At 67.8% G+C, this 55,499-nt stretch carries 54 protein-coding genes and 3 pseudogenes (1 of these 57 only partly in view); 21 read left to right on the plus strand and 36 right to left on the minus strand.

All coding sequences use genetic code 11. The annotated features are described in order from the left end of the window. Positions 1–82: 82 nt before the first annotated feature. Positions 83–973, minus strand: a complete 891-nt coding sequence (locus MKK63_RS05600; RefSeq protein ID WP_243999489.1) for an ImmA/IrrE family metallo-endopeptidase — start codon at positions 971–973, stop codon at positions 83–85. 196 nt (positions 974–1,169) lie between these two features. Further along, positions 1,170–1,436: a hypothetical protein gene (locus MKK63_RS05605; protein ID WP_243999671.1), complete on the minus strand. Its 267-nt coding sequence runs from the start codon at positions 1,434–1,436 to the stop codon at positions 1,170–1,172. Between the two features lie 1,190 nt (positions 1,437–2,626). Here MKK63_RS05605 and MKK63_RS05610 point away from each other — a divergent pair. Further along, positions 2,627–3,103 (plus strand): hypothetical protein, encoded by a 477-nt coding sequence (locus MKK63_RS05610; RefSeq protein WP_243999491.1) that lies wholly within the window; start codon positions 2,627–2,629, stop codon positions 3,101–3,103. A 268-nt stretch (positions 3,104–3,371) separates the two neighbouring features. Here MKK63_RS05610 and MKK63_RS05615 read toward each other — a convergent pair whose 3' ends face one another. From MKK63_RS05615 to modA, 3 genes are read right to left on the minus strand one after another with little or no spacing between them, the layout of a single operon-like run. Continuing rightward, the gene (locus MKK63_RS05615) at positions 3,372–3,881 is read right to left on the minus strand and encodes a hypothetical protein (RefSeq protein WP_243999493.1); all 510 of its coding nucleotides are present in this window, start codon (positions 3,879–3,881) and stop codon (positions 3,372–3,374) included. A 2-nt stretch (positions 3,882–3,883) separates the two neighbouring features. Continuing rightward, the gene (locus tag MKK63_RS05620) at positions 3,884–4,093 is read right to left on the minus strand and encodes a molybdopterin-binding protein (RefSeq protein ID WP_243999495.1); all 210 of its coding nucleotides are present in this window, start codon (positions 4,091–4,093) and stop codon (positions 3,884–3,886) included. 32 nt (positions 4,094–4,125) lie between these two features. Next, positions 4,126–4,905, minus strand: a complete 780-nt coding sequence (modA, locus tag MKK63_RS05625) for a molybdate ABC transporter substrate-binding protein (RefSeq protein ID WP_243999497.1) — start codon at positions 4,903–4,905, stop codon at positions 4,126–4,128. Positions 4,906–5,048: 143 nt separating this feature from the next. On the opposite strand from modA, the gene MKK63_RS05630 reads away from it, so the two are divergent. Continuing rightward, entirely contained in the window at positions 5,049–5,417 is a 369-nt protein-coding gene (locus MKK63_RS05630; RefSeq protein ID WP_243999673.1) for a winged helix-turn-helix domain-containing protein, read from the plus strand. 252 nt (positions 5,418–5,669) lie between these two features. On the opposite strand, the gene MKK63_RS05635 is transcribed toward MKK63_RS05630, so the two are convergent. Continuing rightward, positions 5,670–6,281, minus strand: a complete 612-nt coding sequence (locus tag MKK63_RS05635; RefSeq protein WP_243999499.1) for a helix-turn-helix domain-containing protein — start codon at positions 6,279–6,281, stop codon at positions 5,670–5,672. 172 nt (positions 6,282–6,453) lie between these two features. Between MKK63_RS05635 and MKK63_RS05640 the strand changes: the two genes are divergently transcribed. The 4 genes from MKK63_RS05640 to MKK63_RS05655 all read left to right on the plus strand — a co-directional run bounded on the left by MKK63_RS05640 (position 6,454) and on the right by MKK63_RS05655 (position 9,791). Beyond that, the gene (locus MKK63_RS05640; protein WP_409564475.1) at positions 6,454–7,782 is read left to right on the plus strand and encodes an MFS transporter; all 1,329 of its coding nucleotides are present in this window, start codon (positions 6,454–6,456) and stop codon (positions 7,780–7,782) included. A 98-nt stretch (positions 7,783–7,880) separates the two neighbouring features. After that, positions 7,881–8,273: a Rid family detoxifying hydrolase gene (locus tag MKK63_RS05645; RefSeq protein ID WP_243999501.1), complete on the plus strand. Its 393-nt coding sequence runs from the start codon at positions 7,881–7,883 to the stop codon at positions 8,271–8,273. Next, complete coding sequence (locus tag MKK63_RS05650; protein ID WP_243999503.1) at positions 8,270–8,839, plus strand: MOSC domain-containing protein; 570 nt, start codon at positions 8,270–8,272, stop codon at positions 8,837–8,839. Before MKK63_RS05645 ends, MKK63_RS05650 begins: the two co-directional genes overlap by 4 nt. A gap of 4 nt (positions 8,840–8,843) precedes the next feature. After that, positions 8,844–9,791, plus strand: a complete 948-nt coding sequence (locus MKK63_RS05655) for a PDR/VanB family oxidoreductase (protein ID WP_243999506.1) — start codon at positions 8,844–8,846, stop codon at positions 9,789–9,791. Positions 9,792–9,917: 126 nt separating this feature from the next. Here the strand turns inward: MKK63_RS05655 and MKK63_RS05660 are convergent, their stop codons facing one another. Then, the gene (locus MKK63_RS05660) at positions 9,918–11,186 is read right to left on the minus strand and encodes a hemolysin family protein (RefSeq protein ID WP_267428375.1); all 1,269 of its coding nucleotides are present in this window, start codon (positions 11,184–11,186) and stop codon (positions 9,918–9,920) included. 591 nt (positions 11,187–11,777) lie between these two features. Here MKK63_RS05660 and MKK63_RS05665 point away from each other — a divergent pair. The 5 genes from MKK63_RS05665 to MKK63_RS05685 all read left to right on the plus strand — a co-directional run bounded on the left by MKK63_RS05665 (position 11,778) and on the right by MKK63_RS05685 (position 15,037). Continuing rightward, on the plus strand, positions 11,778–12,509 hold the full coding sequence (locus tag MKK63_RS05665; protein WP_243999510.1) for a histidine phosphatase family protein: 732 nt from the start codon (positions 11,778–11,780) through the stop codon (positions 12,507–12,509). Continuing rightward, the gene (locus MKK63_RS05670) at positions 12,506–13,390 is read left to right on the plus strand and encodes an NAD(P)H-hydrate dehydratase (RefSeq protein ID WP_243999512.1); all 885 of its coding nucleotides are present in this window, start codon (positions 12,506–12,508) and stop codon (positions 13,388–13,390) included. Before MKK63_RS05665 ends, MKK63_RS05670 begins: the two co-directional genes overlap by 4 nt. A gap of 173 nt (positions 13,391–13,563) precedes the next feature. Beyond that, positions 13,564–13,755, plus strand: coding sequence for a ComEA family DNA-binding protein (locus MKK63_RS05675; protein ID WP_243999514.1), 192 nt, complete (start codon positions 13,564–13,566; stop codon positions 13,753–13,755). A 140-nt stretch (positions 13,756–13,895) separates the two neighbouring features. Then, a complete protein-coding gene (locus tag MKK63_RS05680; RefSeq protein WP_243999516.1) occupies positions 13,896–14,354 on the plus strand; it encodes a hypothetical protein in 459 nt (152 codons plus the stop codon). Further along, positions 14,351–15,037: an SDR family NAD(P)-dependent oxidoreductase gene (locus MKK63_RS05685; RefSeq protein WP_243999518.1), complete on the plus strand. Its 687-nt coding sequence runs from the start codon at positions 14,351–14,353 to the stop codon at positions 15,035–15,037. Before MKK63_RS05680 ends, MKK63_RS05685 begins: the two co-directional genes overlap by 4 nt. 57 nt (positions 15,038–15,094) lie before the next feature. Here MKK63_RS05685 and MKK63_RS05690 read toward each other — a convergent pair whose 3' ends face one another. Both MKK63_RS05690 and MKK63_RS05695 read right to left on the minus strand, forming a co-directional pair. Continuing rightward, positions 15,095–15,730 (minus strand): methyltransferase domain-containing protein, encoded by a 636-nt coding sequence (locus MKK63_RS05690; protein WP_243999678.1) that lies wholly within the window; start codon positions 15,728–15,730, stop codon positions 15,095–15,097. Positions 15,731–15,958: 228 nt separating this feature from the next. Continuing rightward, positions 15,959–16,924, minus strand: coding sequence for an IS481 family transposase (locus tag MKK63_RS05695; RefSeq protein ID WP_243999520.1), 966 nt, complete (start codon positions 16,922–16,924; stop codon positions 15,959–15,961). A 71-nt stretch (positions 16,925–16,995) separates the two neighbouring features. Between MKK63_RS05695 and MKK63_RS05700 the strand changes: the two genes are divergently transcribed. From MKK63_RS05700 to MKK63_RS05710, 3 genes and pseudogenes are all read left to right on the plus strand, one after another. Beyond that, a complete protein-coding gene (locus MKK63_RS05700) occupies positions 16,996–17,289 on the plus strand; it encodes a hypothetical protein (protein WP_243999522.1) in 294 nt (97 codons plus the stop codon). A gap of 272 nt (positions 17,290–17,561) precedes the next feature. After that, a pseudogene (gene istA, locus MKK63_RS05705) lies at positions 17,562–18,896 on the plus strand (IS21 family transposase); the annotation flags it as partial. Then, positions 18,894–19,295, plus strand: a pseudogene (locus MKK63_RS05710) (LysR substrate-binding domain-containing protein); the annotation flags it as partial. The pseudogenes istA and MKK63_RS05710, both read left to right, overlap by 3 nt. A 66-nt stretch (positions 19,296–19,361) precedes the next feature. Here MKK63_RS05710 and MKK63_RS05715 read toward each other — a convergent pair. Next, entirely contained in the window at positions 19,362–20,054 is a 693-nt protein-coding gene (locus MKK63_RS05715) for a DNA glycosylase AlkZ-like family protein (protein ID WP_243999524.1), read from the minus strand. A 170-nt stretch (positions 20,055–20,224) separates the two neighbouring features. On the opposite strand from MKK63_RS05715, the pseudogene MKK63_RS05720 reads away from it, so the two are divergent. Further along, positions 20,225–21,841 (plus strand): annotated as a pseudogene (locus tag MKK63_RS05720) (ABC transporter substrate-binding protein). A 60-nt stretch (positions 21,842–21,901) separates the two neighbouring features. Then, positions 21,902–23,686, plus strand: a complete 1,785-nt coding sequence (locus MKK63_RS05725; protein WP_243999526.1) for a gamma-glutamyltransferase family protein — start codon at positions 21,902–21,904, stop codon at positions 23,684–23,686. 330 nt (positions 23,687–24,016) lie between these two features. Here the strand turns inward: MKK63_RS05725 and MKK63_RS05730 are convergent, their stop codons facing one another. After that, positions 24,017–24,937, minus strand: coding sequence for a LysR substrate-binding domain-containing protein (locus MKK63_RS05730; RefSeq protein WP_243999528.1), 921 nt, complete (start codon positions 24,935–24,937; stop codon positions 24,017–24,019). Between the two features lie 131 nt (positions 24,938–25,068). Here MKK63_RS05730 and MKK63_RS05735 point away from each other — a divergent pair, with 131 nt between their 5' ends. Beyond that, the gene (locus tag MKK63_RS05735; protein WP_243999530.1) at positions 25,069–25,815 is read left to right on the plus strand and encodes an SDR family oxidoreductase; all 747 of its coding nucleotides are present in this window, start codon (positions 25,069–25,071) and stop codon (positions 25,813–25,815) included. 421 nt (positions 25,816–26,236) lie between these two features. Here MKK63_RS05735 and MKK63_RS05740 read toward each other — a convergent pair whose 3' ends face one another. Continuing rightward, positions 26,237–27,004 (minus strand): short-chain dehydrogenase/reductase, encoded by a 768-nt coding sequence (locus MKK63_RS05740; RefSeq protein ID WP_243999532.1) that lies wholly within the window; start codon positions 27,002–27,004, stop codon positions 26,237–26,239. Positions 27,005–27,201: 197 nt separating this feature from the next. Next, entirely contained in the window at positions 27,202–27,648 is a 447-nt protein-coding gene (locus MKK63_RS05745; RefSeq protein WP_243999534.1) for a cupin domain-containing protein, read from the minus strand. A gap of 94 nt (positions 27,649–27,742) precedes the next feature. Here MKK63_RS05745 and MKK63_RS05750 point away from each other — a divergent pair, with 94 nt between their 5' ends. Beyond that, a complete protein-coding gene (locus tag MKK63_RS05750) occupies positions 27,743–28,657 on the plus strand; it encodes a LysR family transcriptional regulator (protein WP_243999536.1) in 915 nt (304 codons plus the stop codon). Positions 28,658–28,892: 235 nt separating this feature from the next. Here the strand turns inward: MKK63_RS05750 and MKK63_RS05755 are convergent, their stop codons facing one another. The 11 genes from MKK63_RS05755 to MKK63_RS05805 all read right to left on the minus strand — a co-directional run bounded on the left by MKK63_RS05755 (position 28,893) and on the right by MKK63_RS05805 (position 38,793). Further along, positions 28,893–29,816, minus strand: a complete 924-nt coding sequence (locus tag MKK63_RS05755; protein WP_243999538.1) for a DMT family transporter — start codon at positions 29,814–29,816, stop codon at positions 28,893–28,895. 29 nt (positions 29,817–29,845) lie between these two features. Continuing rightward, positions 29,846–30,619, minus strand: a complete 774-nt coding sequence (locus MKK63_RS05760; RefSeq protein ID WP_243999540.1) for a ferredoxin--NADP reductase — start codon at positions 30,617–30,619, stop codon at positions 29,846–29,848. 17 nt (positions 30,620–30,636) lie between these two features. Then, on the minus strand, positions 30,637–30,975 hold the full coding sequence (fdxA, locus tag MKK63_RS05765) for a ferredoxin FdxA (RefSeq protein WP_243999542.1): 339 nt from the start codon (positions 30,973–30,975) through the stop codon (positions 30,637–30,639). Between the two features lie 23 nt (positions 30,976–30,998). After that, positions 30,999–31,859, minus strand: coding sequence for an ABC transporter ATP-binding protein (locus MKK63_RS05770; protein ID WP_243999544.1), 861 nt, complete (start codon positions 31,857–31,859; stop codon positions 30,999–31,001). 81 nt (positions 31,860–31,940) lie between these two features. Continuing rightward, a complete protein-coding gene (locus tag MKK63_RS05775) occupies positions 31,941–32,831 on the minus strand; it encodes an ABC transporter permease (protein WP_243999546.1) in 891 nt (296 codons plus the stop codon). Positions 32,832–32,837: 6 nt separating this feature from the next. Continuing rightward, on the minus strand, positions 32,838–34,262 hold the full coding sequence (locus MKK63_RS05780; protein WP_243999548.1) for an ABC transporter substrate-binding protein: 1,425 nt from the start codon (positions 34,260–34,262) through the stop codon (positions 32,838–32,840). Between the two features lie 164 nt (positions 34,263–34,426). Beyond that, positions 34,427–35,203: a Crp/Fnr family transcriptional regulator gene (locus MKK63_RS05785; protein WP_243999550.1), complete on the minus strand. Its 777-nt coding sequence runs from the start codon at positions 35,201–35,203 to the stop codon at positions 34,427–34,429. Between the two features lie 169 nt (positions 35,204–35,372). Next, the gene (locus MKK63_RS05790) at positions 35,373–36,338 is read right to left on the minus strand and encodes a HEAT repeat domain-containing protein (protein ID WP_243999552.1); all 966 of its coding nucleotides are present in this window, start codon (positions 36,336–36,338) and stop codon (positions 35,373–35,375) included. Between the two features lie 8 nt (positions 36,339–36,346). After that, positions 36,347–36,580: a ferredoxin family protein gene (locus tag MKK63_RS05795; protein ID WP_149312599.1), complete on the minus strand. Its 234-nt coding sequence runs from the start codon at positions 36,578–36,580 to the stop codon at positions 36,347–36,349. A 25-nt stretch (positions 36,581–36,605) separates the two neighbouring features. Beyond that, the gene (locus tag MKK63_RS05800; protein ID WP_243999554.1) at positions 36,606–38,357 is read right to left on the minus strand and encodes a fumarate reductase/succinate dehydrogenase flavoprotein subunit; all 1,752 of its coding nucleotides are present in this window, start codon (positions 38,355–38,357) and stop codon (positions 36,606–36,608) included. A gap of 64 nt (positions 38,358–38,421) precedes the next feature. Then, complete coding sequence (locus MKK63_RS05805; protein ID WP_243999556.1) at positions 38,422–38,793, minus strand: DUF971 domain-containing protein; 372 nt, start codon at positions 38,791–38,793, stop codon at positions 38,422–38,424. 416 nt (positions 38,794–39,209) lie between these two features. Between MKK63_RS05805 and MKK63_RS05810 the strand changes: the two genes are divergently transcribed. Continuing rightward, entirely contained in the window at positions 39,210–40,715 is a 1,506-nt protein-coding gene (locus MKK63_RS05810; protein ID WP_243999558.1) for a PLP-dependent aminotransferase family protein, read from the plus strand. Here MKK63_RS05810 and MKK63_RS05815 read toward each other — a convergent pair. The 5 genes from MKK63_RS05815 to tauA all read right to left on the minus strand — a co-directional run bounded on the left by MKK63_RS05815 (position 40,689) and on the right by tauA (position 45,787). Beyond that, positions 40,689–41,462: a sulfite exporter TauE/SafE family protein gene (locus tag MKK63_RS05815; protein WP_243999560.1), complete on the minus strand. Its 774-nt coding sequence runs from the start codon at positions 41,460–41,462 to the stop codon at positions 40,689–40,691. The two genes, MKK63_RS05810 and MKK63_RS05815, sit on opposite strands and share 27 nt — an antisense overlap. A gap of 4 nt (positions 41,463–41,466) precedes the next feature. Further along, complete coding sequence (locus MKK63_RS05820; RefSeq protein WP_243999562.1) at positions 41,467–42,987, minus strand: aldehyde dehydrogenase family protein; 1,521 nt, start codon at positions 42,985–42,987, stop codon at positions 41,467–41,469. Positions 42,988–43,103: 116 nt separating this feature from the next. Next, complete coding sequence (locus MKK63_RS05825) at positions 43,104–43,946, minus strand: ABC transporter permease subunit (protein ID WP_243999563.1); 843 nt, start codon at positions 43,944–43,946, stop codon at positions 43,104–43,106. Next, positions 43,943–44,734, minus strand: coding sequence for a taurine ABC transporter ATP-binding protein (locus MKK63_RS05830; protein WP_243999564.1), 792 nt, complete (start codon positions 44,732–44,734; stop codon positions 43,943–43,945). Before MKK63_RS05830 ends, MKK63_RS05825 begins: the two co-directional genes overlap by 4 nt. 21 nt (positions 44,735–44,755) lie before the next feature. Next, positions 44,756–45,787, minus strand: coding sequence for a taurine ABC transporter substrate-binding protein (gene tauA, locus MKK63_RS05835; protein WP_243999566.1), 1,032 nt, complete (start codon positions 45,785–45,787; stop codon positions 44,756–44,758). A gap of 249 nt (positions 45,788–46,036) precedes the next feature. On the opposite strand from tauA, the gene MKK63_RS05840 reads away from it, so the two are divergent. Together MKK63_RS05840 and MKK63_RS05845 are read left to right on the plus strand one after the other, a co-directional pair. After that, positions 46,037–46,435 (plus strand): nuclear transport factor 2 family protein, encoded by a 399-nt coding sequence (locus tag MKK63_RS05840; protein ID WP_243999568.1) that lies wholly within the window; start codon positions 46,037–46,039, stop codon positions 46,433–46,435. A gap of 12 nt (positions 46,436–46,447) precedes the next feature. Continuing rightward, on the plus strand, positions 46,448–47,836 hold the full coding sequence (locus MKK63_RS05845) for an NAD(P)/FAD-dependent oxidoreductase (protein ID WP_243999571.1): 1,389 nt from the start codon (positions 46,448–46,450) through the stop codon (positions 47,834–47,836). A gap of 84 nt (positions 47,837–47,920) precedes the next feature. On the opposite strand, the gene MKK63_RS05850 is transcribed toward MKK63_RS05845, so the two are convergent. The 7 genes in view from MKK63_RS05850 to MKK63_RS05880 are tightly spaced (at most 3 nt apart) and all read right to left on the minus strand, a layout consistent with a single transcriptional unit that may run on beyond the window. Beyond that, the gene (locus MKK63_RS05850; protein WP_243999574.1) at positions 47,921–48,943 is read right to left on the minus strand and encodes an ABC transporter ATP-binding protein; all 1,023 of its coding nucleotides are present in this window, start codon (positions 48,941–48,943) and stop codon (positions 47,921–47,923) included. Beyond that, positions 48,940–49,935 (minus strand): ABC transporter ATP-binding protein, encoded by a 996-nt coding sequence (locus MKK63_RS05855; protein WP_243999576.1) that lies wholly within the window; start codon positions 49,933–49,935, stop codon positions 48,940–48,942. Before MKK63_RS05855 ends, MKK63_RS05850 begins: the two co-directional genes overlap by 4 nt. A gap of 3 nt (positions 49,936–49,938) precedes the next feature. Further along, positions 49,939–50,862, minus strand: coding sequence for an ABC transporter permease (locus MKK63_RS05860; RefSeq protein WP_243999578.1), 924 nt, complete (start codon positions 50,860–50,862; stop codon positions 49,939–49,941). Next, a complete protein-coding gene (locus MKK63_RS05865; protein ID WP_243999580.1) occupies positions 50,859–51,842 on the minus strand; it encodes an ABC transporter permease in 984 nt (327 codons plus the stop codon). Before MKK63_RS05865 ends, MKK63_RS05860 begins: the two co-directional genes overlap by 4 nt. Next, the gene (locus MKK63_RS05870) at positions 51,839–53,458 is read right to left on the minus strand and encodes an ABC transporter substrate-binding protein (protein WP_243999582.1); all 1,620 of its coding nucleotides are present in this window, start codon (positions 53,456–53,458) and stop codon (positions 51,839–51,841) included. The genes MKK63_RS05865 and MKK63_RS05870 overlap by 4 nt, the downstream gene beginning before the upstream one ends. Beyond that, complete coding sequence (locus tag MKK63_RS05875; protein ID WP_243999584.1) at positions 53,449–54,441, minus strand: CobW family GTP-binding protein; 993 nt, start codon at positions 54,439–54,441, stop codon at positions 53,449–53,451. The genes MKK63_RS05870 and MKK63_RS05875 overlap by 10 nt, the downstream gene beginning before the upstream one ends. After that, positions 54,438–55,499 carry the 3' portion of an amidohydrolase gene (locus MKK63_RS05880; RefSeq protein ID WP_243999586.1) on the minus strand. 576 nt of this gene lie beyond the right edge of the window, so only the last 1,062 of its 1,638 coding nucleotides appear in the window; its start codon lies beyond the right edge, outside the window; its stop codon occupies positions 54,438–54,440. The genes MKK63_RS05875 and MKK63_RS05880 overlap by 4 nt, the downstream gene beginning before the upstream one ends.

A 55,499-nucleotide genomic window follows, 5' to 3' on the forward strand; every position in this document is an offset into this window, starting at 1 on the left:
GCAACCGGACGGCCGCACGGCCCGGTTTGACCAAGTCGCAGATATGGCCGTCGGGGCTATTCCATCAGAGCAGATTCTTGTCTTACCGTCGCCCCGAGTGGAAACGGTGACGCCAGCCCTCATTGAGCCTGCGCTCCTCCGCGCTCTCCTCAGGCACGGCCTCCAGACGCAGCAGGATCATCGCAAAGCTATTCTGCTGACGGTACACCTGCTCGTAGAGGGCCGGTGCGTGCAGGTCGCGCTTCACGTCGATCCAGAGACCGGAACTGCACGCGGCGATGTCGCTCGCGATGTTCGGCAGGTATGGACCACTGTGATAGAACGAACCTGTCGGGACCGGGTCGCCGACCGCGGCGATGACGGCCGGAAAGTTGAGGCTGCGGTAGCACCGCTGCACCCGACCGTTGCCAGCCACGACGATGGCAATCTTCTCCGAATGATATTGCACGTAGGCCCGAGCCGCCGCCTCCTTGCTGACCGCGAAATCGCGCGCGAGCACAAGAACGTGCTGCAGATCGGGCTCGCGAAACGCCGCCATGGCGTCCCGCAGCAGATGCGGGGGCATCAGCATGAGACTGGCGAAGCGGTTGGCCTCGACCTCCCTGCGTTGCCGCCGGTCACCCTCCTTTGCTGTGAGCCGAAGCAGGTCAGAGCTCTTGCATAGGAATCGGCCGGGCTGATCCGGAACGTGGTGCGTCATCAGGAGGTGGGCGAGTTCGTGCGCAATGGTGAAGCGGCGACGCGGTTCGCCCCTGCGCTTGGCGAGGATGGTGCCTTCGGACCGCTTCGCGTCGGTCACGAGGCCACCCTCGAATTCGTCGATGTCGAGGCTTTCGATCCGGAGGATGCCGAGTCGCGCGCACAGGTCTTCGATCGGCACGGGGACCGGAAGGTTCGGCTCGGCTTGCAGGATGCGTTTGACGAGTGCCTCCGGCGAGCCCGCGTCTACGAGGTCCCTCCTGCTGATCGGCATCTGCACAGCTCCATCCCAGAACCGATCCGTCAGCCCGCCACGCAGCCGCGATCGCAGGACGGGACTACAGGGACTGCGTGCGGGCGGTAACCCAACGGCGCCATTGCGGGCAGAGGTCGTGCTGCCGTGGCATCGCGGTCATACGATCCTGATGCCATTGGGCGGCGCCGCGCAACTGCGCGACGCCGCCCCCAAATCAGTAGCTGACGTAACCCCCGGCGCCCTGGGCAGGGCGCACCGCGCCAGCGGTGTTCACGGAAGGTGCCTGCTGCTTCTCGGCTTGGCGATTGGCCAGGGCTCGCCCAGCGGCACAGCCGCCGATAGCGCCGAGAACGCCGTGCCCCGCATAGTGACCGGCGATGCCGCCGACGATGGCGCCCTTGATGCAGCCCTTCGCCTCAGCCGCCTGACCGGCGGCCAGAAGGGCACTCGCCGCTAAGGCGGCCACTGCGACACGCTTCATCATGGTATTCTTCCCTCCGCGGCATCACCGCCGCGAGAGAGATGTAAGTGCTCGCTGACGACTATGAAGCGGTCGCCACATAAATTTTCTTGAGTGCACGCGATATAGACCCAAGATCCCTCGGATGAATGGACGATTAAAGTTTGAGCGCGAAACTGCCGCACGCGAATTATTCTTGAAACACGTCGGAGTCGGACGGCGTCGAGCGCACACAACCCGATCGCATCGTCCTGAACGGAGGGGGTGATGCCATCGCCACGCCGACGGATGACGTTCGGGATGACTCACCTCTGCTCGACGGTACGCCCGGGCCGGTGACGTTGCGCAGCGGTACCGCTTCGCGAACGAGGCGCTACCCTACTTGCGCAGGCGTATGGCGATTCACCCGGTTTGCTCACAGGTCGCGCTGACCGGACGCATCCAATCTCACGGGACGGATAGGGCGCCGTCCGCGCTCGTTGCGCACCCGCTCTTCGGCAGGAGGGAGCGCCGGCCCCCATGACTCACGTTCCATGGAACGCTCCTCGCAACATCTCTGTTGGGGGCGTTCCCGGATATACGTGAGCGGCTTCGGTGATGGTGCCAAACGCGAAGGCCCTGGTGGCGTTGGGACTTGCCTTCGTCGCGGGCGGCTCGACCATACCGCTTGTTACCGCAGTTCGGTCCCCGGACTTGGTGCGTCTCGCAACGGGTTCCGGATCTCCCGTAGAACCGGGCCCCGCCCCCCGGGCGTGGGAGAACCCCACCACCGCCAGGACCGTCGCAACGAACCCTGCTCAGGTCGCGCAACGCGATGCGGGGCGCCGCTCCGCCGCGGCGGACTCCAGCCGCCTGCTTTCGCCCACTGCGAGACCAACGCATGGCGCCCTCCGGTCGGAGCGCACCATCACGGCCGTGCGCCACGTTCGCCCAGTGGTGGCTTCGACGCTGGAAGGCCCGCCAAATGTCGTTCCGCCGCCCGCCCGCCGTCGGACCCTCCCGGAAGGCTCCCCTATCGACGGGTCCGCATCACAGCACGCCCGTCCCGTCGGCGATGCACCGGTCCAACGACATGTGCAGAAGCTGGCCGGAGACTTCCAGGGCCGGGGGGCGATCCATCCGGTGCTGCGCGGTGACGGTCTCGTGCGGTGGCTCTCCGAGTGATGAAAGGAGGCGTTGCGATGCCCCGTTGGGGACACGCCGTTGCGGGAATGCTCCTCAGCGGGACGATCCTGGGCCTCGGCATGCCCTCGCAGGCGATGGCCATGTCGGAGGCGCGCATGCGCATCGGGACCATCGATGTCGCCTATCGCTATCTCGCGACGTGGTCGTCAGGCCCTCTCGTCCAAGGTCGAATGCCCGTCGACTACGGCGACAGGGTCACGTCATTCGGGCGTGTCTACAGCCGTGACGCGTTGAACGATGAGAGGCTGGCCGCCGAGCGGAGGTGGCCCGTCAGGCGCTACACACTCCGTCCCGGCACGTTGCGCGTTTCCTGCAACGTCCCAGCCCTCAAGTGTGCCGTGCGCTCGACCGTCGATTACAGGCTCTCGGACCCGGTCAGGCATATTTCAGAGCGCGGTTCGACCCGCTTCGACCTCGGCGTTGGTTTTAACGGCCCGCGGCCCAGCATCCTCTACGAGGACGGCGGCCTCGGCGCCGTCGGTCGCAGTGCCGCGGGACGTTGAGGCATAAGCGGTCGAACGCGCCCGCCTCCGGCGCCGCGAGGGCCTGTCCCGCGTGTCCCACCAGACGCGGCGGGCAATGCCTTCAGAAGCCCATCCCCTCCTCGTATTGCCGCGCCCCCTCCCCGTTCGCCTGCGTGATGGGCGTGAGGTATGCCTCGTGCGTGTCAGCAAAGGCCGAGACGTCGGCGTCCAAGGCCGCCTCGACCTCGCTCGCCTGTCAGTCTCCAACCCGAGCAGTCACACTGAGGATCCCCGCGCAGGAGTTCAGCTACTCTGCCCTGAGTAGGTCGAGCTTGATCAGTGGGCTCGATGCGCGAGTGATCTCGATCGTCACCGTGCCTACGTCGAGCGCAAAGCGCACGCTCTTGCGCACCTCCGGACAGCCCGACTTGCCGCTGTGGGCCGCGGGCTTGAGGGTCGAGCGGCCATCCTGGCTGACATCGATCCAAGCCTCATTCGAAAGCGTCACTTGGTAAGTCCCCGCGGCCGGCACCGTAGCGGTCACGAAGCCCGCAAAGGTATCAGGCTTTGCCTCCTTCTCGGACGGGACCGGCAGCACGATCTCGGCGGCCGGTTTCAGGGCAAGCTGTACTGCGCTGACACCGCCCGACAGCGCCGAGCCGGACGCAAGCGCTGGCAGGCCCGGCGCACCGAAGGCGGCACGTTCCCGCGCCACCGACCATGCGAAGCTCGCGCAGGCCGGGGCATCCTCGGCCCTGGCCGTGTTGACCGAGAGGGCCACGAGCCCGGCGGCGAGGACGGCGCGGGAGATGATCATCGTCAGTCGACCGCGACCATGACGTCGGACGCCTTGATCACGGCGTAGGCCGAACCGCCAACGGTCAGCCCCAAGCTGTCGACCGCCTCGTTGGTCACGGCTGCGGTGACGATCTGCCCAGGCATGATCTCGATCCTCACGTGGGCTGTCGTGGCGCCCTTCTCGATCGCCGCCACCGTGCCCTCGATGATGTTGCGTGCGCTGATCTTCACGATGTCCGCCTTTCTGAGCCGCTCGGGGCCGATTAGTTCTTGCTGCCATCGATGATGTTGAAGCCCTGAGCCTCGAAGAAGGGCTTGGCTGCCGCACTTCGGAGGTAGTCCAGGAAGCGCTTCGCGCCGTCGCCCTTCGCATCCGCTGTCACGGCGAACGGGTAGACCACGGGCGGATGGCTGTCGGCCGGAAACACACCCACGACTTTCACTTTGGGATCGGACTTCGCATCACTCTCGTAGACGACGCCGAGGGGCGCCTCGCCGCGTGAGACCAGCAACAGGGCCGCCCGCACGTTATCGCCTTGCGCCAGACGAGACTGGATCCCGGCCCACAAGCCGAGCTTCTCGAACGCAACCTTGGCGTACTTACCGATCGGCACCGAATTGACCTCGCCGGTTGCCAACCGGCCGTCCGGCCCCAGCGCTGCCGCGATGGCTTCCGGCGTGAAGGCCACCGCATTCTCCTTCGCGTCGGCCGGCGCGATGAGGACGAGACGATTGCCGAGCAGGTTCACCCGGGTGTCTTGGCGAATGAGGTTCTTCTTCGCGAGGTAGTCCATCCATTCCAGATCGGCCGAGGCGAACAGATCAGCAGGTGCCCCGCTCTCGATTTGCCGGGCCAGGGCCGAGGATGCCGCGTAGCTGGCCTTGAGTTCGACGCCCGACTGAGCGGTGAAGGCCTTGCCCGCATTGTCCAAGGCGTTCTTGAGGCTGGCCGCGGCGAACACGGTCGCGGTGTCGGCGGCTTGAACGACCCCAGGGGCGAGAAGCAGGGCGGCGACAAGGCCGGTGCGGATCAGACTGCGCATGCTCGGAACGGTCCTCGGCCACGTGTGCGTCGGCTGCGCTATATCCTGCAGAATACACCGCTGGGAAGTCGTGATCGTGTTGGCTATGGACCCCCGATGAGGTGGCGCGGTAGCTGGCCGCGTCGGGCAGACGAGAGGTGCGGGTGGCAAGCCTGAGTATCCGGATCGACGTCGGACCCGGCAACCGCATAGGTCCGGGTAAGGTGCAACTTCTCGAGATGATTGCCGAGCATGGCTCAATCTCCGCGGCCGGACGGGCGCTCGGGATGTCGTATCGCCGAGCCTGGCTGTTGATTGAGGCGATGAACGGTGGCTTCGGGCGTCCTGTGGTAGAGGCACAGATCGGCGGCAAGGCGGGTGGCGGTGCGCGCCTGTCGGCCTTCGGCGCCGATCTCATCGCCCACTACCGTGCGATCGAGCGCGCCGCTGACAAGGCTGCCGCGCCATTTCTCGATCGGATCGCTGCTCCAGCACAAGGCAAGGACGACGTGCCGCCGACCGCCGTCTCCTAAGAAGAACGACTGAAATCCAACGGGCCGCTATATCCAATTTGATACAGTGGCTGCCTCAGCTAACTCTCGCCCTGAAGCGAACGGTCAGAAATCCACCCAACCCCGTCGTACGGAGGCACTGTCGCCAGGACTCAAGCTGGTCGAAAGCTGCCGGCCCATATTGGAGCGACTGAAACAGCGAAGCGGACACAAGCCTCCGTCAGCGTTTACCGCGACATCGATCGTGACCGACCGCAGGTCAGATATAAAGGTTCACCGTAGTCGCGTCGCATCGATAACCAGGAAATACTGGCACGGCTCCGTCCCGAGATTGGTGAAGGCGTGCCCGGCATCGGCTTCGAAATACAGGCTGTCGCCCTCCTCGACTACGAACGCACGGTCGCCGATCACGGCCCGCAGGCGCCCCTTAAACACGAAGATGTATTCCGACACGCCGCGGCGATGGGCGACGAACTCACCCGTAGTAGCACCCGGCGGGAGCGTGTTGAGCACCCAGTCGATCCCACGCCCGGGCAGAACGGGAGAGAGGCAGCGGCGCAGGAAGCCCGAAGTCTCGTCGCGCAGCACCGGCTGGCGGGAAGCTGGAATCAGCAGCACCTCCAGTTCCGTGGCGGGCGCCATCAGCCGGGAGAATGTCACGCCCAGCGCCTCGGCAAGGCGCGAGAGCACCGCCGTCGAGGGGACGGCCTCGCCGCGCTCGACCTTCGAGATCATCGAGCGGCTGACCCCGGACAGGGCCGCCAGGGCTTCGAGGGACAGGTCGCGCTCCCGCCGCCGGCGCCGGATTTCCTCGGCCAGCACTTGGATCTGCGAGCGCGCTTCGGCCTCGATCTGGACGCGCCGCACCTCTGTCGTGACCGTCATTCGTGTTCCGTCCTGGTCCTCCGGTTGACGCGTCATTCTTGAGCGCCCGGGGCTGATCGGTCGGGTGCTTAGCATAGGTCGCGGGACGGTGCCCGCGCGACCGGCATCCCGGTTGGCACGCAGCTTGTATAACGGTGAGTGGAAATTCGTCCCTCAAAGTGGATGCCCGCTGATGCGCGACGCCGCAATGCCATCGGATGCGATACGGATTGCCGAGCCGGACGCAGTAACGCTCGCGGACAGGCGCCAGATCGTCTGGTCGAGCGTCATCGGCACCACGGTCGAGTGGTACGACTTCCTGATCTACGGCACCGCCAGCGCCCTCGTCTTCAACAAGCTGTTCTTCCCGAGCATCGACCCGGTGGTCGGTACGATCGCCGCGTTCGGCTCCTACGCCGTCGGGTTCCTCGCCCGGCCGCTGGGCGGGGCGGTCTTCGGCCATTTTGGCGATCGCGTCGGGCGCAAGGCCATGCTGTCGCTGACCCTCATGATCATGGGGCTCGGCACCTTCCTGATCGGATGCTTGCCGACCTACGGGCAGATCGGCATCCTGGCCCCGGTCCTCCTCGTGGCCCTGCGCCTCGTCCAGGGCATCGGCATCGGCGGCGAGTGGGGCGGAGCCGTGCTGATGGTGGTCGAGAGCGTACCAGCGGAACGGCGCGGGTTCTTTGGGAGCGTCGTCCAGCTTGGATACCCGATTGGCGTGATCCTCTCGATCGGTGCGTTCGCGCTGACCGGCCTGATGCCCGAGGCGGCGTTCCTGTCGTGGGGCTGGCGCATCCCGTTCTTGGCGAGCGCGCCGCTGGTCGGCGTCGGCCTGTTCATCCGCCTGCGGCTTCACGAGACTCCGGCGTTCCGGCGGATCAAGGCGCGGGCGGTGACGGCGCGGTTGCCGATCATGGAGATCCTGACCGAGCATCCCGGCATGTTCCTGAAGGCCGTCGGCCTGAAGGTCTCCGAGATCGCCTACGTGAGCATCGTGACCGTGTTCTCGATCTCCTACGTCACCGGCCAGCTCGGCCTGTCACGGGGGGTGATCCTGAACGGCATCCTGATCGCCGCCGTCATCGAACTCTTCACGATCCCCGTCTTCGGCTGGCTGTCCGACCGATACGGGCGCAAGACGCTGTTCATCGCCGCCTGCCTGTTCTCGATCGCCTTCGCGTTCCCGATGTTCAAGCTCCTCGACACCCGCGACCCGACGATCATCACCCTGACCGTCGCGGTGGCCCTGAGCTTCGGGCAGGGCATCATGTTCGGAACCGGGGCCGCGTGGATGTCCGAGCTGTTCGACGCCCGCCTGCGCTACAGCGGCGCCTCGTTGGGCTTCCAGGTGGGTGCGGCGCTGAGCGGCGGCTTTACGCCGCTGATCGCCGCGGCCCTGCTTGTCTGGAGCGGCGGGTCGACATGGCCGATCTCGGTCTATCTCATCGTGCTCGCCTGCGTGACGCTCGCGGCGACCTTCGCGGCGCCGGAGACCGCCCGACGGCCGATCGACTGACCACCGCTGCGGCGCGTGAAAACGCAAGCCGGGCAGTGGACGCGCATCCACTGAAATGGAATATTTACCGGACCCAACCACGGGACGAGGAGACGGACTTGGACCGAACCATCATCGCCACCGAGGCGGCGGCTCCGGCCGTTGGCCCCTACGCCCAGGCGACCCGCGTCGGCGACCTCGTCTTCGCCTCGGGACAACTGCCAATCGACCCGGCGACGGGGGCATTCCCGGAGGGCATCGCGGCACAGACCCGCCGCTCGCTGGCCAACCTCGCCGCCGTGCTGGAGGCCGGAGGCGCCAGCCTCGCGAGCGTGGCCAAGACCACTGTGTTCCTGAAAGACATGAACGACTTCGCCGCGATGAACGCCGTCTACGCTGAACACTTCCCCGGTGCCGCGCCGGCGCGCTCCACCGTCGAGGTCGCGCGCCTGCCCCGCGACGCGCTGGTCGAGGTCGAGGCGATCGCGCTGGCGACGGGGCCGGCCCGATGAGCGCGACATCCGCACCCCGCCACGTCGAGGCCTTCGCGCACGCGGCCGGCTCGGCGGCGGTCGCCGTGCCCGGCGGCGCGACCGGCTGGCACGGCACGCTGCTCGGCATCCACATCGCGCCGGCGGCGAGCTACGAGATGGAGGCGCTGACCGAAGCCCGTTGCGTCGCCGGCCGCGGTATCGAGGGCGACCGCTACTTCCTTGGGACGGGGACTTACTCGCCCAAGCCGGACACCCGCGAGGTGACGCTGATCGAGCAGGAGGCCCTCGACGCCCTCGCGCGCAACGATCCGCCGCTCCAGGGCGGGCCGATCCACCTCGCGCCGATCGACCACCGCCGGAACCTCACCGTGCGCGGCGTGCCGCTCAACCACCTCGTCGGTCGCCGATTCCGGGTGGGCGAGGTGATCCTGCGCGGCGGGCGCCTGAACTTCCCGTGCAAGTATCTGGAGGAATTGCTCGGCCTGCCGGTCTACCTGCCGCTCTACAACCGCTCGGGCCTGAATTGCGGGATCGAGCGCGGCGGGATCATCCGGCCGGGCGACGCGATCACGCTGGCGGAATGAACCGATGTCCGCCCGCATCGTCATGAAGCTGAAGGTGGTGGAGGCCGTCGCCACCACGCCGGAGGTGCTGCGCCTGACCCTGGTCCATCCGCAGCGTCCCGAACTGCCCGCGTGGGAGCCCGGCGCGCATGTCGACCTGCGCCTGCCGGATGGCCGCACGCGCCAGTACTCGCTCTGCGGCGATCCGGCCGACCGGAGTCGCTATGTCCTGGCGATCAAGCGTGAGGATGCCGGTCGCGGCGGCTCGCTGTGGACGCATGCCAACCTCGCCGCGGGCTCCGTCGCGCACGTCTCGTACCCGCGCAACAATTTCGGGCTGGCCGCCGAAGCCCGACGCCATCTGCTGATCGGCGGCGGCATCGGTGTGACGCCGCTCGCCGCCATGGCCCGGCACCTGGCGGCGAACGGTGCCGACTTCACGCTCCACCTGTGCGCACGCTCGGCCGAACGGGCGCCGCTGCGGCATGAGTTGCGGGCGATCTGCGGCGACCGGCTCCGCTGCTGGTTCTCCGCGGAAGGCGCGCGCTTCGATCCCGCGGCGCTCGGTGCGCCGGAGGACGGCGTTCATGTCTATGCCTGTGGGCCCCAGAGACTCACCGACGCCGTGCAGGCCGGGCTGACGGCCGCCGGATGGCCGGCAGAGCGGGTGCATGTCGAGCACTTCGCGCCGATCGCCGACGAGAGCTTCAAACCCGAACCGTTCGACGCGCTGATCGCCTCGAGCGGGGCGGTCGTTCACGTCCCTGCCGATGTCTCGCTCCTCGACGCTCTACGCCAGCACGGCTTCGCGATGCCCTCGTCCTGCGAGATCGGCGTGTGCGGCTCCTGCGAGTGCGGTTACCGGGATGGCACCGTGATCCACCGCGATGTCGTGCTGCCGGTCGCCAAGCGTCAGGACCGGATGATGCCCTGCGTCTCCCGCGCCCGCGTGACGGTCACGCTCGAACTCTAAGGGTGAGGTGCCGATGACGTCGAGCCCAACGCGCCGCACCCTGAGCGCAGGCGCTGCCGCCCACCCCGTGCAGCTACCAACGCCCCGACCCATCGCTGAGGCGGATGGGATCGGTACCGGCGCTTGTTACGATGGTGCGCCTGTCCTGATCGCCAGGACCTTGTCGATCCGGCGTCCGTCCATATCGACGACCTCAAAGTGCCACCCGTCGGCTTCGAAGGCGTCACCCGCGGTCGGTATCCGTCCCAGTTGGAAAATGATGTATCCGGCCAGTGTGTTGAAATCGTCTGAAGCCGGGTCCTGAGACAAGCCGAGCCGCTCGAACGCTTCGCGGGCTGACATCATGCCGTCGATCAGCAGCGAGCCGTCGGGACGCTCGACCACGTCGGGTTCCTCACCCGCTTCTGGGATGTCTCCCGCAATGGCCTCCAGCAGGTCGGTCTGGGTGACGATGCCCTCGAGGCTGCCGTACTCATCGACAACCACCGCCATCCGCATCGGTTGGCTCTGGAACGTTTCCAGCACCGCCAGGATCGTCATGCTCTCGTGCACCACGATGGGCGGCTGCGTGACGGCGGCGATGTCGATATCGTGCCCATCGAGCACCTGGTCCAGCAGGTCCTGCTTGCGTACCAGGCCGACTAGCTCGTCGACCTCGCCGCGGCTCACCACGATCTGCGCGTGGCCGCACGCGCGCACAGCCTTGAGCATCTCGTCGCGAGGATCGTCGGAGTCGATCCATTCGACTTCATGGCGCGGGGTCATGATGTCCCGGACCTTGCGTTCGCCGATGGCAAAGATGCGTTCGACCGCTTCCTGCTGCACCTCGCGGATCAGGCCGGCCTCCTGGCTCGCCTGGATGAGCAGGTTGAGCTCGGCTGTTGAGTGAAGCGAGCCCTCGCCGTGCCCGGCCCGTAGGTCAAACAGGCGCAGCACGCCGTTGCCGAGCCCGTTCAGCAACAGGATTGCCGGCCGGAACACGACCAGGAACAAGCCCAGCGGTCGAACCACCGCGAGAGCGGTGCGCTCACTCCGCTGCAGGGCCAGGCTCTTCGGGGCGAGTTCGCCGAGCACGATGTGCAGGGACGTGATGATCGAGAAGGCAATCGCGACCGCGACCGTGTGGGATGCCACGGTCCCAAGGCCCAACGGAAGCCAATCCAGCGCCGGCTCGATAAGGTGTGCGAGCGCCGGCTCGCCGATCCAACCGAGTGCCAGAGAGGACAGTGTGATTCCGAACTGTGTGGCGGCGAGGTAGGCATCAAGCCTGTCCGTCGCCCGTTGAAGGGCTGTGGCGTTCGCCCGCCGCTCTGAGACCAACTCGGCGACGCGGCTGCGGCGCACCGAGACCAGCGCAAACTCGGCCGCCACGAAGAACCCGTTGGCGAACACCAGGAACAGGACGGCTAGCAGTCCCAGCGCCGTCGACCACGCATCCTCGGAAATGGACGTTCTCCTTCTCGAATAGACGACCCGACCTACCAGCTTAGGCGGACCTGAACCAAACAGGTGCGGCCGTTTCAGGCTCGCCGGTCGTCGTGGTCTCGGTCGCAGACGATCATCTGCTCAAGGCCTCATTGTCCGTTTCGGTTTATCGAGCGGCTACGGGCAGATCGGCCCAGGGCCTGCCCAGAACGTGCCATGGGTCGGGCCGTGGGCGCCCGGGCGATGCCCGCTGCTTCTGCATGGCCGCCCGACGGCGGACCAGCCAAATCCCACCCGTCCCAGACGCGAGACAGGACGACGGCGCGATCCGTTTATGGCCGAATGCAGCTGCTCGGCTTCGGACAACGCACCGTGAAAGGGGATGGGCTTATGCCGAACCATTCTAAGCGAGAAGGGAACGGCAGACGGGGGCGGCGTGACAGTCCGCCTCAGCCCAGGAGTTGGGGTATCGGTGCGAACCGGCAGGCATGGCAGGCGTTGCCAAATACCTGAGGGAGAACGCTTTCGATGCAGCAACGCTGGCCGAGCCGGTTATGGATCGTGCGGCACGGCCAAAGCGCCGGCAACGTCGCGGCAGATGCGGCTCACAGCGCGAACTCGGCGCGGATCGACATTGCCGAGCGGGATGTCGATGTTCCCCTCAGCACCCAGGGCGAGCGCCAGGCCGACGCTGTCGGACGCTGGTTCGCGGAATTGCCGGGCGACAGCAAGCCCGAGATCGTTCTGACGTCGCCCTACCTTCGGGCGCGGCAAACCGCCGAACACATCCGGGCCGCCGGCGGCTTGGCGCCGGACGCGCCGCTCGCGACAATCGATGAGCGCTTGCGCGAGCGGGAACTCGGCATCCTCGACCGGCTGACGCGGGCCGGGGTCGAGGAACTGCATCCCGAGCAGGCCGCGATGCGACAGCGCCTCGGTAAGTTCTATCATCGGCCTCCGTCTGGCGAGAGTTGGTGCGATGTGATCCTGCGCCTCCGCAGCGCCCTCAACACCCTTGCGCTCCACCACGCCGAGCGGCGGGTTCTGATTGTCGCGCATCAGGTCGTGGTGCTCTGCCTGCGCTACCTGATCGAAGACATGACGGAGGCGGAGATTCTCGCCATCGATGCCGCGGGCGATGTCGCCAATTGCTCGATCACAGAATACGTCTTCGATCCCCATGCGGCTGGCATCGGAGCGCTCGCGCTGGAGCGGTACAACTTCGTCGCCCCGGTCGCCGAAGCAGGCGCCTCCATCACCTCCGAGCCTGACGCGAACGTGGCCGCCCGATGAACCCTACCCTGCTGACAGCTGCGACGCTCAAGGACCAGTCGCTCCCGACACCCCGGGAGGGCAGCAAGGATGAACGCGGCAGCGCGCTTATCCTCGGAGGTTCGGCTTCAGTCCCGGGTGCAGCCCTGTTGGCCGGCGTGGCGGCTCTGCGCGCCGGGGCTGGCAAGCTGAAGATCGCCACGGTCCAAAGCGCAGCCGTCGGCATGGCGCTGACGGTGCCGGAAGCCATGGTGATCGGTCTTCCGGAGACCTCCGAGGGCAGCATCGACGGTGTGCGCGCCTTGGAATGCCTGCGCACGGCGGCGAAGGGCTGCGATGCCCTTCTGGTCGGGCCCGGCCTGCTGGGGAGCAAGCCAACGACGGCAATGGCAGTCGAACTTCTGCAGGCGCTTCCAGCAGCCACCTTCATCCTTGATGCGGCCGCACTCTGCGCCCTGGCCGCGCATGCCGATGACGTCCGACGTCATAAGGGCCGGGTCGTGATCACGCCCCATGCCGGCGAGATGGCGCAGCTGCTGGATCGGAGCCGGGACGCCGTGGAGGCGGATCCACTCGACGCAGCGCTTACAGCCGCCGATCTGCTGCAGGTGGTCGTCGTGATGAAGGGAGCCCAGACCTGGATCGTCGACCCGCAGGGTGCGCGCTGGCTCTACGAAGGCGGCGGCGTAGGGTTGGCGACGTCCGGCTCCGGCGACGCGCTCGCGGGCATCGTCGTCGGGTTGCTCGCTCGCGGCGTGAACCCGCTGACGGCGGCTCTGTGGGGCGTCTACTTGCACGGAGAGGCCGGACGGCGATTGGCCGCGTCGGTCGGTCCAATCGGCTTCCTCGCCCGGGAATTGTCGGGCGAGGTGCCTCGGCTGTTGTACGAGGCGTCCGCCTGAGGTCGGGCCGCACGAGCCGCCTTCGCACGGCGGCGCAGCCCAAACCGCATCGCGGGCCACAGCCTGTTCTGTCGGCATCCGCCTGCGGCCGGACGATCCCCCACGGCAGCCGAACGATGGTCGAGCGCAGGTTCGGCGAGCCAAGCGTTGCATCGCGTTGAAGGATTCACGCATTGATTGATCTGAACACTTCGACGGCGGACGAACGCGACATCGTGGCGGCCCTGAAGGGCCACGGGTTCGAAATCGTGCGCTACCGCGAGGAGCGCGGCAGGTTCACCAGCCTGCAACAGCTTGATGAGGTGCCGGGCCTGAGCGGCAAGACGGACGGCATTTCGGACCATGTCACGATCGCGGCAAGCTGAATGCTCGTCGTCAGCGGCCTGCCGATCGTCGCCCGCCCATCCGGGTCCGGTGAGCCTAGGCTTGTTCACAATGGCCTCCAGCCTGTCCGCAACGGTGCGGTAGGCCGGGGAGACGTCGTTCGCACCGGGATCGACAAACAATGACGGATTTGGTGGCCCATGGCGCAGCGTTCGCCCGCGCGGTTTCAGGCTTCGGCCCGAAACCGCCGATCGTTCTCTGTCACGACGATGCCGACGGCGTATCGGCGGGGGCGATCCTGGGCCGTGCCCTGGAGCGCGCCGGATATGGCCCCGTGGACGTGCAGGTGATCGGCCGGGGCGCCTCGCTCTGGGCGCCGGCGACCCGGGAGGCACTGGCGTCCAGAAGCCCAGGGGGTATCGTGGTGACCGATCTAGGGGTTCAGGCGGGGGACATCATCTCCGGTGTGCCGACGGTGCTGGTCGATCACCATGTTCCCCGTTCCCTGCCCGATTCCGCTGGAACGACGGTCATCAGCGGTCACGAGGATCTGCCGATCCCGACCTCCAGCGTTCTCGCCCATGCCTGTGCGGCGGCGCTGGGTGAACTCGGTTCTGGACGGGAGGCACAGGCCGTATGAAGCGCCGCGCGCTGATCGTCGGGGCGTCGCGTGGGCTTGGCCTGGGCCTGGTTGCGCGCTTCCTCGAACGCGGGTGGGATGTGACCGCCACCGTCCGCAAGCCGTCCGCTGCCCTTTCGGACCTCGCCGGCCGGGGCGCGCTGGCCATCGCGACAGGCATCGATATCGACGATGACGACGCCGTCCGCGGGTTTGCGAACGCGTGTGCCGATAGGCCGGCCTTCGACATCGTTTTCGTCGTCGCTGGTGTCGCGACACAGGCGGGTATTCCCGCTGGGCAGATACCCCGCGACGTCGCCGCCGCGGTCTTTCAGACGAACGCCCTGAGCCCGATCCGTTTCGCAGAGGCGTTCAACAAGCGCGTGGCCGAGGATGGCCTTATCGTTCTGATGACGTCGAAGCTGGGCTCGGTCTCCCTGAACCGCGGCGGTGGGTGGGGGAGCTACAGGGCAAGCAAGGCAGCCCTGAATACCCTGGCCCGGTCTTTCGCGGGTCAGCATTCCGGGGTGCGGTGGGGCGTCCTCCTCATGCACCCGGGATGGGTGCGGACGGATCTCGGCGGCCGTCGCGCAACCCTCGATGTGGACACCAGCGCCCGCGGAATGGTCGCGGTCGTCGAAGCGCAGCTCGGTCAGCGCGGCTGCACGTTCATCGATCATACGGGCGCGACGGTGCCGTGGTAGCCGACACCGCGCGCGTGTCTCTCGGCGACGAACGGCATGAGGCCCGACACGGGTTCCTCACCCTGCGGCAGTCCAGCCGATCGCGACAGTCATGGGATCGCTGGAACCTCCCTCGGGCTTGAGGACCCGCGCTTCCGTGCGGGCGAAACCAGCGCGGAGAAGGTACAAATCGACGAGCTGAGCGTGCCCTGCACCGTCGAGGGCATTCCAGATGGCGACAGCCTTGGTCGGAAAGCGGCGGTTCGAGAAACTGATCACCACAGGGGCGCCGGGGCGCAGCACGCGCGCGATCTCGGACAGGACGGCCACAGGTTGCTGAAGGTACTGCACCGACACGCAGATCAGCGCGGCATCGACGGATGCCGTATCGACGGGCAGGCGCGGATCGGCGTTGAGGTCCTGAACGAAATGCCGTGTCAGGCGCGGGTTGGCGGCGAGTTCTGCTGCGTTCAGGCCATGCCCGATGACGCTGGCATAGGCGACGTCCTCCGGCAGGTGACTGACCCAACTCGACATCAGATCGAGAACGTCGCCGCCCGCCGGGACGATCTCCCTATAGAGGTTGGTCACTGCTGCAATCGCCGCGGCATCGATATGGGTCACGAAGCGGGGATGCGCGTAGAACAGAGGATCTGGGTCGCGGTCGTACTTGGCGAATGCGTCCGGTGGAAAGTCTGACAATTCCTGACCCATCATCACGTGTGTCTCCGGTATCGAACGGCGCGCCGGCCTCGAGGACGCGTACGCGAACAGATCCGATGTCTCGCCCTAAAGAGGGCCGGACCGCCCCTGATGGGAGATGTCCTCGTCGCCGCATCGGCACGGTGGGGCGCGCAAACGGGTCGTCATGGGGCTGAGCAGGCGCCATTTCCGCGGTCGCAGGGAAGACGAGAATCGTGATCGTCGGCGATGGATGCCGTTCTAGGTGTATGGTCCCGGAATGTGGTGTGACGGATCGATCCTGAAGCGTTCGGGTTCTTTCGTCCAGACCTGAAGGACATGCTCGTAGGGCGTGAGGCCGCGCAGGGTCTTCAGCCGACGGGCATGGTTGTAGGCGTCCACGAACAGCTGCAGGTGCACCCGGAGCTGTTCGTGGGTCTCGTAGTGGTAGCGCTTGACCGTGGCGTCCTTGATGGTGCGGTTCATCCGCTCGACCTGACCGTTGGTCCACGGATGGTTGGGTTTGATCAGGCGATGCTCGATGCCGTGCTCGTGGCAGACGCGATCGAACATGTGCCGGCTGTAGAGGGCGGTCGGGCCTGAGCGGTTGCGTGGGGCATGGCAGAATTGCACCCCGTTGTCGGTCAACACCGTGTGGATCTTGTACGGCACGAAGGCGACCCGTTCCCGGAGGAAGTCTGAAGCGATGTAGCGGTTGGCTTCTGCTTCCAGCTTGGCGAAAGCCAGCTTTGAGGTTCGATCGACGGCCACAAACAGATAGAGCTTGCCCTGTTCTGTCCTGACCTCGGCGATATCGATGTGCCTGTAGCCGATGGGGTAATCGGCGAAGCGCTTCGTCTTGGGCTTGTCGCCTTCCATCTCTGGTAGGCGGCTGATGCCGTGCCGCTCAAGGCAGCGGTGCAGCGACGAGCGGGTCAGGTGCGGGATCGTGGGCTGCAGGCCGTAGAGGCAGTCATCCAGCGGCAACAGCGTGTGCCGCCGGAAGGCTACGATGACGGCCTCCTCCTCTGGGGTCAGAACCGTCGAACGAGGCTGCTTCGGCCCCATGGCGGCATCGCCCGTCGTCTGCCGAGTTCGCCACTTCTGGATCGTCGTCGGGCTGACGCCGTAGCGCTTGGCTGCCCCTCTCACGCTGTCTTGACGTAGCTGTATTGCGCGACGGACCGCCTCCGTCGTGGTGGCGCTTCCATGGAGAACCTGGCCCATAGCGCATCCCTCGCAGCATGGTGGTCAACCGTACCGCCACACCGAGGGATCAAACATTCTCCGCAGAGACGATGCCGGTTACTGCAGCGCTGATCGAGCATGTGTTCCAGGACGGCGAACTCGCCGTGTTGGCCGTTAAGGCCGTCAGCGATCGACCGCGCCCGTATACCCTCAAGCCTGATCTCACCACGTTCGGGCATCAATCAATCAGTGCGGCCTACCTGAGCAGTCATGCCCCATTCGCGTATCTCGCAGCGACGGTACGGGCGCAGCTCGTGCCGGACAAGCGTCAGGCGCAATTTGAATTCGCGGCCTCCTACGGGGCCATCCACATGATCGCCAACTTTCCTTCCCCGTTCCGTTAATCGCCACAAGGGCCAGCATGATCAGCTCGGTTTGACCGAACATCGGGGCTGCGGCGGGTACTGATGGTGCAACTGCTCGCATCGAGCATGTTGCGAATCCGCAACGTCGGTCACTGGATAATTACAGTTTTAAACTGATCTAACTCAATCTCTGTGCGCGATAGTTGTGTAGGGCGGTGACAAAACCATCCACTGGAGCGTCGGCGGGGTGCTGATGCGGCCGGGGTAAAAGCCGGCCAGTGGAGAGGCTTCTCTTTCGGGAGGGGCCCAGGATGTTTGCCGTGGAAGTCTACGCGGCCGTTCGGCAGTTCGTTTTCATCGACGGCCACTCTCGTCGTGAGGCAGCTCGGGTATTCGGGCTCAATCGCGAGACGATTGCCAAGATGTGCCGGTTCTCACTGCCACCGGGCTACACGCGCTCGAAGCCGATCGAGAAGCCGAAGCTGGGGCCGCTGCTGCCGGTGATCGATGCGATCCTGGAGGCGGACCGGATCGCACCCGTCAAGCAGCGTCACACGGCCAAGCGGATCTTCGAGCGTCTGCGCGACGAGCACGGCTACGGCGGCGGCTACACGGTGGTGAAGGACCACGTCCGGATCGCACGCGCGAGCGGGAGGGAGACCTTCGTGCCGTTGGCGCACCCGCCGGGTCATGCCCAGGTCGACTTCGGCGAAGCGATCGCCACCATCGGCGGCGTACGCCGGAAGATCCACTTCTTCTGCATGGACCTGCCGCACTCCGACGCCTGCTTCGTGAAGGCGTATCCGCGGGAGACCACCGAGGCGTTCCTCGACGGGCATGTCGCTGCCATGGAGTTCTTCGACGGCGTGCCGCTGTCGATCCTCTACGACAACACCAAGATCGCGGTCGCCAAGATCTGCGGCGGAGGCCAGCGCGAACGTACCCGTGCCTTCACCGAGCTGGTGAGCCACTACCTGTTCCGGGACCGCTTCGGGCGTCCGGGCAAGGGCAACGACAAGGGCAAGGTCGAAGGCCTGGTCAAGTACGCCCGGTCCAACTTCATGACCCCGGCCCCGGAGGCGGCCTCGTTCGAGGCGCTGAACGCGGATCTGGAGCGACGCTGCCGGACCCGGCAGGATGAGAGGGCCGGACAGCATGCCGAGAGCATCGGCACGCGACTGGTCGCCGATTGTGCCGTTCTGCGTTCCTTGCCGGCGGTCCCGCTGGAGCCGTGCGAGAAGCGGACTGGGCGGGTCTCCTCGACCGCGCTGGTTCGCTACCGCTGCAACGACTACTCGGTGCCGACCGCCTACGGCTTCCAAGACGTGCTGGTGAAGGGCTTCGTCGAGGAGGTCGTAATCCTGTGTGGCGGCATCGAGATCGCCCGGCATGAGCGCAGCTACGGCACGGGCGTGTTCGTGTCCGATCCGCTGCATTACCTCGCGCTGATCGAGACCAAACCGAACGCTCTCGACCAGGCGGCCGCGCTCCAGGGCTGGGATCTGCCCGAGGCGTTCCAGCACCTGCGCCACCTCTTGGAGGCGCGCATGGGCAACCGCGGCAAGCGCGAGTTCATCCAGGTGCTGCGCCTGATGGAGGCGATGCCGAAGGACGTCGTGGCCTCGGCCGTCACCGACGCGATTAAGCAGGAGCTACCCGTTGTGCTTCCGGGACGACCGAATGTGCTTCGGGTCGTGATTGAGCAGCTTGGGGCTCGCCACGACGTCACACCAGTCGCTACGGATTGTGAGAGCCTGCCAGCGATCGCGGAGCTTGTGCGTGCCCACGCGTTCGCGACCGTCATGCCACACTTCGCCTTGGCCGCGGAGATCGAGCGCGGAGAAATAGTCGCCATCCCGATCGTTGATCCGTCTCCGTCGTGGCGGCTCTCCGTCGTCGTCTCCCAGCGGACCCTCAACGCCCGCGGCAGCGAGGCTGTTGCCGAGGTTCTGGCGAGCGTGATCGGGGATTTGGTCGAGCGCTCTATCTGGCGTGCTCGCCTCAAGCCAACGGAGCGCGGCGCGCCTGCGCGCGCTCGTGCCTGAAAAGTAGCTGTACCGTCTCCGGCGCGACTTGGGGTTTATCATCGAAGCTCGCCCGACCAGTCGATGTCACCCGCTCGGCAGGCCGGCGGCCAGCACGACCCCGACGTCTGACAAGCCGAGCCACGACGCCATCAAGCGAAGCTCTCCGATCAACCGCTCCATCGTGTCTGCCGGCGCCTCCGGCTCGAAGAGCGCCCGCAGAACGATCAGCGCGCCGGCCCTGCGGTCCGCCTTCAGGTCGACGCGGGCGACGAGCGCGCCGTCCAGCAGGAACGGAAGCACGTGGCAGCCGTGCTCGCGCTGGTCGGCGTGCGTGTAGATCTCGAGGCGGTACCGGAACCCAAATAGCCTCTCGGTCCGCAGACGGTGCCAGACGAGCGGGTCAAAGAGCGAAAGGAGGGCCGCGCCGCCGTGCCCGCGGCCGGGCCGCGCATCCTTGTGCAGGTAGGCCTGCTGCTGCCACCCGCGAACAGGTACAGGAACGAGGACGCCCGCCTCGACGAGTTGCTCGATGGGCAGACGTGCATCTGCCGGCGAAAGGCGGAAGTAGTCGCGTAGCTCGTTCGCCGTCGGCACGCCGAGCGCCTCCGCCGATCGCGTGAGGAGCTCGCGCCGGGCGTCTACGGGGTCCGGCGTCGGTCGTGCGAGGACGGCGCGGGGCAGCACCCGCTCGGGCAGATCGTACACACGCTCGAAGCTGCCCCAACGGTGCGTCGATGCGACTAGCCCAGCCCAGAAACGCTGGCCGATGTGGCTCAACTCGGACGTATGCCGATGCGTATGCCACCGGCCCGGGCAGGATGCGTAAAAGATGAGCGTTCAGAAACTTTCTATATCTTTCGAAGAAATAAAAATTACTCATAGTCTTAGTAGGCCGCCTCGCGACGAATATGCGTGCAAGGTTTCGTTGGCCTCATTGAGGTGTCGCGATGACAAGAGTTCTTCCATCCCGTCGCACACTGATGGTCGGCGGTGTGACAATAGCCGCGCTCAGCGCGATCGAAGGAGCGTGGGCAGCGAGTGAGCCCGGCAGCCTGACCTACGGCATCTCGATGACCGACCTGCCGCTCACCACTGGTCAGCCGGACCGGGGCGCGGGCGGCTACCAGTTCACCGGTCTGACCCTCTACGACCCGCTGGTCGCCTGGGAGCTCGACGTCGCGAACCGGCCGGGCAAGATGATCCCCGGGCTCGCCACCTCTTGGGAGAGTGACCCGGCCGACCCAAAGGTCTGGACCTTCCACCTCCGCGATGGGGTGATGTTTCACGACGGCTCGGCCTTCGATGCCGACGCGGTGATCTGGAACTTCGACAAGGTGCTCAACAAGGAGGCGCCGCATTTCGACCAGCGGCAGGCCGCCCAGGTCCGCCCGCGCGTGCCAGGCGTGGCGAGCTACCGGAAACTCGACGCAAAGACCGTCCAGGTGACGACCAAGGCGCCCGACAGCCTGTTTCCCTACCAGATGCTCTGGTTCCTGATCTCCTCGCCGGCGCAATACGAGAAGGTCGGACGCGACTGGGCGAAGTTCGCCTTCGAGCCGTCGGGCACCGGGCCGTTCCGGATGGGGCAGCTCGTCCCGCGGGTGCGGCTCGAACTACTGCCGAATGCAGGGTACTGGAACCCCAAGCGGGTCCCGAAGCTCGCCAAGCTCACACTCACCTGCGTGCCGGAGGATCTCGCCCGGGTGAACGCACTCCTGTCGGGCAATGTCGACCTGATCGAGTTGCCGGCGCCCGATGCTGTGCCGCGCCTCAAGGGCGCCGGCATGCGCATCGTCGGCAACGACACACCGCATGTCTGGAACTATCATCTCTCGATGCTGGAGGGTTCGCCCTGGCGGGACCTGCGCCTGCGCAAGGCCGCCAACCTCGCTGTCGACCGCGCGGGCGTGGTCCAGCTCATGGGCGGCCTCGCCCAGCCGGCCGTCGGGCAGGTGCTACAATCGAGCCCGTGGTTCGGCAAGCCGAGCTTCCAGATCAAGACCGACGCCGATGCGGCGCGCAAGCTCGTCGAGGAAGCGGGCTTCTCGGTGAAGAACCCCGTCAAGGCCACGATCCTGATCCCGACCGGCGGCACCGGTCAGATGCTGTCTTTGCCGATCAACGAGTTCATCCAACAGGGCTGGGCCGAGATTGGCATCCAGGTCGAATTCAAGACGGTCGAGCAGGAGGTGGCCTACACGGCCTGGCGTCAGGGCGCGGGGGATCCGAGTCTCAAGGGGGTCACGGCGAGTAACGTTGCCTACGTCACCACGGATCCGTTCAACGCAATCCTGCGCTTCTATGATTCGAGGCAGATCGCCCCGATCGGCGTGAACTGGAGCCACTACCGCAATCCAGAGGTCGACGCCCTCTGCGACAAGGTGAAGGCCACGTTCGATGCGGACGAGCAGAACAGGCTGCTGGCGCGGATCCACTAGATCGTCGTGGACGACGCGGTCCAGGTCTGGGTGGTCCACGACACCAATCCCCATGCGCTTTCGCCGCGGGTGAAGGATTATGTGCAGGCCCAGCACTGGTTCCAGGATCTCTCGACTTTCGCCTGAGGCTGGCGCGCCGCGACCCGACAGCCTCAGGCATGTTTCTTTCGAACGGATGATCTGGCGATGACAGGACTCCAGAGCCCCCGCGCCTTTCGCGCGATGCCGACCGATACCGTCACCTTCCACCCGCGCATCTTCGGGCAGCACGGAGCGGTGGCGGCCGAGCACTACCTCGCCCCAATGGCGGGCATCGAGATCATGAAGGCTGGCGGCACCGCCGTCGATGCCGCCGTGGCCGCCTGCCTCGTCGAGGGCGTGGTCAACCCGCAGATGCATACGATCGGAGGCGAAATCCCGATCCTGATTGCCGCGCCCGGCGAGGCCGGGGTGGTCTGCGTCAACGGCAACACCGTCGCGCCGGCGACTGCGACGCCAGAGGCGTTCTTGCGGCGCGGGTACGACAAGGTTCCCCCGGATGGGCCGTTGGCTGCGGGCGTTCCGGGTGCGCCTGGGGCGTTGTTAGAGGCGTTGCGCCGCTACGGCCGCCTCAGCTTCGCCGATGTAAGCGCTCCGGCACGCGATCTGGCGCGCGGCGGTTTCCCGGTCCATTCCGGGCTGCTGCGCCAGCACAAGTTCGGCATCCTCGACAACGCAGAGCGCTTCCAGCGAGAGTGGCAGGGATCGGCAGCCGTATACCTGCCGGGCGGACAGCCGCCTCAAGAGGGCGCCATCATCTGCAACCCAGCCCTGGCCGGCATGCTCGACTTTATGGCCAACGAGGAACGCCGGACAGGCGGATCGCGCGAGACCGGCCTACACGCAGCGTTTGAGGCCTTCTACAAGGGCGACATTGCCGCCGAGATCACCGCGTTCGTCGCCCGGCACGACGGCTTCCTCACCCGCGAAGATCTCGCGCGCTTCGAAGTACCGGTCGAGCGCCCTCTGTCGGTCCGCTACGCGGGGATAGACCTATACAAATGTGGACCTTGGACCCAAGGGCCTGCAGTCCTTCAGACCCTGTCGATCCTCAAGAATTTCGACCTCGCGGCGCTCGGCCACAACTCCGCCGCTTACGTGCATCTCGTCGTTGAGGCGATGAAGCTGGCTTTCGCGGACCGGGAGCAGTTCTACGGCGACCCCCTGCAGGTCTCAGTGCCGACAGAGACGTTGATCTCCGACGCTTACGGCTCGCTGCGCGCCGCGCTCGTGGGGGAGTATGCCGACCGCAGTCTGCGTCCGGGCGACGCTTGGGCGGGTACGGCCCTTCTGCCGCCCGAAGAGCGGCTCGGCGGCTTGTCCTGGGGACCTGGCACAGTCCACGTCGACGCGATGGACCAGGCCGGTTACACCGCCGCATTCACGCCGAGCGGGGCGTGGATCAAGAGTGCTGAGGTCGTTCCAGCCCTCGGCTTTCCCCTCGGCGTGCGCCTCTCCAACTTCCAGCTGCAGCCCGCGCATCACCCCAACGTCATCGCGCCCTTCAAACGTCCGCGGACGACCATCAGCCCGAGCCTCGCCCTGAAGGACGGTAAGCCCTGGCTCGCCTTCGGCAGCATGGGCGGTGACCAGCAGGACCAGTGGCAGTTGCAGTTTTTCCTGAACCGCGTCGTGTTCGGCATGCCGCTCCAAGCAGCGATCGAGGCGCCGAAGTTCTCCAGTGAGCACTTCCCGGCGCTGTTCCACCCCCACGACTTCTACCTCAACCGCCTGCGGATCGAGACGAGCGTCGGCCGAGACACCCTGGACGGGCTCGCCGCCCGCGGCCACGAGATCGATCCCGCGCCGCCCTGGACGGAGGGCTACCTGTGCGGGACCGAGCGACATCTGGAGACGGGGGTTCTTGAGGCTGGGTCCGATCCGCGCGGCAACAAGTCGGAGGTGTTTCCCGCCTTCGCTTTGGCCTATTGAAGCGTCGAATGGATCGACAGAACTGACTTGGCGTCGTTAGCGATACGGAGATGCAGACAGGCGCCTCAGGCCAAACCTCACGATAGGAGCTGTCGGCGCCCATCTCCCCTGCACGTCGCCCAGGCCTTCGGCACCCGGAAGGACAAGCAGCGATAGCCGCACGACCCTCGGCAGCCTCGCAAAGGCACCAATGTGTGAGAAGGTTGGCGGACAGAAATTGACCTGAGGCCCGGAAGCAGACCTTCAGCTTTGCGCCCATTCCGGCCATTCAGCCGAATTTTGTAGTATCCGAGAAGCAGACGCTGCGAAGCGGTCCATGGTGGATTCGGATCAGACCTTCGCTTCCGACATGGCCTCTCCGATCAGCCAGTCACGAAACGCGTTGATGGTCCGGTCCTGCACGTCCTGGGGGCGGCAGACAACGTAGTAGGCCAACACACAATCGAGGACGGGCCCGAAGGGACGGACAAGCCGGCGATCCTTCAGATCCTGCTCAGCGAGCGTTGTTCGGCCCAAGGCAACACCGTGGCCCGCCATCGCCATGCGGTAGGCCGCAGCGGAGTCGTTGATGCGAAGACCGCGCTCGCTCTCAGACACGTCCAGCCCAGCCGCGAGTTGCCAGTCCCTCCAAGTGCGGAAGGCTGCCGTCGAGGCCATGGACGTGTCGTGGATGAGAGGATGGTGCCGCAGATCGGCGGGCGTTCGCAGCGCGTTGGGACCTTCTAGCAACGCCGGGCTGCACACCGGGAAGAATGCGTCGCGAGCGAAGGGAAACGCCACCAGCCCCGACCACATGCCGGCCCCGTAGCGGATGCCGACATCGACGGGCTGGCTGGCGAAATCCACCAGGGCGGTGCTGGTGTCGATCAGCAACTCACAATCGGAGTGTTGCCGGTTGAACCCGTCAAGGCGGTGCAGAAGCCACTTGTCGGCAAAAGCGCTCGGCACGGTCACCGACAGGATCCGACGCTTCCGAGCCGAACGCAGCCGGTCCATGGCGGCCGACAGACAGGCAAACCCTGTCTGCAAGTCCGGGATCGCGGCCTTCGCCGCCTCAGTCACGACCAGTCGGGCCGGTCCTGACTGAGCGCGATGGAACAGCTCGACGCCGAGGTTCTCCTCAAGCCGCCTGACCAATTGCCCCACGGCGGCAGGGGTGACGTTCAGCTCCTGCGCGGCCAGCGCGAAGCTCTGGTGGCGTGCCGCCGCTTCGAAGGCGCGTAGCGCGTTGAGGTGATCGGGAGCTCTCATGCGCAAAACATTATCTATTCCGGCGGGCGAGAACATCCCGTTTGAGGCGCCCGGCGACCGGGGTCATATTCCTCCCCACGGAACGCGCGCTCCGACTTTCACGAGTGTTTTTGGAAGTCCGGAGGATAGTCATGAAGCTCAACGATAAGATCGCGCTCGTCACCGGCGGCACGTCCGGCATCGGCCTTGCTGCCGCTGCCCTGTTTCGGCGCGAGGGCGCCAAGGTCATCGTGGTCGGCACGGATCCCAGGCGGCTGAAAGCGGCGGAAGCGCAACTCGGTACAGGTAGCCTCGCCATCGCGGCGAACCTGCGCTGTTCCGCTGACATCGACCGTGTCATCGCGGGTGTGCGGGAGCGCTATGGCCGTATCGACGTCCTGTTCGCTAATGCGGGCCTTGGGAGAGCCGCACCGCTGGAAGCTGTGACCGAGGTCGACTTGGACGAGCAGTTCGAGGTCAACTTCAAGGGAGTGTTCTTCACCATCCAGAAGGCGGTTCCGCTAATGAGCAAGGGCAGCAGCGTCGTGCTCACCACCTCCTTCCTGAACACGAAGGGCACGCCGGGTCTGTCGATCTTGTCGGCCAGCAAGGCGGCCGTGCGCTCGCTGGCTCGGACGCTCGGCGCTGAGCTCGCGCCGCGCGGCATCCGGATCAACGCCGTGAGCCCCGGGCCAATCAGCACGCCGTTCGCCAGTAAGCTTGGCTTGAGCGAACAGGAGCTGAAGGCGTTTGCCGAAGGCGTCGAGGGACAGGTCCCCCTGCAACGCTTCGGCGAGGCCGACGAGGTCGCGCGGGCCGCCCTGTTCCTGGCGAGTGACGACAGCTCCTACATGACGGGGGCGGAAATCGTGGTCGACGGCGGTTTGTCCCAGTTCTGAACCTTCATCTCCCGATCGATCGCGGCTCAGGGCGGGCTTTGGCTCGCCGGGAGCAGTCGCCCGGACCTTGATCGGTTCGGACTTACAATCGCGACCGGACTCCGTGTACGGTTCGCGGGGACCGGTGCTTCAGTAGCATCCGGGACTGTATTGGCTGGCCCGCAGCTCCTGATGCGGGGCGGCGGATTTCGCGCCAGCAGGCACGACGTGCGATGCCGAAGCCCGAAGCCTTACTTCGGTCAATGCGCTTGGCGGTGCTGTAGTCAACGCCCGACGAGCTGAACCGGCGGCTCGATCAAAGGCGGCTGCCGGACCACGATCCCGGCTCCTTTGGCGCAGATCCAAACGTTGAGGAGGTCCCGACGGCCGTCAGACGGGCCCCTGGGCGTGGTTGATGCACGCGCCCAGTAACCCGAGTTGTTCAGAATGGGGGACGTCCGGGATCGTCCATCGTCAAGATGACGCCGGACGTGTAGCCGGACCGCGGAGAGGCTAGGAAGGCCACCGCGGCGGCGATCTCTTCGGGCTTGGCCGCGCGCCCGAATGCGGAGTCCTTGAACGCATCCTTCCAGCGTTCCGCATCGCCTGTCGTCCGTTCAGCCTTGGCGCGGAGAAGCATCTCGATGCGATCGGTCGCAACCGGACCTGGATTGATGCCCACGACACGCACGCCGTCGCGCGGGGATCGCGCTCCGAGGGCTCGCGTGAACGCCATCAGGGCCGCGTTGCCGCTGCTGCCTGCGAGGTAGTTTGGCTCGGCCCGCTCACCTGCCGAGCCGATGACGTTGACGACGACGCCTCCGCGCTCCTTGAGCGTCGGGTAGAAAGCCCGGGTGAGATCGATGTAGCCGAAGACCTTCAGGTCCCAGGCGGACCGCCATGTCGCCGCATCCAGGGACAGGAGGTCGCCGGGCGGGATGGCGCCGGCATTGTTAACGAGGATGTCGATGCCCCCAACCTCGTGGACGACGCGCGCATGCTCGGCGGTGCGCGACAGGTCCGCGGCGATGGTCTGAACCTCCACGCCATGAGGGGCTTGGGCCTGCGCAGCGCGCGTGAGGCCAGCAGGGTCACGAGCGACCAGGACGAGGTCGCAGCCTTCCTCGGCAAGAAGGGCGGCGGTGGCCAGACCGATGCCCTTCGAACCGCCCGTGACGAGCGCACGCTTGCCTCTGAGATAGAGATCCATTTCAAGATCCTCTCTGTGATTTGCAACAGCGCCGCGTGGGCCGACATCAGCCTGGGCCGATCAGCGTGCTGTTCGTTGCCAGACAGCCCTCAATCAGCGGAAACGAGAAGTATGGGCTGGAGCCCCTGAAGGATGGCGCCCCGTCGGCGTTTCGACAGGGCTGACGAGGCACCAGCCACTTCGTTCCTGGTGCTTGCTCAGCCTGACGGCAGAAGCTCGATGCCGAAGCGTGAGGACAGGCTGGCGAGTCGCGCCAGTGCTTCCGCGTCGGGCGCCTGAGCAGATGCCAAGGCACCCGTAGCTTGGCCAGCCTCGCGGACGAACTGCTCGAAGCCGGACGGAGTGCAGAATACCAGGGCCCGGGCTGTCTCAGGGCCGGCGTTCCCTAGCCGATGAGCTTGGCCGCGAGGAAGGATCACGACCTCTCCGGCCGATAACGAGCGGGTCTCGCCCTCGGTCCAGACCTGAACCTGCCCGGATAGGACACAGATGGTCTCCTCCTCGTGCAGGTGCCGGTGCGGAGGCGTCCAAACGCTCGGTGGGTTGGTGATGCGAAGCAGCGAGAACTGGCGGCCGGTTTCCTCGCCGGCCACCAGGATGTCGACGAGCGTCCCTGCAAAGGCGATGGTTTCATTCTGGCGCATCGGCGCGATCCCCAATGGTAGGACGCGGGGTGTAGGCCGGCCCTGGACATGAAGCGAGCTTCGCTGCTCTCATATCTGCATGAGTTCACGTCATGTGTCCGAGCGCGATCTCCGCCTGTTTCTGGTGCTCGATGCACTGCTGGATCATCGCAGTGTGACGCGGGCAGCAAGCGCCCTCGGTCTCACGCAGTCTGCGGTCAGCCACTCGCTGCGCGCCCTACGGGCCCGGTTCGGCGATCCGCTGCTGGTCCGGACCGGTAACGCGCTCAGCCCAACACCCCGGGCATTGGCGCTGCGCCCCGGCCTGTCGCTTGGACTGGCAGAGCTGGAACGCGTGCTCGGCCGGCAGGCCGCCTTCGATCCCGCGCAATCGACGCGGTGCTTCACGCTTGCGACGCCGGATCACCCGCAGTTCACGGTGTTGCCCGATCTCTTCGGACGGATCAGACGCGAAGCGCCCGGCCTCGATTTCCATGTGAGGTCGATCGGCTCAGGGCTCGCGGAGGACCTCGCCAGCGGCCAGCTGGATCTCGTCCTGGCCGGCGCGGAGGTGGAGCACCAACTGGCGCTGGATCGAGCGTTGATGCGCGCGCGCGTCATCTCCGAGCCGTTCCGCTGCGTGGTGCGGCGCGGTCATCCTGCGTTAGCGGTCGATCTCGACCTCGATACCTATGCAGCCCTGCCGCACGTGCTCGTCAGCACCACAGGTGGCAACACGGGCATCGTCGATGCAGCTCTGGCGGCAGTCGGGCGGCGCCGACGCGTCGCCATGACGGTGCCGAGTTTCCCGGCCGCGATCTGGATGGTCGCGGCTACAGACCTCATCGCGACCTTGCCGAAGGCGATCACCGATCGCGCGTCGCGGCACGAAGTCGAGATAAAAGAGCCGCCGATCATCCTGCCGTCGAGCGATGCCTATCTATGGTGGCACCCCCGTTTCCAACACGATCCTGGGCACAGCTGGTGGCGTCAGACGCTCACGGATGCTTTTGCGGTCCTACGGCCGTGAAGGCTGCGCCAGAGGATCGTGGTGTTCGTAGAGCCACTCACGACGGCAAACCGGACACGGCCGCTTAATCGGTCGCCCAGCAGGAAGCAGACAGGCCGCAGTCGTCCAGAATACGCCAGGCTGATTTGCCGTCGCGCGGAACCGGACGTTCGGCTTTGCGCCCAACCCGGACATCCTGCCGCAATGAAGTGCTTCCCAGAAGCGGACGTCTCGCTCGTCCGCGTGCACCTGCGCGTCAGCGTACCAGGCCCGCGCTCGACGACGCGCAGGCCGTCGGGGACGTCGGCACCACCTTCCTCTGCAGAGCCAGGCCGACACCGCTCAGCGTCAGGACAAAGGCGAGCATCTGTCGCGATCCGATCGTCTCATGGAGCACCAGCGCAGCCGCGGCCGTGCCGATAATCGGCACCAACAGCATGCCCGTGGTGGCCATGCCTGTCGGCAGCCGGCGTAGGGCGGCCTGCCAGCTAAGGTAGCAGAGTGCGAGCGGGCCGATCGCCATGTAGCTGATGCCGGCTAGACTCGGCAGGCTCAGGCCCTTGATGTCGGACGCCTCGGTGAACAGGCTGATCAGCGTCATCGCAAGGCAGCCGAGCCCGACCTGCCACGCGGTGAGGGCGATCGGCGGTAAGCCGATCGGCCTTCGCTCAAGGATCGTTCCCAACGCGAACAGGATGGCCGCGGCCAGGGCGAGGGCGATGCCGGGCGCCTTCCGAAGGATCAGACCGGTTCCGGTGCCGTCGACGAGGACGCAGATACCGAGGATGCCGAGTGCGAGGGCCGCGAACCCGCGCTGGTCCGGACGCTCGCCGCGCAGAACCCAGGCGAGAAGCACGGCCCAGACCGGCATCGAGTACGCCAGGAGCGCCCCCTCCGGCACGGTGAGCCATCTCAGGGACAGACCGGTGAAACCCATCCAGGCGAAGACGTTGATCGCGGCGGCGAGACCGAGCCGTCCGAAAAGTGCGCGCGGCACCGTCAGGCGCTCACCGCGCCCGTAGGCGAGAAGGCCCAGTCCGGAGGCCGCGATGAGACCGGCGACGCCCCGCGCGAACAGCGGCGGCCAGTCTTGAGAGACCAGCTTGAGCACCGGCCAGTTGAGGCCCCAGCCCGTCGCGGTGGCGAGGAGGAAGAGCCGTCCGGCCTGCGTGCGTGTCACGCGAGGGAGTCGCACGAGATCCGGGCTCCCTACTTCCCCACGAAGGCCTTCTCGATCACGTAGTGGGCCACCTCGCCGTGGTTGCCCTCCTCATAGCCGCGGGAGGTCAGGAGCTCCCGGGTGTCGCGGATCATGTCGGGGCTGCCGCACAGCATGAAGCGGTCGTTCTCGATCGACATCTCCGGCAGGCCGGTATCCGCGAACAGCTTGCCCGAGACCATCAGGTCTGTGATCCGGCCGCGGTTGCGGAACGGCTCGCGGGTCACGGTCGGGTAGTAGACCAGCTGGTTCGAGATCATCTCGCCCAGGAATTCGTGCTTCGGCAGCGTCTCCGTGATGGTCTCGCCGTAGGCGAGCTCCTGCACCTGCCGGCAGCCATGGACCAGCACGACCTTCTCGAACCGGTCGTAGGTCTCCGGGTCCTTGATGATCGACAGGAACGGCGCCAGCCCCGTGCCGGTGCCGAGCAGGTAGAGGTGCCGGCCCGGCAGCAGGTTGTCGAGCACCAGCGTGCCGGTGGGCTTCTTGCCGACGATGATCGGGTCGCCGACCTTGAGATGCTGGAGTTTTGAGGTCAGCGGCCCGTTCTGGACCTTGATCGAGAAGAACTCCAGCTCCTCCTCGTAATTGGCCGAGACGACCGAATAGGCGCGCAGGAGCGGCCGCCCCTCGACCTCCAGGCCGATCATGGTGAACTCGCCGTTGCGGAAGCGGAACGCCGGATCGCGGGTCGTGCGGAACGAGAACAGGTTGTCGGTCCAGTGATGGACCGAGAGGACGCGCTCCTCATGAAACTTGCTCATGGCTTTTTCTTCCTGACTCAGGCGACCGCCGGATCCGCATTCCCGAACGCTTCGAGCAGCTTGCCGTCGCGGCCGTCCCACGCCGCCGCGTCGCCGGCCGGCTCGGTCTTCTCAGTGATGTTGGGCCAGAGGTCGGCGTACTTGGCGTTGAAAGCCTTCCAGCCTGCCGTTCCCGGCTTCGCATCGGCCTTAATGGCATCGGCCGGGCACTCCGGCTCGCACACGCCACAGTCGATGCACTCGTCCGGATTGATCACCAGCATGGTGTCACCGACGTAGAAGCAGTCGACCGGACAGACCTCGACGCAGTCGGTGTACTTGCAGCGAATGCAGTTCTCGGTGACGACGTAGGTCATGGCTTCACCCGTTAGCGCGGAGTTTAGAGCAGCGCGGCGAGATCCTGGCCCTCGACATCGATGGCCAGGCCCTTCATCGCCTCGGCGCTGACCTCCCCGCCCATCGCGCGGATGCTCTCCTCGCGGATCAGCGACATCAGCCCCCGGCGCAGGCCCAGGAACTCGGAGGACAGGGTCAGGGCCGGCTGTCGCGGGCGGGGCAGCGGCACGACGATCTCGGCCTTGATGCTCCCGGGACGGGCGGTCATCACGTAGACGCGGTCGGAGAGGAAGATTGCCTCGTCGATGTCGTGGGTCACAAACAGCACCGAGATCTTCAGGCGCTGCCACATGTTGGTGAGGATCTGCTGCATGATCAGCCGGGTCTGCGCGTCGAGGGCGCCGAACGGCTCGTCGAGCAGGAGGATGCGCGGACCGGTGGCCAGTGCGCGCACGATGCCGACCCGCTGCTTCATCCCGCCGGACAGTCGGTCGGGGTAGTGGTTCTCGAACGGCGTGAGACCGGCGAGGCCGAGGAGCGTGCGGGCCTGACGCTCGCGCTCGCCCCGCCGAAGCCCTTTCATCTTCAGGCCAAACTCGACGTTTTCGCGCACCGTCTTCCACGGGAAGAGTGAGTACTGCTGGAAGATCATGCCCCGGTCCGCGCTCGGGCCCAAGATCGCCTCGCCGTCGACGGTCACCCGTCCCGACGATGGCGTGAGAAAACCGGCCAGGGCGTTGAGCAGCGTCGACTTTCCGCAACCGGATGGGCCAATGATCGATATGAACTCGCCGGGCTGCACCGTGAGTGACGTATTCGAGACGGCCTCGACGGCGCCTTCCATCGACTCGTACCGCAGGCAGAAGTCGCGGACCTCGATCAGGCCTCGGCTCGGCTCGGGCATGGCAGGCTCCTCGATTGATGGGGACGGGCATCCGCCTCGTGGGGCACCGCCCCGCGGAAGGCGGCGGGACCGTCGGGTGTCCTACCGGGAGGCGGCCCAGGGCATGACGAGGCGGCCGATGAGCCGGATCGCGAAGCTCGAGCCGAGCCCGAGCAGCCCGATCGTGATCATGCCGAGCGCGATGTCCGGGTACTGGACCAGGGAGTAGGCCTCCCAGGTGAAGTAGCCGATGCCGAACTGGCCGGAGATCATCTCGGCGGCGATCAGCGAGACCCAGGCCACGCCCATGCCGACCGTCAGCCCGGTGAAGATCTGCGGCAACGAGGCTGGCAGGTAGACCTCGCGGAACACCGCTACTTCCCTGGCTCCGAGACACCGGGCGGCACGCACCAGCACCGGGTCGACCTGCACCATGCCCTGGAGGGTGTTGATCAGGATCGGGAAGAACGAGCCGAGGAAGGTGATGAAGATGATTGAGCCCTCGTTCGTCGGCCAGAGCATGATCGCCATCGGAACCCAGGCGATGGCCGGGATCGGCCGCAGCACCTCGCAGATCGGGAAGGCAATCTCGCGCAGGAGGTGATAGCGGCCCATGAGGAGACCGAGCGGGACGGCGACACCGCCGGCCAGGAGAAAGCCAAACAGGATCCGGCGGCAGGAGATGAGCACGTGGTCGCCGAAGACCGGGTTGTGCAGAGCGATCACCGCCCGGCCCACGACGTCCATCGGCGTGGGTATGTTCAGGAACCGCACGTAGAGGGTGACGCGGTTGGCAGTCAGATACTGCCAGAGGGTGACGAACAGGATGAGCGACGCGAGCCCGATCAGCGCGGCGCGGAACTCACCATGGTGCAGGCGAAGCCAGCGGCGGGTGCGGCCGGTCGTGGGTTGGGCAGACGCGGACGGCGGCGCGAGGGTCGCCGTTCGCGGCGGCTCGGGCTCGGCGGTGGACCGGAGGGCGACAGCTTCCATGAGGGTTTAGCCTCCCGTCACAGCGGCCTTGAGGGCCTCGTCGTAGGGCATCACCTTGCCGCCGCCCTGAGCCGCGGTTTCGGCATCCTGCTTCAGAAGGAAGGGCGCGATGCTGCCCTTGCTGTCGACCACGTAGAAGGCCTCGCGGGCGAACAGCTTGATGCCGCGGGCGGTGTCGAAGACGTAGGCGACGTCGACCGGCTGCCCCTTGGTCTTCATCTCGTTCAGCGCGCCGAGCGTGCAGGCGGTGCTGGAATAGGGCTGTATCGCGCCGCCTTTCACCCAGATCTCGCCGGCCTTACGCGGCTCGGTGATCGGCTTCTTGCAGAACGTGTCCTCGCCGCTCACCTCGTAGTTGGTGGTGCTCGCGCGCTGCTGCTCGTAGTCGAGACCGCGCTCGGCGAAGACCTTGCGCAGATACGCGTCGTCGACCCACGGGCCGACGTCGAACGCTTTGATCCGGTCGAGCTTCTGCAGAACCTTCACGTCCTCGCGTGCGGCGTCGATCAGCTGCGGCTTGATCGTGGGATCGATGGTCATGATCCCACCGGGCCCGAGGAAGATGTAGACCACCTCCTTGTCGGTGCCGGTCCACGTCGCGATCTGCTCGGCGGCGCGCTTCGGGTCTGCCTTGACCCAGGCGTCGGCGTCGAGCACCGCCTTGACGTAGGCCTCGACGATTTCGGGGTATTGCTTGGCAAAATCGGTGCGCACGACGACACCGTGCCAGGTCGGCAGCTTGGTCTCGACACCGTCGAACACCTTACGGGCGAAGCCGCGGAACGGCAGCAGCTCGGCGAAGGGGACGAAATCGGCGTGCGCGTCGATCTTCTTCTCCTGAAGGTTGGTCGAACCGACCTCCGGGCTCTGGCTCACCAGGCGGAAGTAGGTGGCCGGGTAGCCCTTGTCCTGCAGCGCCTTCAGAACCATTCCGTGGGCAGCTGAGCCGAAGGGCACGCTGACAACCTTTCCCTTCAGGTCCTCGAAGGAGAAGTATTCGGAGTCCTTATTGACGACGATGCCATTGCCGGAACCGTAGAGGTTGTACGCCGCGACCGCGATCAGCTGCGACTTGCTCTCGGGATTGTTCTGGAAGGTGGCGCCGTTGACGACCAACGGGTAATCGCCCATGGCGCCGAACTGAAGCTTGCCGGCCATCATGCCGTTTGTGACCGGCGGCCCAGAGGTGAAGTTCTGCCAGTCGAGCTGGATGGTCTTGTCGGCGTACTTCCCGGTCCTGGGCAGGTACTTCTCGAGCAGCTTGAGCTGTCGGATAACCACCCCCACGGTTGCGGTGTTGGTCGTCGTGTCCTGCGTGCCAATGCCGACAGTCAGGGTCTCTGCGCGGGCCGGCGTACCGATCCCGGTGCCGGTGATTGCGAGAAGTGCGAGAGCGGATACCGATCCGAGCCCGGGGAACCGTCTTGCCATCGCCCGCTCCGTCATGTCGGTCCGATGCCGCAAGGACATCGCGGGCATGATCGGACCCGGCGACGAGTTCGATCAAACACTGAGAGCGCGCGCAGGTCGATTAGTTGCGCAAAAAGGTTGTGTCGGCCCGGATGTGCTGTCGATTTGAGCGGGAAGCTTCAGATTTAAGCGCATTCCTCGCCGCCACGCAGCTGCGCTAGGATCTCAGGGCGCAGCACGACGATCTGCATGCGCCGTGTCGCGACGACCCCTTGCTCCGAAAGGCGCTTCAGGCTGATCGTTACCCATTGCCGGGTGGCGCCGACCATGTGGGCGAGGTCGGCGTGGGTAAAGGTCGCCGCGATTACGGTCCCGTCCTCCTCCGGCACGCCGTAGAGATCGCACAGGTGCAGGATGAGATGGGCGAGACGCTCCGTGATCGAGCGAGTCCCGAGCATCTGGGCTAGGGTCGAGTAGCAGCGGCCCTTGAAGGTCAGGCCGTCGATGACCCCGATCGCCAGCGTCGGGATCTGCGTCACGAGCTGCTTGAGCGCCTTGCCCGGCAGGTGCAGCACACTGGAATTGCTCGCCGCCATGCCCGACCACTTGTGAAGGCCGGTGCCAAACACGTCGGGCCCGCCGACGAAGTTGCCGGGGTACCAGTAAGCCAAAGTGATCTCGCGACCGGAAGGCGCCGCGTAGAAGACCCGGATGCGGCCGCTCTCGACGATCCAGATCCCGTCGTTCGGCGTCTCCTGCGTGAACAGGGTCGCGCCGCGGTAGAGCACACGGCGTCGCCCCTTCTCCACGACGAGGGCAAGCTCGCGTTCGGTCAATCCGTCGAGCAGCGGGCGCTGGCCGGCGCCAGTCCTGGGTGCCGCATCGGACAGCAGAAGGGCGTTCGCTTGGGTGTGCAGCCCCGCCGGGGCCTGAGACGGGCGTATCGGCGCCGTGGTCTGCATTGCCATCTCCTGCGTCTTGCAGGGATGTCGCCGCAAACCCTGTACCAGCTCTAAACTGTCCCAGCTCGCATGTGGCATCCGGCTGCCGGCGAGCCGTCTGTGGACGCGATACGGCGCCCCCCCCCCGGATGGGAGAGGTGCCGCATCGAACCGACGTCAGTTGGATCAGTCAGGGGCGTCCCTGGCAGCGCCCGATGGCCCATTGGATGAGCTTGCGGACGTCGGGATCGGGATCGTTGGAGGACGCCCCAAGGGCAGCGAGACCGCGTGGGTCGGCGATCTCGCCGAGGGCCGCGGCGGATTCCTTGCGCAGGTTACTCACCTCCGAAGCCAATGCGCCCCCCAGAACGTCGACGGCGGCCGAGGCTTTGATCCGGCCCAGAGCGTTGGCGGCTTTGATACGGACCTGCCAGACGGGATCATCCATCGCCGTGATCAGGGGGGGCGTCGCCTCGGGCAGCCGGATTTTGGCGCACGAGACCGCTGCCTCCTCGCGCACCTGCCAGTTGTCGTCAGACAGGCCGGCGATCAACGTGGAGACGCCCGGGCCGCCGGGGCGCAGGAAGACCAGCGCCGCCATCGTCGCGCGCCGGACGGTCGGGTCGGGATCGCCGGCGGTGGCGATCAGCGCGGGCAGCGCCTCCTCGGCCTTGAGGTAGCCGATGACGCCGAGGCCCTCGCGGCGAACCTCGGGCGCCGAACTCTGGAGCGCCTTCAATGCGGCCGACAGGGCGTCCGGCAGGACGAGCTCGCGCAGCGCCCGCAGGGCGGACGCCTGCACGAAGGGGTCGGCGTGTTCGGCGCGCTCGATCAGCAGTGGGCCGCAGGTCGGCTCCTTCTTCTCGGCGAGGGTGTCGGCGGCGGTGCGCCGCACGGCCTCGTCGGCGTCTTCCAGGGAGCGCACCAGGCCCTCGACGACGTCCGCGCCGTCGTGCTCGTCCAGGGCCCTGGCGGCGGCCGCACGAACGGTGGCGTCCGGGTCGCCGAGACCCTTCAGGAGCAGGATTTTCGCCTCGGGGCCGACAGCCTCGGCGAGCTCCATCATCGCGACGCGCCGGACGACCGCATCGGCGCTGGCGCAGCGCTCGGCCACGTCATCCAGGTCGTCGTCGAAGGAATCGAATACGGGGCTCATGGTCGGCCTCAGCGCAGCAGGTACGGGATGTTGACCTTGACTGCGTTCGTCGGGCAGTCGACCTCGCACGGCATGCAGTACCAGCACTCGTCGTACTTCATGTAGGCCTTCTGCCGCGTCTCATCGATCGCGAGGATGTCGAGCGGGCAGACGTCGACGCAGACGCGGCAGCCCTTCTCGGCGATGCACTTCTCGTCGTCGATGACGACCGCGGCGCTGCTGGCCTGATTGATGATCGGCATGGATCGATCTCCGGTTCGTGGGGGGCTATTCGGCAGCGGCTGGCGTCTTGATACGGAGCTGGTGGTAGGCGCTCATCTCCTCGGCGGCGACCGGCACGATGAACGGGTCGACCGCGCGCTTGGCGTGGGCCATCTGGCCCTGACCATCCTTGAACAGCACGGTGTGGCAATTCCAGTTCGCGTCGTCGGTCTCGGGGTGATCGACGCGCAGGTGATAGAAGCCCCACCGGCTCTCGGTGCGGTAGAGCGAGGCCGCGGCCGCCATGTCGGCACAGTCGAGGATCGTCTGCATCTCCAGCGCCCGGTGCAGCTCGTGCGGGTCGCGGGCGCAAAGCAGGTCGAGGTCCTCGCGGATTTCGGCGAAGCGGCGCTGTCCGAGTTCCATCTTGGCCGTCACCTTCGGCGGCTCGAGGTAGTCGTTGACCAGGCGGCGCGTCTTGAACTCCATCTCATGCGGGGTGAGGCCGTCGTCGCGCCGGGTCGGCGCCAGGACCCGTTCGCGCTCGGCAGCGATATCGGCCTCGTCGTGGTCCGCCAGCGCGTTCGCCGAGCAGTACGCGGCAGCATCGGCGCCGGCGATGCCGCCGTTCACGAAGGCACCAAGCATGTAGTTGTGCGGCACGCTCGCCATGTCGCCGACGGCGTAGAGGCCCGGGACCGTGGTGCGGGCAAATTCGTCGACGAAGACGCCAGAGGCCGAGTGGCCGGAGCAGAAGCCGATCTCGGAGATGTGCATTTCCACGGGGCGCCTCCGGTAATTGGTGCCGCGCCGCTCGTGGAAGCGCCCGCGTGAGGGCCGCTCGTTCGAGTGCAGGATGGTTTCGATCTCCGAGATCGTCTCCTCGCGCAGATGGTCCATCTTGAGGAAGACCGGGCCATTGCCCCCCTGCAGCTCACGCCAGAACTCCAGCATCATCTGGCCCGACCAGTAATCGCACTCGATGAAGCGCTCACCGCGATTGTTCGCCGTGTATCCGCCGAACGGGCCGGTGACGTAGGCGCAGGACGGCCCGTTATAGTCCTTGATCAGCGGGTTGATCTGGTAGCATTCGAGGTTCGCGAGCTGCGCGCCCGCATGGTAGGCCATCGCGTAGCCGTCGCCGCAATTGGCCGCGTTCTCGTAGGTGCCGAACAGGTAGCCCGAGGCAGGCAGGCCGAGTCGCCCGGCCGCTCCGCAGGCGAGGATCACCGCCTTGGCCTTCACCACGAGGAACTCGGAGGTGCGCGTGTTGACGCCGATGGCGCCGGCGATCCGACCGTCCGGACCCTTGAGCAGCCGGGTCGCCATGTAGCGGTTGGTGACGCCGACCTGAAGGCGGCGGAGCTGCCGGTAGAGGACCTTCTTGACGTTGTGCCCCTCGGGCATCGGCAGCACGTAGGTCCCCATGTGGTGGACCTTGCGCATGTTGTACTCGCCCGACCCGTCCTTCTCGAACTTGACTCCGAGCTTGTCGAGGTACTGGATCATCGGGAAGGAGCCCTGCGCGTAGGCCATCACCGCCTTCTGGTTGACGATGCCGTCGTTGGCGACGGTGATCTCCTTCACGTACTGCTCGGGCGTGGCGTAGCCCGGCACGACGGCGTTGTTGAGTCCGTCCATGCCCATGCTGATCGCGCCCGAGCGCTTGACGTTCGCCTTCTCCATCAGGACGACGCGGAGCTTTGGGTCGGCCTCCTTGGCCTTGATGGCGGCCATCGGGCCGCCGGTGCCGCCGCCGATTACCAGGATGTCGGTCTCGAGGATCTCGGTCTTCGTCGAGGATTCGAAGGCGCTCATGGTAAGGTCTCGCGTCAGCGGAGTGGCGGCGCTCGTGCGATCGCCGAGGAATCGGATCGGGGGTTCAGGCGGCCTGCGCCGCGGCTCGCGGGCTGTCGTCGGCCTCGGCCGCGAGGGCACGCAGGTAAGCCCAGGGGAAGATCCCGCGGGCGTGACCGTCGGTGAACGCGATATGGACGGCATAGCCGCCGATGGGTTCGACGCGGGTGACCGCGATGTCGGGGAAGGCGTCGGGGAAGCGGTCCGCGGCCCGATCGCGGGTGCACCACGCGCACCGGCAACGAAGACGCAGATGCTCAGCGGGCAGCGTCGCGGTCAGTCCGTCATGCCAAATCAGTCTGAGCGCGGTCCCGCCGCGTGAGAGGGTCGCGGCGTTGGGGATCGCCTCGGGATCGAACGGAGGCGGGCTCGGAAGCTCGATCGCGCGGTTTGCCATACGCTCCTCCTCTGATGCCTTCGTCACAGAAGCCCAGGAGCGGTTGGTCCGACAGCAATTAGTTGCCCGAAATTTCAGTCAGGCGGCAGCAGGAGATGCGCATCACTCGTACACGGTGCGCTCAACGGGGCGTTGCGTAAGCTGTTCGCGTCTCCGGGACCAGACCTAATGCCGCCGACGCCGCTTCAGATCGGCCGGCGGAAGGATCGATCATCCTGGGACCACGCGCCTCGACTTATCCGAGCTACGACCGACGCCTCAACCGACAAGCAGCCGTTCGGCTTCGCACCCATATCGGTCGCTGAGAGAGCCGTAACGCCGTCTCCAGAACGGACTTCCCAAGGGGATGCGCCGATCCTGGATCGCTGGCGCCATCCTTGCCTCAGGTGATGTGTCCGAAGCCGGAGTCGCATGCCATGACTGTCACCGATCATGCCCTCGCCTGGACACAGCTATTCGGGGAACTCGACCGGAGTGGCTTGGCGCTACACCTGCAGATCCGTCGGGCAGTCGTGACCGCCATCGAACGGGGGCTGTTCACCGCAGAGGCTCGGCTGCCTTCGACGCGCCAGTTGGCGGCTCTGCTCGGGGTCGCTCGCAACACCGTGGTGAACGCGTACCAGCAGCTCATCGACGAGGGTTTCCTGGTCGCTCACGAGCGCAGCGGGATTTTCCTGGCGCCGGATCTGACCGTCTCTGAGACACGCGGACCGACCCACGGACGAACCATCGCGTGGTCTCGGCGCTTCGCGGTCCGGCCGGCGCAGCTGCGGCAGATCACCAAGCCCCGGGACTGGCTCGACTATCCCTATCCCTTCCTATTCGGACAGTTCGATCCGTCCCTGTTCCCGGCCAACGACTGGCGCGAGAGCGTGCGGGCCGCCTCCGGGGTATCCGAGATCAACGCCTGGGCGGGCGATCTGATCGACGAGGACGACGCCGATCTCGTGGAGCAGCTCCGCCTGCAGGTGCTGCCGCGGCGGGGCATCTTCGCGAGCGCCGGCGAGGTGATGGTCACCATCGGCTCGCAGCAGGCCCTCTCGCTGCTGATCCAGCTGCTGGTCGGCCGCGACACAGCGGCGGGCGTCGAGGACCCCAGCTATCCCGATACCCGCAACATGCTGACCCTCGCCACCGACGACCTCGCGACGCTCGCCATCGACCGGCACGGGGTCGTGCCCGATGCCGCCTTCGCCAGCCGGGACGTGGCGTTCGTCACTGTGGGGCATCAGTGCCCGACCACCGCGGTGATGCCGCTGGAGCGGCGCCGCGCCCTCCTCGAAGCCGCGCGGCGGCACGACGTCGTCCTGGTCGAGGACGATTACGAGGCCGACCTCGCGCTGGCGGACGAGATCCCGTCCCTCAAGAGCCTCGATACGGACGGCCGCGTGATCTATGTCGGCAGCTTCTCGAAGGTGCTCGCGCCGGGCCTGCGGGTCGGTTACGTGGTGGCGCCCCGGGCCGTGATCGCGGAGCTGCGCGTGCTGCGGCGGCTGATGCTGCGCCATCCGCCCTCGAACAATCAGCGCGCCACCGCGATGTTCGTGGCGCTCGGGCATTACCGCACGCATCTGCGCCGGACCGCCACCGTCCTGGAGGAGCGCGCCGTCCGGATCGCCGGCCTGCTGCCCCGCCTCCTGCCCGCGTTCCGCTGGCGGCGCGACCCGGGGGCCACGAGCTTCTGGGTGGAGGGGCCTGTCGGCCTCGATGCCCGGGATCTCAGCGTGCGCGGCCGCGCCCGCGGCGTCCTGATCGAGCCGGGCGACATCTTCTACGCCGATCCGGAGGCCGGCCGTGCCTGCTTCCGCCTGGGCTTCGCCTCGATCCGCACCGACCGGATCGAGGCGGGCCTCACCCGCCTCGCGGAACTGGTCACGCCGGCTGGAATCCCCATGTCACAGGGTATGCCCGAGCAAGTCTGAGACCGCCTGTACCACGCTCGTGACGGCGACGGTGCAGAGCAGCAGGATCGACAGGGCGCGATGCCCCCGTCCGGCACCGAGCCTGAGAAGCGCCTCGCCGAGCCGGCTGCCGGCGACGATGAGCGGAATGCCGACGATAACCGGGATCGCCAGAAAGACCCCGAAGAGCCCGGCGGTCGCGAGGCTGACGGCGCTGGCGATCGACGTCGCCAGGAAGAACACCAGCAGCGAGGCGCGCCCCTGCTGCGGCGAAAGCGGCGTTGCGAGGTAATAGGCGACCACGGGCGGACCCGGCATCGCCGCGAGCCCATTACACAGGCCGGCGGTGACCCCGACCGCCAGGGTCGCGCTGCCGCGCGGAAGCCCGGCGAAGCGAAAGCCGCGCAGGAGCGCGACGGTCCCGCAACCGCAGACCAGCGCGATGCCGAGCCGGGCGACGTCCGGGCTGGCCGCAGCCAGCGCGGCGACTCCGAGCGGTGATCCGATCGCCGTGCCGGCGACGAGCCAGCGGAGCGAGGGCCAATGGCAGGTTCGGCGCGCCCGCGGCAGGTCGGACAGGCTCGCGCAGAACTGGAGGGCGACCGCGAGCGGGACGCACTGGCTCGGTGGGAGCGAGAAGCCGAGCAGCGGCACGGCCGCCAGGGCGAAGCCGAAGCCCGTAAAGCCGCGGATCAGCGCCGCGGCGAAGATCGCGGCCGCGATCGCGATCAGAGATGCCGGCTCGGGCATCGGAAGAGGGGGAGGCACCGCCCTAACGCATGTCGACCACGATGGTCTTCTTGCGGGTGAAATGCTCCAGCATCGACTCCAGGGAGGCCTCCTTGCCGAGGCCCGACTTCTTGAAGCCGCCGTAGCTGAGATTCGGCTGGATCGTCAGGTTCTGATTGACCTGGACATAGCCCGCATCCAGCGCGTGCGACATCCGCAGCGCCCGGCGCAGGTCCCGGGTCCAGACCGTTGCGGCGAGGCCGAACGCGCCCGCATTCGCCGACTCCAGGACCGCCTCCTCGTCGGAGAACGGCACGATGCAGGCGACCGGACCGAAGATCTCGTCGCGCATGAGCGGGCTGTCCTCGGTCAGACCGGTGAACAGGACTGGCTCCACGAACAGGCCCTCGGCGAGATTCGGCGCGGCCGGCAGGCGCCCGCACCGCACGGCCCGCGCGCCCGGCGTGGCCTCGCCCTGGGCGATGTAATCCATGATCTTGGCACGCTGCCGGGCATTGATCACGGTGCCGATATCGGTGGCCTCGTCCAGGGGATCGCCCATCCGGAGGTTCGAGACGGCGGCGGCCAGACGCTCCACGAACCGGTCGTGCAGCTCAGCGTCGACGTAGATCCGGCTCGAGGCGGTGCAGCTCTGGCCCTGTCGGGTGAAGCGCATGCCAGCCACCGCGCCCGCGACGGCCCGGTCGAGGTCCGCATCCGCGAACACCAGCATCGGACTCTTGCCGCCGAGTTCCAGGCTCACTGGGATCAGCTTGTCGGCGGCCTCGCGGTAGATCGCCTCGCCCACCGCCTGCGAGCCCGTGAAGGTGACCTTGGCGACGTCCGGGTGCCGGACCAGCGGCGCTCCGCAGGCGGGACCGGTGCCGCAGATCACGTTGAGGACGCCGGGCGGCAGGAGATCGGCCAGGAGGCGCGCCGCCTCGATCGTCGCGAAGGGGGCCTCCTCGGACGCCTTCACCACCACGGTATTCCCGGCGACCAGAGCCGGTCCGATCTTGAGCGCCATCAGCACGAGGGGCACGTTCCAGGGCAGGACCGCCGCCACCACGCCCAGGGGCTCGCGGGTGGTCAGCGCGAGCATGTCCGGGCTGAACGGCAGCGTCTCGCCCTTCAATTCGGTGGCAAGACCGCCGAACATCGCGAGGATGTCGGCCGCGGTGGCGATCTCGGGGCGGCACTCGGTGCGGATCGCCTTGCCGGTCTCGGCGGCCAGCAGCGGGGCGAGATCCGGGGACGCCGCCGCGATCCGGCGCCCGCCCTCGGCCACCAGCCGCCCGCGCTCGCGGGCCGGCACCCGCGCCCAGGCCCGACCGGCGGCGCGGGCCGCCGCGACCGCGGCCTCGACATCCGCCGGGCCGGCCGCCGGCGCCGGGGCCAGGGCGTGCCCGGTGGCGGGATCGAGGACGGTCAGGCCATCGCCGTCCACCGGGCCGACCAGCGCATTGCCGATCAGGTGGCGGCCGGCTAGGGCGGCGAGGAGATCGCGCACACCCCGGGGAAGGCGCGCCTGCCCGCACGTTTGGCTCTCGGGGGCGTTCGACATGGGCGACTCACTCGTGGCTCAGCTTTGGGCGTCCCGCCGTCGATAGGGGCGCCCCGTGCGTCGCGACAGGTCCAGCCGGCGGCGCGTGAGGGGGCCAGGGCGGGACCCGGCTGCCCTCAGGCCTTTCCCTTCCAGGGGACCAGCACGCGCTCGAGCTGGCGCAGGCCGACCTCGAACAGGGTGGCGAAAAGGCCGATCAGCAGGATCCCCATCACCACGACGTCGGTGCGCAGGAAGTTGGAGGCGTTGAGGACGAGCTGGCCGAGCCCGGCCTGGGCCGCCACCATCTCGGCGGCGACCAGGGTGGTCCAGCCCACGCCCATGCCGATCCGCAGACCGATCAGGATCTCCGGCAGCGCCGCCGGGAGCACCACGTAGCGCAGGACCTGCGCACGGCTCGCCCCGAGGGCGCGCGCCGCGTTGATCTGGTCGGCGGAGGCCGAGAGCACGCCGGAGCGGGTCGCCAGCGCCACCGGGGCGAAGCAGGCGAGGACGATCAGCAGGACTTTCGACAATTCGCCGATCCCGAACCAGATGATCATCAGCGGCAGGTAGGCGAGCGGCGGCAGGGGCCGGTAGAACTCGATCAGCGGGTCGAGGATGCCGCGGGCGATCCGGCTCGTCCCCATGGCCAGCCCGGCGGGGATGCCGAGCAAAGTGGCGAGCCCGAAGGCCCCGAGGACGCGTAGCAGGCTGTCGCGGACATGGATGCCGAGGGGGGCACCATCCAGATCGCCGTTCCAGGCCTGGCCGAGGGCCGACAGGACCGCCTCCGGCGGCGGCAGGAACAGCGGCTTGATCCAGCCGATATGGGTCGCGACCGCCCAGAGGCCGAGGCAGGCCAGTACGGTAGCGGTGCTGACGATCGGCACCAGCGCGCCGCTGCGGCGGGCCGGGCGCTTGGGACGGGCCCGCTGCGGTTCGGGCACGGCCGTCGCGTCGAGGGGCAGTCCGCTCATCGGGAGCCCCCGAGTGCTGGATCGGTCCGGTGATGGATGCGCGCGAGCACGCGCTCCCGCACGGCGATGAAGTCGGGATCCGACTTGACCGCCCGGGCCTCCCGCCCGGCCACGACCGCGCGCGAGAACGGCAGGTCGATCGTCTCGACGATGCGGCCAGGCCGCGGGCTCATGATCAGGAGTTTCGTGGCCAGGAACACCGCCTCCTCGACGTCGTGGGTGATGAAGAAGGCCATCTTGCCGGTCCGGTGCCAGATTCGAAGGATCAGCTCTTGGACCTGCTCGCGCGTGAACGCGTCGAGGGCGCCCAGGGGCTCGTCCATCAGCAGGGCGCGCGGGTCGGCGGCGAGCGCCCGGGCGATGCCGACCCGCTGCTGCATGCCCCCGGAGAGTTCGTAGACCTTCCGGTCGGCGAATTCGGCCAGTCCGACGAGGTCGAGCATCGCCTGGGCGATCCGGCGCCGCTCCGGGCGCGCGACGCCGCGCAGCTTGGGGCCGAACGCCACGTTCTCGGCCACGCTCAGCCAGGGCATCAGGGCGTGGCGCTGGAACACCACCCCCCGGTCGGCCCCCGGCCCCCGGATCGGCACGCCGTCGAGGAGGATGCTGCCCTCGGTCGGTTCGAGGAAGCCCGCGATCGCCGAGAGCAGGGTGGTCTTGCCACAGCCGGAGGCGCCGAGCGCGACCACGAACTCCCCGGGCCGGATCGTCAGGTTCACCTGCGAGAGGGCGACGATGCCGGCCTCGCCCTCCCCGTAATGGACGCTGACGTTGCGGATCTCGATCATGCCGCCCTCTGAAGCCGCCGCTTACTTCCGGGCCGCCGCGACGTAATCCCCGGTGACGAACCGGCCGTAATCCGGCGCCAGGGCCTGGACGCGGCCCTGCGCCTTCAGGAATTCGGCGGTCTCAGTCAGGGCCTTGGCGGCCCCGCCGCCGAGCCAGGCCGGGGAGGCCTGCGCGTCGAGGGCCGGGAAGCGGTAGCTCGCGAGGCTCGCCGGCACCTCCGCGGGATCGGCGCCGGTGATCTTGGCCACCGCCTTCACCTTGGGCGAACCGGCGGCCCAGGGCTTGGCCCCGTAGGCGGTGTCCTCGGCGGCGATCAGCTTCACCAGGGTGACCAGGAAGTCCCGGTTCTGCGCAGCCCAGGCCCGGTTGACCACGAGGCCGTCGAAGGTCGCCTTGCCCTTGCGGGCGATGTCGCCGGCCGACATCACCACCGTGCCGGACTTCTTCACCCGGGCGAGGACCGGATCCCAGATGAAGGTCGCGTCGATGTCGCCGCGCTCCCAGGCGGCGGCAATCTCGGGCGGACGCATGTTGAGGATCGTCACGTCCTTCTGGCTCAGCCCGGCATCGGCCAGGGCGGCGATCAGCTGGTAGTGGGAGGTCGAGACGAATGGCACCGCGACGGTCTTGCCGCGCAGGTCGGACACGCTCTGGATGCCGGTGCCGTTGCGCGCCACGAGTTGCTCGGCGTCGGCAATCTCGTCGAGGATCCAGAAGAGCTGGATGTCGAGCCCCTGCGAGGCCGCCGCGGCGATCGGGCTCGAGCCCGCCTCGCCGATCTGAACGTTGCCCGACGCCATGGCGCGGATCACGTCGCCGCCGCCGCCAAACTTGCGCCAGGTCACCGTGTAGCCGGTAGCCTTCTCGATCGCCCCCGAGGCCATCAGGGCCCGGAACGGCACCACCATGTCCTGGTGGGCGAAGGTGACCGACTTCTCGGCGGCCCAGGCGGGGCCGGGCGCGAGGAGGCCCAGAACCAGGGGCGTCAGGGCGGTCAGGAGCGTGCGCACCACGGAGCGGCGCGGGTTCGATCGCGGCCTTACGCTGTCCATGTCCACACTCCCCCTTGAGCAAACCGGATCGAAGCGGCTCGGCTTGCGACAGGGTCCGACAAGGCAAGCCCCGTGCACAAGGGGCCAGACTCTGCCCAAATCGTCTCCGACTGGCTCCTCCGCCCCTTGGTGCGCCCCCCAACTGGATGCGTCTTTGGCCTCGCTCTGGATCTCGTCTGCCGGCCTGCCGCGGCGTTAGGTCAGCGCGAACGACGGCCGCCTGTGGGCGCGCAAGGGGAGCGCAATGCTATGAGTGAAGCGACGATTGAAGCCGAGCGCCACGCCCTGCTGGAACGCCTGTTCGCCGCCTTCAACCGCCACGACGCCGAGGGTGTCATGGCCTGCTTCACGCCGGGTGTCGTGTTCGACACCGCCGCCGGTCCGGAGGCGCACGGCCGCCGGCTGTCCGGCCAGGACGCGGTGCGGGCGGCCTTCGTGGCGGTCTGGACCGACATGCCGGATGTGGCCTGGACGGTGTCGCGCCACACGCTGGCGGGGGAGCGAGCGACATCGGAATGGCTGTTCACCGGCACCCGGGCCGATGGTGGCCGGGTCGCCGTGGAGGGGGTCGACCTGTTCGTGTTCGAGGGCCGGCTGATCGCCCGCAAGAGCGCCTTCCGCAAGGATCGCCCGGTCCAGGCGGCCTGAGGGAGGCGGAGCGTGAGTCTGACCCCCGATCCCGTCCCGCGCCCGACCGGCGCGCCCTACGATCCGACCTACGACCCGCTGACCGACGCCACCCCGGGGACGGACCGCGCCTACGCGCCGACCTACTGGGTGGCCACCGCAGGCCCGCCGCCGGCCGATGACGGCCCGATCACGGGGGACGTCGATGCGGACGTGGTGATCGTCGGCTCGGGCTTCACCGGCCTGTCCTGCGCCCTCAGCCTCGCCCGCGATCACGGCATCAAGGCTACCGTCTTGGAGGCCAACCGGGTCGCCTGGGGCTGCAGTACCCGCAACGGCGGCCAGGGTCAGAACGCTTCGGGCCGGCTCAGCCGCTCGCAATGGATCGCCCGCTACGGCCGCGAGACCGCGCTCCGCCTCCACGCCGAGATCCTAGAGGGCTTCAAGTATTTCACCGGCCTCGTGCGCGAGTTCGATCCCGATCCGCAGCCCGGCGGCCACATCTACGTCGCCCATCGGTCCCGAACCTTGGCCAAGCTTTCGGCCGAGTCCGAGGTCGCCAACTCGGTCTTCGGCTACCGCACCCGGATGCTGGGCGCGGACGAGCTGCGGCGCGACTGGATGGACGAGGCCGGGGCGGTCGGCGCGCTCCACGAACCGCTTGGGATCGGCATCCATCCGGGCAAGTTCGCCTTCGGTTACCTCCGGGCCGCACGGGCGGCCGGGGCCAAGGTCCACCCTTCCAGTCCGGTGCTCGGGATCGATCGCGACGGCGGCGGCTTCCGGGTGCGGACGCCCCACGGGACCGTGCGGGCCCGCGCGGTCGCGATCGCCACGGGCGGCTATACCAGCCAGGGGCTGCACCCGCGCCTGCGCAGCCGGATCATGCCGATCCTGTCGAATTCTCTGGTCACGCGGCCGCTCACCGCCGACGAGATCGCCGCGACGCTGCGCACGACGACCTTCGTCACCGACACGCGCACCCTGCGGTTCTATTACCGCCGGCTGCCGGACGGCCGGGTGCAGATCGGCAGCCGCAGCGCGATCACCGGCGCGGACGCGACCCATCCACGCCACCTGCGCCTGCTGGTGGACGGCCTGCACCAGAAATTCCCGGTCCTCGAAGGCATCGGGATCGACTATTCGTGGTGGGGCTGGGTCGATGTCAGCCACGACATGATGCCCCGCATCGTCCAGCCCGAACCGGGCGAGCCCCTGTTCTATGCCATGGGCTACGGCGGCAACGGCGTCGCGTTCTCGGCCCAGGCCGGCCGCCGGCTCGCTGGGCTGGTCGCTGGGCGCAGGCCCGCGGGCCTGCCGATCTTCGAGGGAGCGCTCCCGGGCCACCCCTTCGCCCCGTTCCGGCGCATCGGGCAGCGGATGCTGTATCGCTGGTACCATCACCGCGACGAGGCGGCCTGAACCGGCCGCCGCCGGCGGACACGAAGAGGCCGTCCCGTGCGTTCGGGGCGGCCTCTTCGTATGGAGGTGGAGGACCGCGTGGCGTCAGGCGGCCTGGGCCCGGTCGAAATTCGGTACCTCGATCTCGCCGACCCGGTGACAGGCGACGTAGTGGCCCGGGCCGGTCGCCAGCAGGGTAGGATCCTCGGCACGGCAGCGCTCGACCGCGAACGGGCACCGCCCGGCGAAGCGGCAGCCGGCGGGCGGATCGATCGGGCTCGGCGGCTCGCCGCGCACGAGGTAGCGCGCCTTCAGGGCGTCCCGCGCGGGACCGGCCGGCACCGCCGCCGAGATCAGCGACCAGCTGTAGGGATGGCGCGGAGCGGAGAAGAATGTCCGCGTCGGCGCCTGCTCGACGATGCGGCCGAGATACATCACCGCGACCTCGTCGCAGAGGTGCTGCACGACGCCGAGGTCGTGCGAGATGAAGATGTAGGCGAGGCCGCGCTCGGCCTGGAGCTTGGCCAGGAGGTTGAGGATCTGCGCTTGGATCGCGACGTCGAGGGCCGACACCGCCTCGTCGCAGACAATGATGTCGGGCTCGGTCGCCAGCGCCCGGGCGATGCACAGGCGCTGGCGCTGCCCGCCCGAGAACTGGTGCGGGAACAGGCTCCGGGCCTCGGAGGGCAGGCCCACCGCGGCGAACAGCCCGTCGAGCCGCGCCGCCGCCCGCCTGCGCGAGAGCCCCTCCAGCAGCCGCAGCGGCTCGGCCACGAGATCCCCGGCGCAGCGCCGGGGATCGAGGGAGGCGAACGGGTCCTGAAACACCATCTGGATGTGGCGCCGCGCCTGCCGGAGCCGGGCGCCCCGGAGGCCGAGGATGTCGTCGCCGCGCAGGACCACCTGACCCGCGGTCGCCGGGACGAGGCGCATGATCCCCTGCGCCGTGGTCGACTTGCCGGAGCCGGATTCCCCGACGATGCCGAAGCTGGCGCCCCGGCGCACGACGAAGCTCACGCCATCGACCGCGTGGACGCGCCCGCCCCCCGGGACCGGGAAGTGGACCTTCAGATCGTTGACCTGCAGCAGGTCCGCCCCGGTCGGGAATGATGCGGCGTTCGTCGTCATGCGGCGCGGGTCTCCGGATGCCAGCAGGCCACCGCCCGGGACGGGCCAGCCTCGGCCAGGGGCGGCTGGAGATTGTCCAGGCAGATGGCATCGGCCCGGCCGCAGCGGTCCGCGAAGGCGCAGATCGCCGGTCGCCGGCCGAGCGGCGGAACGAGGCCCGGGATCTCACGCAGCGGCCCCGTCCCCGCATCGGCCGCCGCGCCGAGGCGCAGATGCGGCGTGCAGCCCATTAGCCCCCGCGTGTAGGGATGCTGCGGCGCGCGCATCACCGACCGGGTGTCGCCCTGCTCGATACAGCGCCCGGCGTAGAGCACCGCCACGGTGTCGGCGATGTCGGCCACCGCGCCGAGGTCGTGGGTGATCAGCACGATGGCGGTGCCCATCTCGTCCTGCAGGGCCTTCAGCAGGTCGAAGACCTGCGCCTGGACGGTCACGTCGAGCGCCGTTGTGGGCTCGTCGGCGATCAGGAGCTTGGGCCGACAGGCCAGCGCCATGGCGATCATCACCCGCTGGCGCATGCCGCCGGAGAGTTCGTGCGGGTAGGCATGCAGGCGCCGTTCGGCCGCGGGGATCTGCACGGCCCTGAGCATCGCCAGCGCCCGCTCCAGCGCGGCGCGGCGCCCGAGCCGCTGGTGGAGCCGCAGCGCCTCGGCGATCTGGTCGCCCACCGTGTAGACTGGATTCAGGGCCGTCATCGGCTCCTGGAAGATCATCGACAGGGCGCTGCCGCGCAGGGCCCGCAGCCGGGCCGGCTTGGCGGTTGCGATATCCTCCCCGGCGAGCCGGATCCGGCCGCCGGCCCGGGCGAAGCCCTCCGGCAGCAGACCCATGATGGCCAGCGCCGTCATGCTCTTGCCGCAACCGGATTCGCCGACGAGCGCGACGGTGCGGCCGGCCTCGACGGAAAAGCTCAGCCGCTCCAGGACCGGCACGGGGCCGTCCGTCTGCGTCAGGGTGACGGTCAGATCCTCGACGGCGAGAACGGGGGCCATCGCTCAGCTCCGCTTGCGCAGGCGCGGATTGACCGCGTCGTTGACCGCGTCGCCCACGAGGCTGACCCCGAGGACCGCGAGGAAGATCGCCGCCCCGGGCAGCAGCACGGTCCACCACGCCTCCAGGGCGTAGGCGCGGTTCTGGCCGATCATCAGCCCCCAGCTCATCACGTTGGGGTCGCCCAGCCCGAGGAAGCTCAGGGCGCCCTCGAACAGCACGGCGGTGCCGATCGCCAGCGTCGCGGAGACCACGATCGGCGGCGCGGCGTTCGGCAGGATCACCCGGCCGATCAGGTAGAGCGGTCCGGCGCCGGCCGCCCGGGCCGCTTTGACGAAGTCGAGACCGCGCAGGCGCAGGAACTCGGCCCGGGTCAAACGGGCCGTGGGCGGCCAGGACACGATGCCGATCGCGATCGTGGTGATAGCGATCCTTTGGCCGAACAGGGTGACCAGAACCATCGCGAACAGCAGGGTCGGCAGCACCTGGAAGAACTCGGTGACCTTCATCAGCGCCGCGTCGACCCGGCCGCCGAAGAAGCCTGCGAGCGCCCCGAAGGTCACGCCGATCACCACGGTGATGAGGGCCGCCGAGAACCCGACCAGCAGGGTCGCGCGGCCGCCCTGGAGCAGAGCTGCGAGGATATCCTGGCCGAGGTAATCGGTACCCAGCACCGGGTCGCCCCCGGGGGGCTGGAACGGGGCGCCGACGATCTCGAACGGGTCGACCCCGTAGAGGTGCGGGCCCGCCAGCGCGGCGAACAGGAGGCCGATCAGGATGACGGAGCCCAGGAGCCCGCTCGGGTTGCGCAGGAACAGGCGCAGGGCGGCAAGGCCGGGATTCGCCGCGGGACGCGGCATCGGGACCGCCGCCTCGGAACGCATCGGCTCGGGCCGCACCGCCGGCTCGGCCGCGACGAGGGCGCTCATGCCGGCCTCCCGGCGCGGATCCGCGGGTCGATCAGGCGATAGAGGAGGTCGGTGACGAGGTTCGCCGCGATGACCAGCAGCGCCGAGCAGAACAGGATCCCGAGCAGCGTCGGGTAGTCGCGCCGCAGGATCGAGTCGAAGGTCAGCCGGCCGAGCCCCGGCCACGCGAACACGGTCTCCACCAGGATCGCCCCGGCGAAGAGCTGACCGAACTGGAGCCCGACCATGGTGACGAGGGGGATCAGCGCGTTGCGCAGCGCGTGCTTGCCGATCACGATCCGCTCCGGCAGGCCCTTGGCCCGGGCGGTCCGGACGTAGTCGGCGTTGAGCGCGTCGATCATGCTGGCGCGCATCAGGCGGCTGTACTGCGCGACGTAGACGATGCCGAGGGTCAGCGCCGGCAGGACCAGGTGCTGGGCGACGTCGAGACCGTAGGCGAGGCCGTGGCGCGGGGTGGCCACGTCCTCCATCCCGGCGACCGGGAGCACCGGCCACAGGGAGGCGAACACGACCAGCAGCATCAGGCCGGTCCAGAACACCGGCGCGGCGTTGCCGGCGATCGCCACCAGGGAGACCGCGTGACTGAGGAGGCCGTTCGGTTTGCGGGCGCCCAGGATCCCGAGGCCGGCGCCGGTGAGCACCGCGAAGCCGAGGGACGACAGGACCAGCACGGCGGTGGCCGGCAGCCGCCCGAGGATGAGGCGCGAGACCGGCTCGTTGAAGAAGAACGAGTAGCCGAGATCGCCCCGCGCGACCTTGCCGACATAGGTCGCGAGCTGCTCGGGCAGGCTGCGGTCGAGGCCGTAGCGCGTGCGGATCTCGGCCATGATCTCCGGCGAGGCACCGCCCATCTCCCCGGCGATGACCTGCGCCGGATCACCTGGCGCCGCCTGGATCAGCAGGAAGTTCAGTACCACCACGGCGAGCAGCAGGCCGACGGCGTTCGCTGCCGTCGCGCCGAGCCTGCGCAGGCCCGTCATCGCTCGGCTCCGGCGGCGCCCTGCGCCCAGGCGACCTCGTCGAGGGGCGAGAGCGGCCCCCAGATCGACAGGGGCAGGTTCGTCAGGCGCTTGTCGTAGACCGCCTTGTAGGGGGTGAGGTTGAGATAGGCGATCGGCGCCTCGGACACGACTATCTTTTGGAACTCGTCGTAGAGCGCCTTGCGCTTCTGCAGGTCTGTCTCGACCGCGGCGGCGTTCAGCAGTTCGTCGACCTTCGGGTTCTTGTACTGCTGGGTATTCGACCAGATCACACCCTTGCGGATATTGGTCGACAGGTAGGTCCGCGCCACGCCGATCACCGGGTCGCCCCAGTTGAAGACGTTGTCCATGGTCAGGTCGAAATCGAAGTTGGAGACGCGCTGCGCCCAGGTTGGGAAGTCCGGCGCAGCGCGGACCTGGAGGGCGATGCTGATCCGCTTGAGGCCGGCCCGCAGGTACTCGGCGACGTTGCGCTGCTGATCGTTGTCGTTGGGGATGTAGTCGATGGTGAGCTGGAACCGCGTGCCATCCGGCCCCTTCTTCAGGCCGGCCTCGTCGAGCAGGGCGTCCGCCTCGGCGATGTCGAGCTTGTAGAGGTCGACGGCCGGCTCGTAGAACGGCGAGCCCGGCACGATCGGGCCGGTGGCCGCCTTCGCGACGCCGCCGAGCAGCTTGCCGGTGATGAAGTCGCGGTTGGCCGCCAGCGCGATGGCCCGACGGACGCGCACGTCGTCGAGGGGCTTCTTCCCGCAGTTGAAGGCCAGCCAGTTGATCGGGCCGATCCCCTCGAAGCCGCGATCCGTCACGGTCAGGGTCGGCGCCTTGGCGAGTCGCTCGATGTCGCGCACCGAGGAGAGGAACGGCAGCATGCCGATCTCGCGCCGCTCGGTGGCGATGACGAGGCTGTTCTGGTCCGGCAGGATCCGGTAGACGAGCCGCGCCAACCTGGGCCGCCCGGGGATGAAGAACCGGTCGAATCGCTCGAGCTGGATCGACTCGCCCTGCTTGTACTCCACGAACTTGAACGGGCCGGAGCCGACGGGCTTCAGGTTGGCCGGGTGGGTCTTGATGTCCTGGCCGTCGCCGTAGACGTGCTTGGGCAGGATCGGCATCAGGCCGGGCGACATGGCCAGCAGCAGCGCCGGGTGCGGGCGCGCGAGCCGGATGATGACCGTGTGGGCATCGGGGGTCTCGACCGTCGAGACCGGCTCCAGCATGGTCTGGAACGGATGGTTGGCCTTGATCACCCCGATCGAGAAGGCGACATCCTCGGCGGTCAGCGGGTGGCCGTCGTGGAAGACGGCGTCCTCCACGAGGTGGAGCGTCACGCTGAGGTTGTCGGGGGCGACGACCCAGGATTTCGCCAGGTAGGGTTGCGGGTTCCACTGGTCGTCGTAGCGCAGCGGGCTCGCGAAGATCTGCGTCGACACCATCCCAGTGGCGATGCCGGACTGCACGGCGCCGTTGAAGTGGCGCGGCACTTGGCTGGTGCCGATCACCAGCGGCGCGGCCGCGTCGTCGGCCAGCGCCTTCGGCAGGTCGAGGATCGGGGTCGTCAGGGGTGCGGCGAGGACCGAGAGGCCGGCGCCGAGGAGCGTGCGTTTGGTCAGGCGCATCGGGTTCGGTCTCCGTGTGGGGTGTGCGGGTGTCGCATCGCGGCGTCGAGGAGGCCGGCGAGCGTCGGGCCGGCTTCGGGATCGGTCGCCGCGATGCCGACGAGTTCGGCTTCGTCCGGCGCAGGCTCGGGCAGCGGCGACAGGCTCCAGCGGCGCCCGACCATCTGCAGCAGGTGCATCCCGGGCCTGTCGGCCAGACCGAGGCGACCCTTCAGCCGCAGGAGTGCGGCCGGCATGCCGGCGAGCGCGCGTTCGAGCGCGGCGCGGTCGAACGCGCCCGCGCGCCGGTAGAGCAGGCGCTGGAAGGCCTCCTCGTGCGGCACCGCCTCGGCCCGCAGCCGGGTCGATCCCCGCCGGGCCCGGTCCGGACCTGCGCCGCCGAGATCGAAGACAGAAGCGGGCAGCGCGGCCGCCACGGTCTCGATGACCGGGACGCCGGGCGCGAGGGCGGCGAGCGTATCCCGGGCTACCGCGCGACCCGCTTCGTCCACGAGGTCGCGCTTGTTGAGAACGAGGAGGTCGGCCGCGCGGATCTGGCGGGCGAGGGTATCGCCCAGGCGCGGGTCGGCGGCGAGGCCCGGCAGGCGCTCGGCATCCGCCAGCACGACGACGCCGCGCAGGACGAGGCTGGGCTCCACCAGGGCGATCTCCGCGATGGCGCCCGGATCGCCGACGCCGCTCGCCTCGATGACGATGTGGTCGAAGGGTTCGGGCTCCGCGAGGACGCGCATCAGCGTGTCGAGGAAGCCGTCGGCGAGGCTGCAGCAGACGCAGCCGTTGGTCAGCCGCAGGGTCTGCCCATCATGGTTCTGGATCAGGCCCGCATCGACGTTGATCGCGCCGAAATCGTTGACCAGCACCGCGTAGCGGCCCTGCGACCCGGCGAGCAGCCGGTTCAGCAGCGTCGTCTTGCCGGCCCCGAGGAAGCCGCCAACGACCGTGAGCGGGCAGCGCGTCGCGGGCGGGGGAAGCCCGCGCCTCATGCCGGCGGCACCGCGAAGACGCGGCCGCCCAACACCGTGGCGTGGACCGGAATGTCTTTGAGCGCCTCCGGGGGTACCGCGTAGGGATCCGCGTCGAGGACGGCGAAATCGGCGAACTTCCCGGCCTCGATGGAGCCGACGCAATGGTCCATCCGCAGGGTGTAGGCGGCCCCCAGCGTCACGGCGTGCAGGGCTTGGGCGACGCTCAGCCGCTCCTCGGGGCCGAGCACGCGCCCCGACGATGTGGTCCGGTTGACGGCGCACCAAGCGGTGAACAGCGGCCCGAGCGGCGTCACCGGCGCGTCCGAGTGGATCGCGAGCGGGATACCGAGCCGCGCCGCGCTCCTGGCGGCGTCGATCCGGGCTGCCCGCTCTGGCCCCATCGTCAGGTCGTGATGGGCGTCACCCCAGTAGTAGAGGTGGTTCGAGAACAGGTTGAGGCACAGGCCCAGGGCCTTGACCCGCCGCAGCTGCGCCTCAGTTGCCATCTGGCAATGCTGGAGGGTGTGCCGGTGGTCGGGACGGGGATGGGCGATCTGCGCCTTCTCGACCGCGTCGAGCGCCGCCTCGGTGGCCTCGTTGCCGTTGGTGTGGATGTGAAGCTGGATGCCGGCGGCGTGGTAGACGCCGACGATCCGGTCGAGATCCTCGGGGGCGACGTACCAGAGGCCGTTCGGCGCGCCGTTGTGATAGCCCGGCGGCAGGAGCCGGGCGGTGAAGCCCTGGATCGACCCGTCGACGACGATCTTCACGATGCCGAAGCGGAGGCGCTCGGTGCTAGCGGCGGCGAGGCGGCCGATCCTGGCGACCCCGTCTTCCGGGGGGCACGAGACCGAGGCCAGAGCCGGCACGATCCGCACCGGCAGTCCCTCGACGCAGGCAGCGCCGTAAACCGCCACGGTCGCGTCCGTGAGGTCGTTGTGCAGGTCGGCGATGGTGGTGATGCCCTGGAGTTGCGCAGCCGCGCCGAACCGGCCCACATCGGCGGCGTCGAGGGTCCCGCTCATCGGGTTGTAGCCGAGCCCCCGGAACAGGCGCAGCCGCGCGGCGATCCCCTG

Origin of the sequence: Methylobacterium sp. J-088, assembly GCF_022829295.1 — a bacterium.
Classification (GTDB): Bacteria; Pseudomonadota; Alphaproteobacteria; order Rhizobiales; family Beijerinckiaceae; genus Methylobacterium.

What these genes read in the sequence shown, in the direction of transcription:
- MKK63_RS05860 (WP_243999578.1), bottom strand. Translation starts at nt 50,862, where the DNA reads ATGAGCGCCCTCGTCGCGGCCGAGCCGGCGGTGCGGCCCGAGCCGATG.
- MKK63_RS05680 (WP_243999516.1), top strand. Translation starts at nt 13,896, where the DNA reads ATGACGGATTTGGTGGCCCATGGCGCAGCGTTCGCCCGCGCGGTTTCA.
- MKK63_RS05850 (WP_243999574.1), bottom strand. Translation starts at nt 48,943, where the DNA reads ATGACGACGAACGCCGCATCATTCCCGACCGGGGCGGACCTGCTGCAG.
- MKK63_RS05685 (WP_243999518.1), top strand. Translation starts at nt 14,351, where the DNA reads ATGAAGCGCCGCGCGCTGATCGTCGGGGCGTCGCGTGGGCTTGGCCTG.
- MKK63_RS05785 (WP_243999550.1), bottom strand. Translation starts at nt 35,203, where the DNA reads ATGCAGACCACGGCGCCGATACGCCCGTCTCAGGCCCCGGCGGGGCTG.
- MKK63_RS05780 (WP_243999548.1), bottom strand. Translation starts at nt 34,262, where the DNA reads ATGGCAAGACGGTTCCCCGGGCTCGGATCGGTATCCGCTCTCGCACTT.
- MKK63_RS05800 (WP_243999554.1), bottom strand. Translation starts at nt 38,357, where the DNA reads ATGAGCGCCTTCGAATCCTCGACGAAGACCGAGATCCTCGAGACCGAC.
- modA (WP_243999497.1), bottom strand. Translation starts at nt 4,905, where the DNA reads ATGCGCAGTCTGATCCGCACCGGCCTTGTCGCCGCCCTGCTTCTCGCC.
- MKK63_RS05690 (WP_243999678.1), bottom strand. Translation starts at nt 15,730, where the DNA reads ATGGGTCAGGAATTGTCAGACTTTCCACCGGACGCATTCGCCAAGTAC.
- MKK63_RS05760 (WP_243999540.1), bottom strand. Translation starts at nt 30,619, where the DNA reads ATGAGCAAGTTTCATGAGGAGCGCGTCCTCTCGGTCCATCACTGGACC.
- MKK63_RS05810 (WP_243999558.1), top strand. Translation starts at nt 39,210, where the DNA reads ATGACTGTCACCGATCATGCCCTCGCCTGGACACAGCTATTCGGGGAA.
- MKK63_RS05700 (WP_243999522.1), top strand. Translation starts at nt 16,996, where the DNA reads ATGCCGGTTACTGCAGCGCTGATCGAGCATGTGTTCCAGGACGGCGAA.
- MKK63_RS05825 (WP_243999563.1), bottom strand. Translation starts at nt 43,946, where the DNA reads ATGAGCGGACTGCCCCTCGACGCGACGGCCGTGCCCGAACCGCAGCGG.
- MKK63_RS05770 (WP_243999544.1), bottom strand. Translation starts at nt 31,859, where the DNA reads ATGCCCGAGCCGAGCCGAGGCCTGATCGAGGTCCGCGACTTCTGCCTG.
- MKK63_RS05875 (WP_243999584.1), bottom strand. Translation starts at nt 54,441, where the DNA reads ATGAGGCGCGGGCTTCCCCCGCCCGCGACGCGCTGCCCGCTCACGGTC.
- MKK63_RS05730 (WP_243999528.1), bottom strand. Translation starts at nt 24,937, where the DNA reads ATGAGAGCTCCCGATCACCTCAACGCGCTACGCGCCTTCGAAGCGGCG.
- MKK63_RS05830 (WP_243999564.1), bottom strand. Translation starts at nt 44,734, where the DNA reads ATGATCGAGATCCGCAACGTCAGCGTCCATTACGGGGAGGGCGAGGCC.
- MKK63_RS05670 (WP_243999512.1), top strand. Translation starts at nt 12,506, where the DNA reads ATGAACCCTACCCTGCTGACAGCTGCGACGCTCAAGGACCAGTCGCTC.
- MKK63_RS05805 (WP_243999556.1), bottom strand. Translation starts at nt 38,793, where the DNA reads ATGGCAAACCGCGCGATCGAGCTTCCGAGCCCGCCTCCGTTCGATCCC.
- MKK63_RS05695 (WP_243999520.1), bottom strand. Translation starts at nt 16,924, where the DNA reads ATGGGCCAGGTTCTCCATGGAAGCGCCACCACGACGGAGGCGGTCCGT.
- MKK63_RS05650 (WP_243999503.1), top strand. Translation starts at nt 8,270, where the DNA reads ATGAGCGCGACATCCGCACCCCGCCACGTCGAGGCCTTCGCGCACGCG.
- MKK63_RS05635 (WP_243999499.1), bottom strand. Translation starts at nt 6,281, where the DNA reads ATGACGGTCACGACAGAGGTGCGGCGCGTCCAGATCGAGGCCGAAGCG.
- MKK63_RS05855 (WP_243999576.1), bottom strand. Translation starts at nt 49,935, where the DNA reads ATGGCCCCCGTTCTCGCCGTCGAGGATCTGACCGTCACCCTGACGCAG.
- tauA (WP_243999566.1), bottom strand. Translation starts at nt 45,787, where the DNA reads ATGGACAGCGTAAGGCCGCGATCGAACCCGCGCCGCTCCGTGGTGCGC.
- MKK63_RS05725 (WP_243999526.1), top strand. Translation starts at nt 21,902, where the DNA reads ATGACAGGACTCCAGAGCCCCCGCGCCTTTCGCGCGATGCCGACCGAT.
- MKK63_RS05615 (WP_243999493.1), bottom strand. Translation starts at nt 3,881, where the DNA reads ATGATCATCTCCCGCGCCGTCCTCGCCGCCGGGCTCGTGGCCCTCTCG.
- MKK63_RS05795 (WP_149312599.1), bottom strand. Translation starts at nt 36,580, where the DNA reads ATGCCGATCATCAATCAGGCCAGCAGCGCCGCGGTCGTCATCGACGAC.
- MKK63_RS05745 (WP_243999534.1), bottom strand. Translation starts at nt 27,648, where the DNA reads ATGCGCCAGAATGAAACCATCGCCTTTGCAGGGACGCTCGTCGACATC.
- fdxA (WP_243999542.1), bottom strand. Translation starts at nt 30,975, where the DNA reads ATGACCTACGTCGTCACCGAGAACTGCATTCGCTGCAAGTACACCGAC.
- MKK63_RS05600 (WP_243999489.1), bottom strand. Translation starts at nt 973, where the DNA reads ATGCCGATCAGCAGGAGGGACCTCGTAGACGCGGGCTCGCCGGAGGCA.
- MKK63_RS05870 (WP_243999582.1), bottom strand. Translation starts at nt 53,458, where the DNA reads ATGCGCCTGACCAAACGCACGCTCCTCGGCGCCGGCCTCTCGGTCCTC.
- MKK63_RS05655 (WP_243999506.1), top strand. Translation starts at nt 8,844, where the DNA reads ATGTCCGCCCGCATCGTCATGAAGCTGAAGGTGGTGGAGGCCGTCGCC.
- MKK63_RS05865 (WP_243999580.1), bottom strand. Translation starts at nt 51,842, where the DNA reads ATGACGGGCCTGCGCAGGCTCGGCGCGACGGCAGCGAACGCCGTCGGC.
- MKK63_RS05740 (WP_243999532.1), bottom strand. Translation starts at nt 27,004, where the DNA reads ATGGATCTCTATCTCAGAGGCAAGCGTGCGCTCGTCACGGGCGGTTCG.
- MKK63_RS05610 (WP_243999491.1), top strand. Translation starts at nt 2,627, where the DNA reads ATGCTCCTCAGCGGGACGATCCTGGGCCTCGGCATGCCCTCGCAGGCG.
- MKK63_RS05820 (WP_243999562.1), bottom strand. Translation starts at nt 42,987, where the DNA reads ATGTCGAACGCCCCCGAGAGCCAAACGTGCGGGCAGGCGCGCCTTCCC.
- MKK63_RS05775 (WP_243999546.1), bottom strand. Translation starts at nt 32,831, where the DNA reads ATGGAAGCTGTCGCCCTCCGGTCCACCGCCGAGCCCGAGCCGCCGCGA.
- MKK63_RS05605 (WP_243999671.1), bottom strand. Translation starts at nt 1,436, where the DNA reads ATGAAGCGTGTCGCAGTGGCCGCCTTAGCGGCGAGTGCCCTTCTGGCC.
- MKK63_RS05735 (WP_243999530.1), top strand. Translation starts at nt 25,069, where the DNA reads ATGAAGCTCAACGATAAGATCGCGCTCGTCACCGGCGGCACGTCCGGC.
- MKK63_RS05790 (WP_243999552.1), bottom strand. Translation starts at nt 36,338, where the DNA reads ATGAGCCCCGTATTCGATTCCTTCGACGACGACCTGGATGACGTGGCC.
- MKK63_RS05640 (WP_409564475.1), top strand. Translation starts at nt 6,454, where the DNA reads ATGCGCGACGCCGCAATGCCATCGGATGCGATACGGATTGCCGAGCCG.
- MKK63_RS05840 (WP_243999568.1), top strand. Translation starts at nt 46,037, where the DNA reads ATGAGTGAAGCGACGATTGAAGCCGAGCGCCACGCCCTGCTGGAACGC.